Here is a 56,730-nt window from a genome sequence, read left to right on the forward strand (position 1 = left end):
GAAATTCATGCGCTCAGCAGGCTTCGCTGCGCCGGTTTTGAACACCATCCCTAGGAATTGATATTGACAGCAGGAAGATTGCCTCTGCACATCTAGCAGGTCTTGATGCAAAGCTATTTGACATTAAAGATATTCCAAAGGAAAAATTAGTTCGCTTTACGATAATGAATCACTTTTTGGAGCATGTTCCAAGCGTAGAGGATGTCAAGACGTTTATCAGAAGGGCGTGCCAAGTCTCAACTGACTTTGTATTCATCAAGCAGCCTTACTTTGACGCTGACGGATACTTGTTTCAGAAAGGTTTAAAGATGTTTTGGTCTGATTGGACCGGCCATCCAAATCCGATGAGCACTCTTTCTTTTTATCGGATTCTGTCGCAACTTCAGAATGAAGGGGTTTTCCAGCACTTCTCAATTCATGGCAAAAAAGCTATTCTATCTTCTGATGACGATCATGTTCAATCGGCATTCGCTCCAACCGATCAACACCACTTCGACAAAAGTATCCATCCACCAAAAGTTACTGGATTAAGGTTTCAAATGCCGGTGTTCTACGAAACAGTCGTCTTTATCACCATGCCTGGCATTGCTCACAGAGATCCTTTTAAAAGCATTAAGACGGATATCACATTTATTGACGAGTTCGGAAACTTTTCCAGCAAGTAAGTGGGCATAGGTCCTAATTCCGATTCAATGAGCGCGATTCTATTGGCACAGGTCGAAGAAGGCGCCTTGAATTCAAGGGTTCTCGATACACTTCAATCGGAGTATCGCGATGACTCACAAAATCTTCGAGCTTTACAGAATTTTCAGGTTTTTCTATCCGATCCACTGCTGTGTTCTTCTGATCGAATAGGGAAACTCTCTTGTTTCAACGGGTTTTTGGCTGCTCTCAAATTGCAGCGGTTAAGTTTTCGAGATGAGGCAGGCCCGTTCAATACATTAAATGTGCAGGCATTTTCACCTGTGCAGCCAGTGATCAATGGTCCGCTTGTATCGGTTCTGATAACTTCTTTCAACAGCGCTGAACGCATATGTGCAGCGGTTGAATCACTGCAAAAGCAGTCTTGGCAATCAATTGAAATTATCATCATTGATGATGGCAGTACCGACAACTCCTGTGCTCGGGTTAAAGAGCTAGCCAAGCATGACTCTAGAGTCCGCTCAGTTTTTCTTGAGCAAAACATCGGCACCTATGCTGCCAAGCATTTGGGCTTGCAGTTGGCAACCGGCGAATTCGTCACCTGCCACGACTCCGACGATTGGTCCCACCCGCAGAAGATCGAGCGGCAGGTTCGCCCATTGATCGACAACCCGGATCTGGTCTGCACCGTTTCCTGCTGGATCCGCATCACCGACGAAGGTGAGTTCTATTCGCGCCTGGGCCCGCCGTACATGCGGCTCAACCCGTCTTCCCCACTGTTCCGGCGTGAGCTGGTGTTGCAACGCGCGGGTGCCTGGGACCTTGTGCGCACCGGGGCCGACAGCGAGTTTCTTGCGCGGATCAAGGCGGTGTTCGGGCCAAAAGCGGTGCTGCGCATCAGCCAGCCGTTGGCCTTGGGCAGTCATCGCCCTGGGTCGTTGATGACGGCTGAAGACACAGGCTATTCGGCGGAAGGTCGGTCCAGCTCGCGCCAGGCCTATTGGGATGCGTGGAACCAGTGGCACGCGGCGGCGAAGGCGCGGGGCTCGCGTCCCTGGCTCCCGCCCAACCCTGTGTTGGCGGCAACACACCGCATGTTCGACGCACCCGAAGAGATAAAGGTGCATGCGCCGTTCATTGCCGAAAGCATGAAGGCGCATGGCGTGCCCGGGTTCATGGACGCTCCGGCGCACCGCCCCCACTGGCTGGCCCATTCCAGTGCGGTGGCGCGAATACCTACGCTCGCTGCCTTGGTGGGCGGGCCCGTGTCGTGCGATGGCCGCCTGGCCCAGCGCGACGCACGGCTGGCCGGTGTGCTGGCCTGGGGGCGCAAGCCCAGCGCCTTGCGCGCTGCATGGCGCGCCGCCGATCTGCGGCTGCCCCTGCTGCGCCTTGAAGACGGCTTCCTCCGCTCCTTCAGCACAGGCGACCGCTCTCCCCCGCTTTCCCTGGTGCTCGACGACACCGGCATCTACTACGACAGCACCCGTCCCAGCGCCATCGAACGCCTGCTCGAAAGCAACGAAGACCTGCTGGCCAACGGCGCGGCCGATGACGTGGCGCGGGCCCGTGCCTTGATGGCAGAACACGGCCTGAGCAAATACAACCACGCGCCGCCGCTGGCGCAGGTGCAGGCGGCGCTGGGGCGCCCGTTGCTGCGCGCCACCGATGCCGAGCGTGTGCTGGTGGTTGACCAGACGGCGGGCGACATGAGCATTGCGCTGGGGGGAGCGAGCGCGCAGACCTTTGCCGACATGCTGGCCGCTGCGCTGGCCAACCACCCGCGCGCCACGGTGTATGTGAAGACGCACCCCGAAACCGCTTCGGGCCGCAAGGATGGGCACTTTGCTGCGCTGGCCGGGAGCGAGCGTGTGGTGCTGCTGCGCCAGGCCATCGAGCCGCTGAGCCTGCTGCGCGAGATGGACCGTGTGTATGTGGTCAGCTCCACGCTGGGGTTTGAAGCTGTGCTCGCCGGCAAGCCGGTGCACTGCTTTGGCCTGCCGTGGTACGCGGGCTGGGGCGCCACGGTGGACGCGCAGCGCTGCGAGCGCCCCACACGCCGCCGCACAGTGGACGAGCTGTTTGCCGCCGCCTACCTGCGCTACGCCCGCTACCTCAACCCCGAAACGCATGAGCGCGGCAGCATTTTTGATGTGATCGCCTGGCTGGTGCGCCAGCGCCGCATGGCGGGTTTGCTGGATGCGCCGCATGGCTGACATGGCCGCCCCCGCCTGGCTGGGCCAGCGCCTCATTGGCGTGGGGTTTCGGCGCTGGAAGCAGGCGCATCTGCGGCCGCTGCTCTCGCTGCAGCCAGGGCGCGTGGTGTTTGTGGCCGACGAAGCGGCGGCGGCCGCCTTGTTGCCCACGGCCGCTGACGCGCTGGTGTTCTGGGGCGCCACGCCACCGCCCGGTGTGGCCGCGCTGGCCCAGCGCAGCGGTGCCCGGCTGGTGCGGGTGGAAGACGGGTTTGTGCGCTCGGTGGGACTGGGTTCAGACTTGATTCGCCCGCTTTCGCTGGTGCTCGACACGCAGGGCATCTACTTCGACCCGACCCAGCCCAGCGCACTGGAGAGCCTGCTCAACACCGCCACCTTCGGCGCCGACGAGCTGGCCGAGGCGGCGCGGGTGCGGGCGTTCATCGTGGCGCACGGCCTCACCAAATACAACCACGAGCCGCGTGGCGCAGCGCAGTGGCCCAGCGCCGGGCGGCGGGTGGTGCTGGTACCGGGGCAGGTGGAAGACGACGCCTCCATTCGCCTGGGCTGCACCGGGGTGAACACCAACGCCGGCCTGCTGCGGGCGGCGCGCGCGGCCTGCCCGGACGCATTCATTGTTTACAAGCCCCACCCCGACGTGGCCAGCGGCAACCGGCTGGGCCGCCTGAGCCTGGCCGAGGCCAAGCGCTGGGCCGACCATGTGGAGCCCACGCTGAGCGTGGTGAGCTGCATTGAAGCCTGCGACGAGGTGCACACGCTCACCTCGCTGGCGGGGTTTGATGCGCTGCTGCGTGGCAAACGCGTGGTCACGCACGGCCAGCCGTTTTACGCAGGCTGGGGCCTCACGGCTGACCGTGCCACCGATGGCGTGGCCTGGGCCAGGCGGCAGCGGCGCCTGTCGCTGGACGAACTGGTGGCGGGCACGCTGCTGCGCTATCCCGTCTACTGGGACTGGCAACTGCGCGGCTACACCACCTGCATGGCGGTGCTGCGCCAGCTGGCCAGCACGCGCGACGCCTTGGTGGCCAGCGGCGGGCTCGACCCGCTGCGCACCGGCTGGCTGCGCCGCCAGGGCCGTAAGGCGCGCACGCTGTTTGAGGCGTGGATTCGTCCTTGAAATAAACACTTAATATAACAAATTTGTCCTTCCCAAAAGGACACTTTTGGTAGCATACGACCCTATGGACCATTCATATACGGCAGTGATCTCGCAGAAAGTGGTGGATTCACAAGCCACTGCGCTGCCCAAGCTGACCCGGCGCGATGTCTGGCTGCCGGCGGTTCAGCCGAAAAAGGCCACCGCCGTCATCGGCATGCGGCGGGCGGGCAAAACCAGCTTTCTGTGGCAGCTGATGGCCGAACGGCATGCCGCCGGTACACCCCGAGAAGGTTTGCTCTATTTCAGCTTCGAAGACGAGCGGCTCGCGGGCCTGCGCCTGCAAGACCTTGAACAGCTCGTCGAGACCTACTACCGCCTGAACCCCGAGTGGCGCGACCAGCGCCGGGCCAGCTTTTTTCTGGACGAGGTTCAACTCATTCCAGGCTGGGAAGGTTTTGCCCGCCGCCTGCTGGACAGCGAGAACATCGAACTGTTTCTCTCGGGTTCGTCGGCCCGCATGCTCTCGCGCGAGGTGGCCACCAGCATGCGCGGCCGCGCGCTTGAGGCGGTGGTGAGCCCTTTCAGCTTTCGCGAAGCCTTGCGACACGCGGGGCACGAACCCGCCAAAAGCACACAACGGCTCACCAAAGCCGAGCGCTCGCAGCTCGACCACCATTTGCTCAGCTACTTGACGGTTGGTGGGTTTGCGGAGGCACAGGGCCTGGGCATCAGGGACCATCAGGCCCTCATGCGCAATTACGTGGATGTGGTTTTGTTGCGCGACGTCATTGAGCGGCACAACCTGACGCAGCCGCAGGTGTTGCGTTGGATGGTGCAGCAGTTGCTGGGCAATGCGGCCGGCGCGTTCAGCATCAACAAGTTTCATGCGGACCTCAAGTCCAGGGGCGTGCCGGTGGGCAAAGACACCTTGCACGACATGCTGGCCAACCTCGAAGACGCGTTTTTGCTCTGCAGCGTGGGCATTGCCACCAGCTCACCGCGCCAAAGGCAGGTGAATCCGCGCAAGGTGTACCCGGTGGACACGGGACTCATGGGAATGTTTGCCCTCTCGGGCAAGGCCAACACGGGCCATGCCCTTGAAACTGTGGTGCTGCACAGCCTTCAGGCGGCGGGCGCCGATGTGGCCTATGTGCGCTCACCCACCGGTTACGAGGTGGATTTTTACGCCCGGCACCCCGGCGGACAAGAACTGCTGGTGCAGGTGTGTGCCGACATCAGCCAACCCGACACCCTGGCCCGGGAGGTGCGCGCCTTGCAAGAGGCAGCGCCACTGTGGCCGCAGGCCCAATGCCAGCTGGTCGCGCTGCATGTGCCGAGTCAGATCGCAGTGCCCGATGGCATCACGCTGTGCCCAGCCACGGACTGGCTGCTGGGCATGGGCGGGGAGCGGTGATGAACCCACTGTCGACCGGCGTGCAGCGCAGACGCGTGCACTACTTCAGCGGCTTCGACGCGCGTGGCCCGGCGCATTACCACCGCCTGTGCCGCGACGAGGCAGCCAAGCCGCAGCCACAGGGCGGCGTGGTGCAGGTGGGCCGGCGAGAGAAGCAGTCGCGCCTGTTCAGCCGCTGGCAGGTGAGCTGGCAGGCCAGCGCCGAGGCGCCCGAGAGCGTGCAGACCGAGCACGTGTTCATGAGCTGGGACGATGTGATCCGCGCGCACTGGAGCCGCGGCCCCTGGGCGCTGCTGCGCGAGTTCGTGCAGACTTATGCGGCCATCGTGCGCGATGTGGGGCCGGCCCGCGTGAAGCAGATGTACGACAACGCCTACCTCACCGGCATCCTGCCGGCGGTGTACCTGCTGGGCACGCTGCTGTTGGGGGTGTTGGTCGGCCTGGCACTGAGCCTGGGCATGGGCGCCTGGGGCTGGCTGGCCACGCCGGCGGTGGTGGCAGGGCTGTGGGTGTATGGCGCGCACAAGGGTTTGTTCTGGCTGCTGCGCATCTTCACTTTCATCATTCGCATGGGGCGCGGGCCGCTGCCGGGCCTGCAGGCGCGCACCACCGAGTGGGTGAACGACATCGTGCAGCGCCAGCAGCAAGACCCGGTGGACGAGGTGCTGCTGGTGGGCCACAGCGTGGGCACGCTGGTGATGGTGGACGCGGTGGACCAGCTCATGCGCGACCCGCGCTGGCAAGCGCTGCAGCAGGGCCGCACCACCGGCATGGTGACGCTGGGCCAGTGTTATCCGTTCGTGGCCATGGTGCCGCGCGCTGGCGCGTTTCGCGAGGCGCTGCAGCGGCTCTGCCGTGCGCCCGGGCTGTTGTGGTGGGACGTGTCGGCCCGCATCGACCCGCTGTGCTTCTACAACACGCATCCGCTGGCGCGCAGCGGCACGCCACACGAGGGGCTGCCTCTGCCGGTGCTGCACAACGCGAAGTTCTTCCAGATGTACGAGCCTGCGCGCTGGGCGCGCATTCGCGCCGACAAACTGCAGACGCACTTTCTCTACCTCATGACACCCGACAAGCCGGGCAACTTTCACCTGTGCGACGTGCTTTACGGGCCGCGCGGGCTGCAGCAACACATGGCGGCCAAGGGCCTGCCAGAGCAGGGGGCGGCTTGATACCGCCGCGCCCCGAGCCGCTGGCGCAGCCGCGCCTGGGCCTGCTGTGGTTCGCCCGTGTGGCGCACTCGTGGCTGGACGCGCTGACCGTCAAGAGTTACCACATGCTGCTGGGCCAGTTCCGGCTGCCGGGCATGCGGGTGTTTGTGGTCAACGACCCGGCATGGGTCGAGCGCATGTTGATCGCAGAGCCGCACAACTACCCCAAGCACCGCCTGATGCACGAGGCACTGGAGCCACTGCTGGGCTCGAGCCCGTTCACCACCAACGGGCCGCTGTGGCAGCGCCAGCGCCGCATGCTCGACCAGGCCTTCGGCCATGCGCGGCTGGGCCGGGTGTTCGGGTTGATGCAGCAAGCGTGCAACGACATGCAGGCGCGCTTGCAGGCCGGCACGCTCGACGTGGACGGCGCCATGACCCATGTCACGGCCGACATTGTTCACCGCACGATCTTCTCGCTCCCCCTGCTGGCGCAAGAGGCCGACACGCTGTTTGGCGCCTTCACGCGTTACCAGCAACTGGCGCAGCGCGCGGTGTTTCTGAAGCTGTTGCGCCTGCCCCCTTTGTGGTTGAACCGCTCAAAGCAGCGGCAGGCGGCCATCATTCGTGGCTTTCTGGCGGCCCGGGTGCGCGAGCGTTTCGCCAGCCGAAGCACCGACGACGAAGCGCAGGGCGCCGACATCCTGGCCGGGCTGCGCTCGGCGGTGGACCCGCAAGACGGCTCCCGCCTGAGCGAGACCGAGGTGCTCGACCAGATCTGCATGCTGTTTCTGGCCGGGCACGAAACCTCGGCGAGCGCGCTGAGCTGGTGCCTCTATCTGCTGGCCGAGAGCTCCGGTCTGCAGCAGACGCTGCGCGACGAAGTGGCCGCCACCACCCAGGGCGAGCCCCTGCAGGCGGGCGATGTGCGCAAGCTGGTGCAACTGCATGCACTGTTTCGCGAGGTGCTGCGGCTGTACCCGCCGGTGGGCTACTTCCCGCGCGAGGCGGTGGCCGACCAGGTCATTCGCGGCAGCCAGGTGCGACGTGGAGATGCGCTGCTGGTGTTCCCCTGGCTGCTGCACCGCCATCGCCGCTTCTGGGTCGAACCCGACGCCTTCGAACCGGGGCGTTTTGACTCCCAGGGCTCGGCCGACCCACCCAAGGGAACCTACCTGCCGTTTGGCATGGGTGCACGCGCCTGCATCGGCGCCGGCTTTGCCATGCAGGAGGCGGCACTGATCTTGAGCACCTTGCTGCAACACCACTGCCTGCGGCCGGCGCCCGGGCCGGCGCCCCGGGTGGTGGGCCGGCTCACGGTGCGTTCGGCCGACGGCATTCGTGTGCAACTGGAAGCCCTGCACGCCGGGGCGGCGCATGACTGACTGGCGCATGGCGCTGGTGCGCCGCTGGCGCACGCGCAACGAGGCTCGAGCCCACACCCGGGTGCTGGTGCTGGGCGACTCGCATGTTCGCGTGTTCGAGCACTGGTGGTTTCTGTGGGCGCTGCCGCGCGTGCGCTGGCACATCGTGTACGTGGCCGGCGGCACCGCCACCGGGCTGCCCAACCCGCAGTCGGCCACGCGCGCGCGCACCCGCTTCGACGAAGCCCTGGCCGGCCCGCCGTCCGACCTGGTGGTGATCAACCTGGGCGAGGTGGACACCGGCTACACCATCTGGGCGCGGGCCGAACGCAACGGCAGCGACCCGCGCGCGGCCATGGCGCAGGCGGTGCAGCGCTACGCGGCCTTCATCACCGAGGTGGCCCGGCAGCACCGCGTGGTGGTGGTGGGCGCGCCGCTGCCCACGCTGCCCGACGACTTTGTGCCCGGCGATGACGTGGGCAGCACACGCAAGAGCGTGATCCACAGCCAGACCAAACGCACCGAACTCACACTGGCGTTCAACGCATCGGTAGCGGCAGCCTGCGCCGAACTCGGGGTGCCGCACCTCGACGACCGCGCTGACAGCCTGGGCGCCGACGGCAAGGTCAAGGCTTCCTGGCAACGCACCGACCGCGCCGACCACCACTACGATCGCAAGACCTACGCGCGCTGGCTGGCGCGTGCGCTCCACCCTCACCTTCCAGCACCCCGACGCTGAACGCATGCACTTCTGCCCCGCCTATCCCAAACCGCGCAAAAACAAGGCCTCGGCCCTGCTGATGTTCTTCAGCGCGCGCCGCTCATGGCTGGACGCGCTCTACGAACGCAGCTACCGCATGCAGATGGGCGAGGTGCATCTGCCGGGCATGGACATGTACATGGTCAACGAGCCCGCGCTGGTCAAACGGGTGCTGAGCGAAGAGGCCGATGCGTTCCCCAAGAGCCCGCTGATGGGCGAGGCGCTGCAGCCGCTGCTGGGCGACAGCATCTTCACCACCAACGGCGCGCAATGGAAACGCCAGCGCGACATGATGGACCCGGCCTTTGCGCAGGCGCGGCTGAATGTGGCCTTTCCGGTGATGCGCGCGGCCACGCAGGACATGATGGAACGCCTGGAAGGCCTGCCCGATGGCACGGAGCACGACCTGGAGGAAGAGATGACGCACGTGACGGCCGACATCATCTTTCGCACCATCTTCTCGGTGCCCATGGAGGGCAGCGACGCGCGGCGCATGTTCGAGGCGTTCGCGCGTTTCCAGGCCATTGCGCCGCGCTTGATGCTGCCTTCGCTCTTCGGCATGCGCTGGCTGGTGTGGCCCTGGGACGCCTGGCAGAGCCGGCGTGCGGCGCGCGAGATACGGGGCCTGCTGGCCAGCCTGATCCGTCCGCGCTTCGACGCGCACCGCGAGGGTCAGCCGGCGGCGGGCACCGACATCCTGCAGGCCTTCATGGAAGCGCGCGACCCGGCCAACGGCATGGCGTTCGGCTTCGAGGAACTGGTGGACCAGGTGGCCATGCTGTTTCTGGCCGGTCATGAAACATCGGCCAGTGCCCTCACCTGGGCCTGCCATTTGCTGGCCAACGACAGCGGGGTGCAGGAGCGCGCACACGCCGAGGTGATGACGCAGATCGGGTGGCGCGAGGCGCAGGCGGGCGACATGAAGGCACTCGACCTGGTGCGCAACGTGTTTCGTGAAACGCTGCGGCTGTTTCCGCCGGTGGGGTTTTTTGCACGCCAGTCCGCCAGCGCCTGCACCATGCGCAAGAAGCCGGTGCGCGAAGGCGCGACGGTGGTGGTGGCACCGTGGCTGATCCAGCGGCACCGCGACCTGTGGACAGAACCCGACGCCTTCAATCCGGACCGCTACGCCGAAGACGCTTCGCGCGAATCGCTGCGCCAGGCCTACCTGCCGTTCGGCATGGGGCCGCGCGTGTGCCTGGGCGCGGCCTTTGCCTTGCAGGAGGCCACGCTCATCCTGGCGTGTCTGCTGCGGCGCTACCGGCTCACGGCGGTGCCCGGCCACGAGCCCCGGCCGGTGGGCCGGTTGACCATTCGATCGGCCAATGGCGTTCGGCTGCAACTGCACCGCAGGGAGGCAACCGCATGAGAGAGCGGCTGGCCGGCTTTGCGCTGATGTGTCTGGTGGTGCCGCTGGCCGTGGTGGGCTACCTCATGCTGGTGTGGATCGGCATCTTCGGCCCCAACGCCCGCGGCCGCGCAGGTGTGCGCGCGCTGGACCACTTCGTCAACGCCACTGTGTTCAATGGCTACGCATGGGAATCGATTTCGTCCCACGCCTGGCGCGAGCGCGACCGCAAACGATGGGCACGCACCGTCATCCGCATCACCGACTGGTTTCAGAAGAACCACTGCCAGCGCGCCAACAAACGAGAGCAGCCCGTGGTGGACCAGATTGTGAAAAGCGGTCTGGACAAGCAGACCATCTTCTGACGGATCACCGCTTTCGGTGTGGACATGAAAAAACCCGCCGAAGCGGGTTTTTTCATGGGCCGCGGCGTGAGGCCGAGAGCGACATCAGAAGGCGTGGCGCACGCCGACGGCGTAGATGCGGTCTTCGTCGATCTTCGCGCCAGCGCCGTCTTTTTCCTGGGCGGTCATCACACCACCGTACAGGGCCGTGCGCTTGGACACTGCGTACAGGGCGGACAGGCTGAAGCCATCGCGCTTGGCCGCTCCATCGTCCTTGGAGTGAGCGTAGCCCCCGGACAGCGTCAGTGCCGCGCTCAGAGGAAAGTCGGCACCAACGCTGAAGTCGTTGGTCTTGGGCGTGCCGAACAACTTGGTTTGACCGTAGCTGGACAGCAGCTTGAATGCGCCGAAGTCGTATGAAGCGCCCAGGCGGGTGTACTTGGGATCCGGGCCGATGGCGCCGTCGTCCTGGTAGCCCAGGCCGACATACAAGGGGCCACTGGCGTACTGGACAGCGATGGCCGCCGTGTCGGCTTTCACGGCATTGCTCTCGTCCAGCGAGTAGGAAGCCGAACCGCTGAAGCCACCGAAAGAAGGCGACAAGTACTTGAACGTGTTGCTGCGGCGAGCGGTGTAGCCGACGCTGCGGAACACTTGGTATTCAGCGGACAGAACAGAGTCGAACGAGGCGAAGGCCAGGCCGCTCATGTCTTCCAGCGAGGTGGTGTTGTAGCCCCACTGGAATTCACCGAAGCCACCGGAGAGACCCACCCACGATGCGCGGGAGAAGCCAGCAGGCATGGTGCCGACGTCGGCATTGATCGCTGCTTCCAGGTTGAAGTTGGCCTTCAAGCCACCACCGAGGTCTTCCGAACCACGCACGCCCCAACGGCTGGTGCTCAAACCACCGGAGTCCAGCACGCTCACGGCCGATGAGCCCACTCCGCTTTTCACGCTGCCGACATAGGCGTCGACGATGCCGTAGAGCTGCACGCTGGACTGCGCCTGGGCGAAGCCCGAAACCGAACCGAGAACGGCCAGAGCCATAAGAGATTTTTTCAAAACGGAATCCTCCTGGGGGGTGGTCACGGTGCCTGGCATCCGGTGACGGGGTGATTGAAACAAAGCGATTCCATTTTAGAAAGTATGGGAAGCTTTGACCCGCCTCGTCCCTCAAAAACCATAGCAATCAAGCATCTGTGAGGCTCACACAACAGATAGGTGAAGACGCTTGTCGAGGTTTCTCATGGATTGGGTGCGCACGCGCACTCAATGGGCGGAGCGTGGGGGCCACAACACACTCGCAATCGCCACCATCACCAGCGCCACCGCTGCCCAGTCCTGCCAGTGCAGCACCTCGTTCAGCCACCAGGCACCGCTGAACACGCCGAGCACCGGAATGAACATCACCGACAGGGTGGAGGCCACCGGTGGCAGGTCGCGCGCCATCATGAGCCAGGCCACCTGCGCAAAGGCAAACACGCCCAGCGCGTTGTAGACGATGGCGCCCCAGACCACCGGGGTGGGCGCCACCCAGGCCGACCTCTCGAACAGCACGGCCGCGGTGGTCATCCACAGCGCGGTGAACACCGTCATCCAGAACGAAATGGCCAGGGTGGGCTGGGGCAGCTTCGTGCGACGGAGCATCTGCGTGCCCAGCGCCCAGGCGAGCGCGGCGGTGAGCATCATGACCACGCCCAGCGGCTTGCCGGTGAGTTGTGTGACTTCGTGCCACAGCAGCAGCATCACCCCCAGGGCCGCCGCAGCCACCCCACCCCAGGCGCGCGCGCTCAGTTTCTGCCCGAACCACCAGGCACCGACCATGGCCGAGAACACCGGCATGGTGTAGCCCAGAATGGCCGCCCGCCCGCTCGACAGGGTCTGGATGGCCAGCACCGCCAGCGTGTGCCAGACCAGCATGTTGAAGACGGTGAGCACGAACAGTTCGCGCCAGTGTTCGCGTCCGATGCGAAACGGCACGCGCCGCCACACCAGCACCAGCGCCAGCACCGGCAGACCGATCCACATGCTGATGCTGCGGAAGGTGAGTGCCGGGAAACCGGTCACGCCCAATTTCATGATCGGCCAGTTGATGCCCCACACCAGGGTGAGCAGAACCAGGAGGATGAGTTGTTGGCGCGACAGGGCTTGCATGGGTGGCGATCTTAGAGGGAACCCTGCTGCCGCGTGCCCGACGACGGGCGCCCTTGCCCGCCACCTAAAATCCCGGCATGACTTTTCTCGACATGCTGCGCGGCGCCGAGCGCCAGAACCGCTCCCTGCTCTGCGTGGGCCTCGATCCGGACCCGGCGCGTTTTCCGTCGAAGCTCAAGGGCGACGCCAGCCGCATTTTCGATTTCTGCGCGGCCATCGTCGATGCCACCGCCGACACCGCCATCGCCTTCAAGCCCCAGATCGCCTACTTCGCTGCGCACCGTGCCGAGGCCCAGCTGGAACGGCTGATGGAACACATGCGCCGCACGGCGCCGCAGGTGCCCACGATCCTGGACGCCAAGCGTGGTGACATCGGCAGCACCGCACAGCAATACGCCATCGAAGCGTTCGAGCGCTACGGCGCCGACGCCGTGACGCTCTCGCCGTTCATGGGCTTCGACTCCGTGCAGCCCTATCTTGAATACCACGGCAAGGGCGCGTTCCTGCTGTGCCGCACCTCCAACCCCGGCGGCGACGACCTGCAAAGCCAGCGCCTGGGTTCGGTTGAAGGGCAGCCGCTGCTGTACGAACATGTGGCGCGGCTCGCGCAAGGCCCCTGGAACCTGAACGGCCAACTCGGTCTGGTGGTGGGCGCCACCTACCCGGCAGAGATAGAGAGGGTGCGCGCCATCGCGCCCACCTTGCCGCTGCTCATTCCCGGCGTGGGCGCACAGGGCGGCGACGCGGTGGCCACGGTGCGCGCCGGCCTTCGCACGCAGGGCGACACCACCACCGGGCCCATCATCGTGAACTCGTCGCGCGCCATCCTGTATGCGTCCGACGGCGATGACTTCGCGGCGGCCGCCCGCCACGCCGCCCTCAAAACGCGTGACGAACTGCACGCAGCCCGCATCTGAATTTCGACCGGTGGCGCAGCGGATACCCCCGAACGGTATAGCCGTCCGGCGGGTGCCGCAGGCGCGCCACAGCCAGCTGTAACCGTTTGAAACCCGGACCGGGCAGCCGAATCCGGCTGCCTAGACTCGCGCTCGTCCACTGGAGGAGAAGTCCCGATGACGAACGTTGAAACGCCAGATCTGTCCGCGCCGCCGGCGCTGAACCCCGGAACTGCTGCCGCGGCGGCACCCGATGACAACCCCGCCAGGCCCGCTGCGCTGCTGGCTTCGGCGGCTGCAGCCACGGCCTTGCTTGCTGCCTGCGGCGGAGGCTCGGAGAGCAGCGAACCGGCGCCGCTGGTGGTGGTGCCGTTGCCTGCCGAGCAAATCAGCGGCTTCCGGTTTGCAAGTGCGACCAACGACGAGGAAGGCGCCCGCTTCCTGCAACAGGCGCAGTTCTCGTCGACCCGCGAGGAAATCGCGGCTGTGCGCAGCGACAACTTTCCGATGTGGCTGGCGCGCCAGTACCAGACGCCGCTGCGCTCCAATGGGTGGGACTGGCTGGAGTCCCAGGGCTACGGCGCAGTGGACACCAACGAGTACTACTTCAGCACGCGCCCGGCCGACCACATGCTGTGGAACCAGCTCCTCAGCGGTCCGGACGCCATGCGAAAACGCATGGCGCTGGCGCTCTCCGAGTTCTTCGTGAGCTCGATGACGTCAGCCGAATTCACCTGGCGCAGCCATGCCTATGCCTCCTGGTGGGACATGCTGGTTCGCAACGCCTTCGGCAACTACCGCCAGTTGCTGGAAGACGTGACGCTGCATCCCGCCATGGGGTACTTCCTCAACACCAAGGGCAACCGCAAGGAAGACACACGCACAGGACGTGTGCCGGACGAAAACTACTCGCGAGAGGTGATGCAGCTGTTCACCATCGGACTGGTGAACCTCAACCTGGACGGCAGCAGCCGCGGCACCGAGAGCTATACCCAGGATGACGTGACCAACCTGGCGCGGGTGTTCACCGGCTACGACTTTGACCGTTCGGACGGTGTGCGCCTGACCCGACCCAACAGCACCAGCACCATCGAGTCCCACGCGTTCGCACGCAAGCCCATGTCGCTCACGGCCAGCAACCATTCAACCCTGGAAGCGCGTTTTCTGGGGGCAAGGGTGCCGGAAAACGCCTCGGGTGCGGAGGCGCTTCGCATCGCGATGGACACCTTGTTCAACCATCCCAACGTGGGCCCTTTCTTCGCCCGTCAGATGATCCAGCGCCTGGTGACCAGCCATCCAAGCCCGGCCTATGTGGCTCGGGTGGCCTCGCGCTTCAACGACAACGGTGCTGGCGTGCGCGGTGACCTGCAGGCGGTGTGGACGGCCATCCTGCTGGACGACGAAGCCCGCCGCCCCGACGGACGCACCGATCCCACCTTTGGCAAGCTGCGCGAGCCCATGCTGCGGTTCATCCAGTGGGGACGAAGCTTCGGGGTGCGGTCAGCGGCCAACACCTGGAAGATCGGAGACCTCAGCGGTGCCTCGAACCAGCTCGGGCAAAGCCCGTTGCGCTCACCGTCCGTGTTCAACTTTTTCCGACCGGGCTATGTGCCGCCCTCGACCAGTCTGGCCACCGCAGGAGCCACGGCGCCGGAGTTCCAGATCGTCAACGAAACCTCGGTGGGCGGCTACCTCAACTTCATGCAGAACACCATCGATCGAGGTGTGGCGGACGTGACGGCCGACTACGCCCGGGAGCTGGCCTTGGTGCAGAACGCACAGGCACTGGTCGACCACGTGTGCCTGGTGCTGGGAGCCGGCTCCATCTCCACGGTCAGCCGCGCGGTCATGGTGAGCGCACTCGAGGCCACCCCGATCACGGCCAGCAGCACGGCCGACGTTCGACGCCGACGTGTGCTGGCAGCCATCTTCATGGTCATGGGTTGCCCCGAGTACCTGGTCCAAAAGTAAAGCGGAGCCCAACATGCACTTCATCGACCCGCAGAAACACACCCGCCGCGCCTTCCTGCGCCGCGCCGGACAGCTCGCATTCACCGGCGCTGCCCTGCCCACGGCCATCAACCTCGCGGCCATGGGCGAGGCTGCCGCCTTCGACGCCACCGACTACAAGGCGCTGGTCTGCGTCTTCCTCTTTGGCGGCAACGACTACGCCAATACCGTGGTCAACTACGACCTCGACAGCTACGGTCGCTACAACACCATCCGCGGTGGACGCTCCGACTTTTCCGGCGGCGGCATTGCCATACCCCGCGCCGAGCTTGCAGCCACCCTGCTCGACCCCACCACGCCGCTGGCAGACGGTCGGCAATACGCCTTGCACCCGATGATGACGGGGCTGGCAAACCTGTTCAACACAGGTCGGGCTGCGGTGCAACTCAACGTCGGCCCGCTGGTGGTTCCCCTCACGCGTCAGCAGTACAACAGCTCCAACCGCGTGCTGTACCCACGTCCGCCCAAGCTGTTCTCGCACAACGACCAGCAGTCCGTCTGGCAAACCTCGGGGGCAGAAGGCACCACCCAGGGCTGGGGCGGGCACATCGGCGATCTGGCCCGGCCTGGAAACGGCTCCAACAATGTGCTGACCTGCATCTCGGTGGCCGGCAACACCGTGTTTCTGTCGGGCGATCAGGCGCTGTCCTACCAGGTCAGTTCCGGCGGCGCCGTGAGGATCAATGGACTCAACGGCAATGTGTACAGCTCTGCGGCGGTGCGGGCAGCGATGCTGCAGCTGGCGCTTCAGGAGCGCAGTCACCGGCTGGAAAAGGAATACAACCTCGTCACCGCCAGGGCGTTCAGCACCGAAGGCGCGGTGAGCAACGCGCTGAGCCAGTTTCCAGCCACCGATGCGCCCTTCAACAGCTTCCCGGCGCAGAACGGTCTGGCGGACCAGCTCAAGCTGGTTGCACGCCTGATCGCCGCGCGCGACACGCTGGGCACCAAGCGCCAGGTGTTCTTTGTCTCCATGGGCGGATTCGATCTGCACGACGTCCTGATCAACAACCAGGCCACCCTGATGGGGCGACTGAGCAGCGCACTCACCGCGTTCCACGCCGCCACAGTCAGCCTGGGCGTGGCCGACAAGGTGACCGCCTTCACCGCTTCCGACTTCGGTCGCACCCTGCAGAGCAACGGCGACGGCTCCGACCATGGCTGGGGCTCCCACCATCTGATTGTGGGCGGTGCGGTGCGCGGCCGGGCCTTCTACGGCAAGGCGCCGCCGGTGAGCGTGACCAACAGCACCACCGATGCGTTCGACCAGTGGCATGTGGGCCAGGGACGGCTGCTGCCCAGCACCTCGGTGGACCAGTACGCCGGCACGCTGGCCACCTGGTTCGGTGTGCAGGGCGCCGAGATGAACGGCATCCTGCCCAACCTGGGCAACTTCAACTCTGTCGATTACCCGCGCGACATGGGCTTCATGTTGTAACCCCCCGCGCCGCGCCTGCGGCGCGTCACCCCCCAGGGGGCAACACCTGCGGCCTGGCAGAGCCGGTTCCGCGGTGTTCCCGACCTGACAGCGCGCCCCGGTGGAATCTCTAAGATGGCCCTGACTTCCTCACAGGGCCACTGCATGATCGATCTCTACACGGCGGCAACGCCCAACGGACACAAGGTGTCCATCGCGCTCGAAGAACTCGGGCTGCCCTACACGCTGAAGGTGCTCGACCTCTCGAAGGGCGAGCAGAAGACGCCGGCGTTTCTGGCGATCAACCCCAACGGCCGCATCCCGGCCATCGTCGATCACGAGGCCGATGGTTTTGCGGTGTTCGAGTCGGGCGCCTGCCTGGTGTACCTGGCCGAGAAGACCGGCCGCCTCATGCCCGCGGACACCAGGGGCCGCTCGCTGGTGATGCAGTGGCTGATGTTCCAGATGGGCGGCATTGGCCCGATGATGGGACAGGCCAACGTGTTCTTCCGCTACTTTCCGGAAAAGATCCCGGCGGTGATCGACCGCTACCAGGGCGAGAGCAAACGCCTGTTTCGTGTGCTCGACGCGCAACTCAAGGACCACGAATTCCTCGCGGGCGACTATTCGATCGCCGATATCGCGAACTGGGCCTGGGTGCGCACCCACCGGTGGTCGGGCGTGGAAGTGGACGACCTGCCGAACCTGGTGCGCTGGCGCGACGCGATCCGCTCGCGCGCGGCGGTGCAGCGCGGCATCGAGCGGCCGGCGTCGAGAGTCGACCTCACGCGCGACGGAGATGAAGGCGCCAGGAAGTTTGCCGAAGAGGCCCGCACCATGGTCGAGATGGGCCAGAGCCTGAAAGGCAACACGCCATGAAGCTGTATGTGTCGCAACGCGCACCCAACCCGCGGCGGGTGCAGATGTTCATGGCCGAAAAAGGCATCGAGGGCATCGAGCAGGTCATGGTGGACCTGAACGCGCAGGAACATCGCGCGCCCGGCTTTCTCACCAAGAGCCCGCTGGCGCGCATTCCGGTGCTGGAACTCGACGACGGTCGCACGCTGTGCGAGACCCGCGCGATCTGCACCTGGCTGGAGGGTTGGCAAAGCCAGCCCAACCTGATGGGCGAAACGGCAGAAGAGCGCGCGTTCATCGAAATGGCCGACCGGCGCATGGAGTGGTACCTGATGCTGCCGCTGGCCAATGCGATCCGGCACACACACCCGGGCCTGGCTCCGCTGGAGCAGCCGCAGTTCCCCGATTACGGTCAATCGCAATTGAGCAAGGCGCTGGAAACGGCTGCCTGGCTCGACGGTGAGCTGCAGCGCCAGCCCTGGGTGGCCGGTGAGCGCTTCACCATCGCCGACATCACCGCGTTCTGCACCGTGGAGTTCGCCCGACTGGCGCGCTTCAAGCCCGCCGACGCGGGTCTGCATGCGCTGCAGGCCTGGCGCGACAAGGTGGCCGCCCGACCCAGCGCACAGGCCTGAGCACCCGTCGGGCCAGCACCCGTCAGCCCCAGGGCGCCGGCGCCTTTTCCAGCGCGCGCTCCATGGCGGGCAGCTCCTGCAGGCCGGCCTGCAGCCGGGCCTGCAGCGATTGCTGCCAGTGCACCACCTGGGCCGAGGCGGGACCCGCCGCCATGGTGCCCAGCAGGGTGTGCGCGGTGCTCAGGTCGTTCAGGCGGCCCAGCAGTTCCTGTGCATCGGCCAGCACCGCGGTGCTGCGTGCCACGCGTTTGGGCGGCAGCACGCTGGCCAGAAACTCCTGCGCATAACGCAGCTTCTTGAGTGACAGTCGCAGCGCATGGCGGCCGTCCGGGCCCATGCGCCGGGCTTCGCGGGCTTGCCGGCGAAGCCCGGCATGGCGTTCGCGCAAGATCTCCCGGGCCCAGACCGCGAGAGCATCACCGCCCGTTGAGGCATCCGCCGGGTCTGCCGGCCGCAGGCACAGCACAGCACGGGTGAAAGCCAGCAGGCGCAAGGCGTGCTCGTGACCACCCAGGGCATCGGCCGCGCGTTGCCAGGCGGCTCGCCGCTGCTGCCCGACCCAGGTCTCGAGCGCATCGGCCGATGCATCGAAGGCGCCGGGCGACGGCGCGTCTGCGGCGGCCAGTTCGGGCATCCATTCGGTGGCGAACACGTCCCAGTTGCGCGCGTCGCCGAGCTGGTTGGTGAGCGACCGCCACTCGGCCGACCAGTGCGCGGCAAAACGCGCCGGCAGGTGGGCCCGAAAGATGCGCAGGCCGGTGCGCAGCCGCCGCAGCGCCACCCGTGCCTGGTGCACGAACTCGGGATCGGGCAAGCTGGCCTCGGCGCCGGGATGCAGCACGCCGGCCTCGTTGGCCTGCAAGTGGGTGAGGCAGCTCAGCGCCGCCGCGCGAAACGCCTGCACCGGGTGCATGCCGGCGTGAAGCTGCAGCGGCACCGCCTTCACCGGCTGCAGCTTTTCACCCATGAACAAGGCATAGCCCCGCTCGGCCTTGCTGCGGTTGGCGGGCAACAGCCGCAGCCCGGTGGCGGCCTGGCCGTGCGGACCCAGCGCGAGGGTGTGGGCCAGGTCCAGCAAGGCGTCCACCGGGCCCTCGAGCAGCTCCAGCTCCAGCTCGAGAATGGGCTGGCGGTGGTTGCCCTGGGCATTGCCGGTCCCGATGAAGCCCTGGTCCAGGGCCACCTCCACCCGGGCCGGCCCGTGTTGCAGCACCCAGCTGCGCCGTGTGAAATCGGTGCGGAACACCGGCACCAGTTGCCAGGCCACGCTGGCAAGCTGCGAGGCCAGGGCCGGGTCGGTCACCAGCGTGGCGAAGTCAAAGGCGCCCGGTCGACTCGGCGCTTCCCATTCGCCGCGCCGCGACAAGCCGCCCACCGACTGCCCGGCGGTCTTCACCGTGAGCAGGGTGCGGCGACCCACGCGGCGCTCGCGCACGGCCATGCGCTGGGCGCGCAGGGCCAGCGTGGACGTGTCGAAATAGGTGTTGAACAGACGCTCGCGCCGCGCGGGCTGCCTCAGCAGGGGATGCTTCAGCAGGGCAGCCAGGTCGTTCGGGTGGACTTCGAGCTTGAGTTCGGTTTCTTGCGACATGGCAGGCGGCAGACGGTATGGACTGGGCGACGGAATGCAGAGTCTGACAGCCCTTGAAGCCTGTGCGCAACACCGGGCCCCTTTGCACACAGGCTGTAACCTTTGCCGGAGAGGCGGGCGGCACAATTCCCTGCAGCCTCCTTCGCATTTCGCAAGAGCACCGAATACTCCGCACCCCACACCATGAAGATCCTGTTGAAACTGAGCGCCCACGCAGCGGCATGCGGCTTGTTCCTGGGCCTGGGCATGGCCCCGGCCATGGCCGAAAAACCCGCCCATGCGGGCGGCGGCAAGTCCGAAAAATGGGAGAAGCCGGACCACGGCGACAAGGGAAACAAGGGCGGCAGACAAGACCGCGACGACCCGCGCCAGCACAGCCCGTCGGGCTCCGGTGACCGCTCGAATGTTGCCGTGCAGATCAACATCGGCGGCTACTTCCAGGACAACCAGCGCCTGGCCGTGCGCGAGTACTACGAGCCGCGTTTTCGCGCCGGCAACTGCCCGCCGGGTCTGGCCAAAAAGAACAACGGCTGCATGCCGCCGGGGCAGGCCAAAAAGTGGCGCAAAGGCTACCGGCTGCCGTCCGACGTGGTGTTCTACCCGGTGCCCAACGAGATTTCGATCCGCCTCGGTGTGCCCCCGTCGGGTCACAAATACGTGCGCGTGGCCGCCGACATCCTGCTGATCGCCGTGGGCACCAGCATGGTGGTCGATGCCATCGAAGACCTGAGCCGCCTCTGAAGGCCGAGCCATGACACGGCTGAACGCGCCTGCCCTTGTGTTGCTCGCCGCCTCGTGGGCCCTTGCCGCGCAAGCGCAGCCGGCCGAACCGGTGGCGCTGGAGGCCAGTCGCGACTACCTGCTCGGGGCCACCCTGTCCAGCGGTCGGGACCCCCTGGGAACCAGTGAACAGCGGCTGCGACTGCGCCCGATCTGGGCGTTTCAGCTCGGGCGTTTGCGTTTTGCCACCTCGGGCGCCAGTGCCTTGCTCGCGCAGGGTCGCGAATCGGTCGACAGTGGCGTGAGCACGGTGCTCACCCGCAGCGACCGCGTCTCGCTGAGCACCTCCCTCTCCATCGACGAAGGGCGTTCATGGCGGGACGACCCGGTGTATGCCGGCCTGCCCCGCGTGCGCGACACGGTACGCGGGCGCGTCACCGCAGGCCTCACGCTCGGCCCGCGCTGGAGCGGCTCGCTGCGCGCCTCGCAGGACCTGCTCGGGCGCGAGGGTGGCCTGCGCATCGACTCGGGCCTGAACTACCGCCACCCGGTGTCTGCGCAAACGCACTGGGACCTGTCACTGGGCCTGGGCTGGGCCAACGGCACCTACCATCAAACCCACTACGGCATCGCCCCTGCCGCAGCCGCTGCCACCGGACTGCAGGCCTACGGACTGGGCTCGGGTTTTGACGGTCTCTCGCTGGGCTGGCGCATCACCTCGGCGCTGAACCGGCGCTGGGTGGCCTACGGTGGACTGAGCGCCTACCAGCTGCAGGGCGCCGTGGCACGCAGCCCGCTGGTCACGCGCAGCACCACCTTCGGGGCCACCCTGGGCCTGGCCTACCGCAACGACTGAGGCCTCAGGCCGGCTCAGGCAGCGTGAGCAGGCGCTTCAGGTAGTGCCCGGTGTGGCTGCCCGCCTGAGCCGCAATGGTCTCGGGCGTGCCCTGTGCGACCACCATGCCGCCGCCCGAGCCGCCCTCGGGGCCCATGTCGATCACCCAGTCGGCGGTCTTGATGACATCCAGGTTGTGCTCGATCACCACGATGGTGTTGCCCGCGTCGCGCAACTGGTGCAGCACCTGCAGCAGCAGTTCGATGTCGGCGAAGTGCAGGCCGGTGGTGGGCTCGTCCAGGATGTAGAGCGTGCGGCCGGTGTCGCGCTTGCTGAGCTCCAGCGCGAGCTTGACGCGTTGCGCCTCGCCACCCGAGAGCGTGGTCGCGCTCTGGCCGAGCTGGATGTAGGTCAGACCGACATCCATCAGGGTCTGCAGCTTGCGGTGCAGCGTGGGCACGGCGATGAAGAAGGCGTGCGCCTGCTCCACCGTCATGTCCAGGATCTGCGCGATGTTGCGGCCCTTGTACTGGACGTCCAGCGTCTCGCGGTTGTAGCGCTGGCCACTGCACACCTCGCAGGGCACGTACACATCGGGCAGAAAGTGCATCTCGACCTTCACCACGCCGTCGCCCTGGCAGGCCTCGCAGCGGCCACCGGCCACGTTGAAGCTGAAGCGACCCGGACCATAGCCGCGTTCGCGCGCCATGGGCACTTCGGCCATCAGCTCGCGGATGCCGGTGAACAGGCCGGTGTAGGTGGCCGGGTTGCTGCGCGGCGTGCGGCCGATCGGTGACTGGTCGACGTTGATGACCTTGTCGAAATGCTCGATGCCTTCGATGGCCTCGTGCTCCGCCGGCTCGTCGTGCGAACGGTAGAGCGTGCGCGCCACGGCGGCGTAGAGCGTGTCATTGACCAGCGTGGACTTGCCCGAGCCACTCACACCGGTGACGCAGGTGAGCAGACCCACCGGGAAGGCCACGCTCACGCCGCGAAGGTTGTGGCCGGTGGCATTGACGACCCGGATCTCCTGCAAGTCGCCGAGCGTGGCCTGGTGCGCGGCTTCGCGCGCAGCCCTGCGTTCGGCCGCGGGGCTGGGAGCGAAGCGGGGCTTGAACGCCGCGGCCCTGGCCGCCCCGGCGTGCCTGACCACCGGCAACCAGGGCGTGCGCCGCGCCGGCACCTCGATGCGGCGCGCGCCGCTGAGGTACTGGCCGGTGAGTGAGCCCGGTGTGGCCATCACGGCAGCGCAGCTGCCCTGCGCCATCACGCGCCCGCCGTGCACGCCGGCGCCCGGACCCATGTCGATCACATGGTCGGCGGTGCGGATCATGTCCTCGTCGTGCTCGACCACCAGCACGGTGTTGCCCAGGTCGCGCAGGTGCTGCAGCGTGGCGATCAGGCGGTCGTTGTCGCGCTGGTGCAGGCCGATGCTGGGCTCGTCGAGCACGTACATGACGCCGGTCAGTCCGCTGCCGATCTGGCTGGCCAGCCGGATGCGCTGGGCTTCACCGCCCGAGAGGGTGTCGGCGCTGCGGTCCAGGCTGAGGTAGTTCAGGCCCACGTCGTTCAAGAACTTCAGGCGCTGGCGAATTTCATTGATCACACGCGCAGCAATGTCGCCCTTGGTGCCGCGCAGCTCGAGCTGCTGGAAGTAGGCCAGGGCATCGCCGAGCGTGACATGGCTGATCTTGTAGATGGGCTGCCTGTGCTCGCCCTCGCCCACGAAGACGTGGCGCGCCTCGCGGCGCAGGCGCGCACCGCCACAGTCGGGGCAGGGCTGGACCGCACGGTAGCGGGCCAGCTCCTCGCGCACCGCCGCGCTGTCGGTCTCGCGGTAGCGGCGCTCGAAGTTGCGGACGATGCCTTCGAAGGGGTGCTTCTTGCTGATCTTCCTGCCCGCGCGTTCACCCGATTCGAGCGCGTAGCTGAATTTGATTTCTTCCTCGCCCGAGCCATAGAGCAAGGCCTGCTGCACCGCTTCGCCGAGCGAATCCCAGGGCGCTTCGGCGTCGAACCGGTAATGCGCGGCCAGGCTTTCGATCATGGCGAAGTAATAGCCGTTGCGACGGTCCCAGCCCTTGATGGCGCCGCTGGCCATGCTCAGCGTGGGAAAGGCCACCACGCGCGCCGGGTCGAAGAACTCGGTGTGACCCAGGCCGTCGCAGGTGGGGCAGGCGCCCATGGGAGAGTTGAACGAAAACAACCGCGGCTCGAGTTCGCCCACGGTGTAGCTGCACAGGGGGCAGGCGAACTTGGCGGAGAAGGTGGTTTCTTCGCCGGTGTCCATGTCGACCGCCAGCGCCCGGCCATCGGCCAGCCGCAAGGCGGCCTCGAAGCTCTCGGCCAACCTTTGGCGAAGCGGGTTCACACCCTCATCTTCACCATCGGTACGCACCTTGATGCGGTCGATCACCACGTCGATGTTGTGCTTCTCGGTTTTCTTCAAGGCCGGCAAAGCATCGAAGTCGAGCACGGTCTGGTTGATGCGAAAGCGCACATAGCCTTGTGCCTGCATGTCGGCAAACAGCTCGGTGAACTCGCCCTTCTTCTCGCGCGCCACCGGCGTCAGGATCATCAGTCGGGTGCCTTCGGGCAGGGAGAGCACCGCGTCCACCATCTGCGCCACGCTCTGCGCGGCCAGCGGCAGATCGTGCTCGGGGCAGTGCGGCGTGCCGGCGCGCGCGAACAGCAGGCGCAGGTAGTCGTGGATCTCGGTGACCGTGCCCACGGTGGAGCGCGGGTTGTGGCTGGTGGCCTTCTGTTCGATGGCGATGGCCGGCGAGAGGCCCTCGATCAGGTCCACGTCGGGCTTGTCCATGAGTTGCAGGAACTGCCGCGCGTAGGCCGAGAGGCTCTCCACGTAGCGGCGCTGGCCTTCGGCGTACAGCGTGTCGAACGCCAGGCTGGACTTGCCCGAGCCCGACAAGCCGGTGATCACCACCAGCGAATGCTTGGGGATGTCGAGGTCGATGTTCTTGAGGTTGTGCGTGCGCGCACCCCGCACCGACAGAAAGGGGCTGGCGTGGCGCAGGTGGGCCGCGCTGACGCGGTTCAACAACGTTTGTTCGTCGGGCTCCACCGGCGCGTCGGCGCCGGTCAGACTCGGCAGATTCAGGTCCGGGGGCAGGTTCTGGTTCAAGGCGCGGTGGGTGTGTTCAAGGCAACCCGGCATGATAAGCCGCCCCGGGTTTTCCCGCCCGTCCTCCCTTCGCGCGCAAACGCATCAAGCACAATAACGGCTTTGCCCAGCCTCGACTTGTCCACCCTCAGCTCAGCCCCGTCCGACACCCCCGCCCCACCGGCGGGCGGCGCCCGCATGACCCCGACCGAGCGGCGCACCAGCGGCGCGCTGGCGTCGATTTATGCCCTGCGCATGCTGGGTCTGTTCCTGGTGCTGCCGGTGTTCGTGCTGCAGGCCCACACCTACCCGGGTGGCGACGATCCGGCGCTGGTGGGTCTGGCCATGGGCATCTACGGGCTGACGCAGGCGCTGTTGCAGATGCCCTTCGGCATCGCGTCCGACCGGTTCGGCCGCAAACCCGTGATCCAGGCCGGACTGGCGCTGTTCGTGATCGGCAGCCTGATCGCCGCCTGGGCGCCCAACATGCTCTGGCTGGTGATCGGACGCGCGCTGCAGGGCTCCGGCGCCATCTCTGCCGCGGTCACCGCCCTGCTCGCCGACCTCACCCGCGACGAGGTGCGCACCAAATCGATGGCGCTGGTGGGCATCAGCATCGCGCTCATGTTCGCGCTGTCGCTGGTGCTGGCGCCCTTGCTGGTGCCCCTGATCGGCCTCTCCGGCCTGTTTGCCCTCACCGCGCTGCTGGCCGCCATCGGCATGGCGGTGGTGGCCTGGGTGGTGCCGCCCGAACCGCCGGTGCAGCACCTGCAGACCCGCGGCGGGCTGCGCGAAGTGCTGGCCGATGTGGAGTTGCTGCGCGTGGATCTGGGCGTGTTCGTGCTGCACGCGGTACAGATCGCCATGTGGATGTCGGTGCCCGCCCTGCTGCAGGAGGCCGGCCTGGCAACCGCCGCGCACTGGAAGGTGTATCTGCCGGCGGTGCTGGCGTCGTTGCTGGTCATGGGTGGCTTGCTGTTTCGCCTGGAGCGCAAGGGCTACTTCCGGCAGGTCTACCTGGGCTCCATCGCGTTGATCGTGCTGGCCCAGCTCGGTTTCTGGTTCAACCTGCAGGCGCCCTCGCTGTGGGCGGTGGGCCTGCTGTTGTGTGTGTATTTCATCGGCTTCAACACCCAGGAGGCCAGCCAGCCCAGCCTGGTGTCGCGCCTGGCCGAGCCGCGCCAGCGCGGGGCTGCCCTGGGCGTCTACAACACACTGATGTCGCTGGGCATCTTCGCCGGCGGCAGCCTGGGCGGTGTGGTCATCAAGGTCTGGGGCAGCAGCGGCATTTTCTTCGTCAGCGCCGGGCTGATGCTGCTCTGGATGGCCCTGGCCTGGCCCATGCGGGCAGCGAGCCGAAGCTGAAGCCCTGCGGGTGTGCCTGGCGGCCAGCCTAGCGCCCGACCGGCTCCGCAGGCGGTGCAGCGTCGGTCCGGTCGCGCAGCGAGCGCATCATCAACAGCGACATGGTGCTGTAGAGCGGGCGGCTGATCATGCGCGACACGAGACTGGCGAGCAGCGCGCAGGCCATGAGGCTGAGCACCATGCTGTGGCCATCGGTCATTTCCATCACGATGATCATGGCGGTGATGGGCGTTTGCGTGACCGCCGCCAGAAAACCGCACATGCCCAGCGCAATCAAGGCCGCGCCGTGGGGCGAATTCAGCAGCCAGGCCACATCGGCACCCACACCGGCACCCAGCGAGAGGCTGGGGCCGAAGATGCCGCCAGGCACGCCCGCCCAGGCCGACAGCCACGACGCCACGAACTTGAGCCCGGTGAACACCAGCGGCTGGTGCGCAGCCGACGCATCGGCAGCCTGATCGAGCAGGTCCCGGGTGTGTTCGTGGCCCACGCCGACGGCCGCGCCGTCGCTGACCACCGCGATCACCGCCACCACAAAACCGCACATCGCCGCAAACGTGACCGGCCGCTTGCGCCGGTAGGCACAAAACCGGTCGGGCAGGCCGGTGAACGATGCCAGCATCAAGCGCGAGAGCAGCCCCCCCAACAGTCCGCACGCCAGCGCCACCAAAGCGCCCGGCGCGAGCAGGTTCCACCAGGAAACGGCGTCGGCCCGAACCCGGCCGAAGTAGGACAGGTTGCCGAACGCCGACACCGCCACCAGGCCGGCCACCACGATCGCCGCCAGCATCAGCCCGCTGCTGCGGTCCTGCAGACGGCGCGAGAGTTCTTCAATGGCAAACACGATGCCGCCCAGGGGCGTGTTGAAGGCCGCGGCGATGCCGGCGGCCCCGCCGGCCACGAGCAACTCCCGGTCGCTGATCCCGGAGGCGGGCGACAACCAGCGCCGCGCGTGCAGCATCACACCGGCGGCGACCTGCACCGAAGGGCCCTGCCTGCCGACGGACAGGCCGGCGAGCAATCCGCCGGACACGCCCAGCACCTTGGCCACGCTCAGCTTCAACGACACGAACCGTGAGCGCTCACTCAGCGGCGTTTCGGGTGCCAGCGCGGTGAGCACCTGCGGCACGCCCGAACCGACCGCGCCGGGCGCCCAGCGCCGGATGGTCCACACGATCAGGGCGGTCAAGGCCGGCGTCCAGACCAGCGGGGTCCACCACCAGCCCGTGCGCATGCGGCTGTACAGGTCGATGGCGGCATCTGCCAGCAGGGTGAAGCCCACCACGGCAAGCCCGGCGAGCACGGCGTAGGCAATCACCACCGCCCGGTCCAGCCATTGCCTGCCGCCGCCCATTTCGGCGCGCAGGTTCTGCAGGAAGTCCGGTTCACCTTTCATGGGTGGCCAGTGTAGACCCTGGGGTATCGGCCCTTTTTCCAGCCGTGGCCAACGGCCCGCCCGCGGTCAGTTGCGGCACAATGACTGACCGTTTTTCAGGCCAGCCAGTGCTGGCGGCCCTCTCTCTACAGGACATCACCATGGCATCTGTCAACAAAGTCATCCTCGTCGGCAACTGCGGGCGCGACCCCGAGATCCGCTACTTGCCATCGGGTCAGGCCGTGGCCAACGTCAGCGTGGCCACTTCCAGCCGCCGCAAGGACAAAAACAGCGGCGAGATGATCGAAGACACCCAATGGCACCGGGTCACCTTCTACGACCGCCTGGCTGAGATCGCCGGGGAATACGTCAAGAAGGGTCGCCCGATCTACGTGGAAGGTCGCCTGAAATACGGCAAGTACACCGACCAGGCCGGCATCGAGAAGAACACGGTCGACATCGTTGCCACCGAACTGCAATTGCTCGGCGGCCGCGAAGGCATGGGCGGGGCGGAAGACGGTGGCGCCGGTGGTGGCTACTCGCGCCCGGCGGCGGCACCTCGCTCCGCAGCGCCCGCGCAACGCCCGGCCCCGGCCCCTGCGGCGGCGGCACCGGCGCGCCAGTCCAGCGGCTTCGACGACATGGACGACGACATTCCGTTCTGAAGCAAGGCGAACCCGCCGCGCGGGTCGCTCGCAAGTTGTTTCCCCCATCAACCGGGTGCCAACCATGTTCAAAGTTGTTGTTGCAGAAGACCACGCGCTGGTCCGCCAGGGCATCAGCATGCTGCTGTCGACCACGGGCGGCTTCGAACTGGTCGCCGAAACCGCGCTGGGCAGCGAGGTCGACATCCTTGTCGGGTTCCACAAACCCGATCTGCTGCTGCTCGACCTGGCCCTGAGCGACAGCTCGGGCATTGAAGTGGCCCGGAAGGTGAAGAAGATCGCCCCCGCCACCAAGGTGCTGATCGTCACCGGCAACGTGTATCCGGGCTCGGTGGCCAATGCCTTCGCTGCCGGCGCAGACGGCTTTGTGCTCAAGCACGAACAGGGCTCCGAACTGCTGGACGCCATCCAGGCGGTGCTGGCGGGCCGCCGCTATGTGAGTCCGCAGGTGGCCAAGGGCCTGGACAACTCGTCCAACGCTCGCGTTGCCAACCACGGCATGTCACAGACATTGACCCAGCGAGAGCAGCAAATCGTTCGCATGATTGCCAAGGGCGGCAGCAACCAGGAGATCGCAGACGCCTTGCACATCAGCGTGCTCACCGCGCGCAAGCACCGGCAGAACGTGATGCTCAAACTGGACCTCCACAACGGCGCGGAGATCGCCGCTTACGCCATCCAGTCGGGGCTGGCCGAAGCCCCCGACATCGACAGCAACCTGTAGAGCAACTCGCCGGCCGGCGAAGCCGCCTGCGCCCTGCTCAGGTACCGGTAGGGGTTGCGAAACCCGCGTTGTTTCTCAAAATAGTGCTCATGCATTATTGGGGGTAGGGGTATCCGGACGGGATACTTCGTCCCATGGTGAACGCATCTTCGGTCACCTGGCCAACACCAGAGAAACGGGGCAGACCATGGGAATGAACGCACTGGCGCTGGGTGTCTTCAAGCACCTGAGCCGCAAAAGCGAGGAGAAGATGCAACACGATGAAGACGTCGATTCCAGAATCTCGCCGGCGTCGATTTCGGACGACTACCAGGTGCTGGTCACGGAATGCTTTCAGGCCCTGGGCCTGGACGCAGGTCAGATCCGCATCGTGGTGCGGTCGGTCGGTTGGACGCCAGGCGGCCTGGAAATCTACGCCGCCTTCATCAAGGTGATTCACTGGGACGTTCGCGTCGTGGAGATGCTCAGCAACATGCCGGTGATCGAAAAGAAGATCGATCGGCGCGTGCGGCAGAGCTCCATGCTGCGCTACAGCGCCTTTGCGGGTCTGTGGTTTCGTTCACCGGCCGGTGTCAACCGAGCCGTCGCCACGGTGCACTGAGCTGTGGGCGGTCAGCCGCCCACCCGCAGCTCTGGCGCTCAAGCTTCCATTTCGGCGCCCGCCACCCAAGGCAAAAGAAACGACCAGGGCCTTGTCGCGCGGCGACAAGGCCCTGCTTCATGGGTTCACCAAGGGGCCGCGCGCCTCGCTCGTTGCACTCAGTGCCAGGCCGGGGGCTGGACCCATCCGAAACGCCGGGGCAAGCACCCCGCGAGGGCATAGAGCCAATGGGTGGCCGCCATTCTGCGCGCCTGCCGCTCCAGCACGACATGCAGGCACTGGCGTTCCTCAACAATCGCCTCGCTGAGGTCGATGGCACATCGGGAGCCAAAACGGAATGCCGCCTCTGCGGTGCGCCGCAAGGAGCGGGCCCGCACGTACCGGGCGTGCTGCCGATCCAGATCGAGCACCGTTTGCAGATACGCCTCCCGGGCCGCCGAAAAGTCCGCGACGGCCTGGATTCGGGCCTGCACCATGGCGTCAAGGGCCTGGCCACACACCTGCGAGGCACCGGTGCGCTGCTCGCTCCGGTCGCCCGCCCGCTGAAGACCGGGATGCGGGCCAGCGTGCACCCACAGGCAGGCCTTGGCCAGCCGGTCCATTTCGTCTTCGGCAATCGGGCCCGGTGCATCGACCAAGGGCTCGAGTTGTGCGGGCAACAAACGGGTCTGGCGGGTGAACCGCTGGCCGACTTGTCTCCATTCGGTCATGGCCTCAAACACCTTGTCGTCCCCGGCGGCCAACAGCGCCGAAACCCGAAGCACTTCCAGAGAGCCGGCCTGCCCTGCGTCTGCGCGCGCAACCAGCATCTCGAGCACAGTCTGCAACTCACGCTGTGTGCAGAAAGCGTTCTGCAGCTGGAGTCGCGCGGTATCGAGCTGGAGGCAGGTGTCCAGTGCGGCAGCGAGGTGGTCGTTGATGCGCCGCTGGGTCGGCGGGTCGTTCGCCATGAGTGCGCCGTGCAACCCTGCGCTGCCGATCTCGCCATCAAGGGTCAGAAGATGGCGCAGAACCGCGGCCAGTGGCATGGGCTGGTGGGCCGATGCAGCCTGCGGCTGCGTTTGCAACCGTGGGCCCCCGGGGCCAGGTTGCCTGGCCGGCGCATCGCGCTCCGTCATGTCCGGTTCCTCCCGTTTGAATGCTGTGGCCAGCAGTCTCCCGGGGGTGGATTGGCGTCTCAATAACGCTCGCGCAGTATTTTGGAGGCAGGGTGTCGCCGACGTCACGGAAGCCTCATGGATTTTTTCGAAGCACGGGGCTACGATGGCCGACGCCAGCTCCGCCATCCAAGGAAGACGCCTGAATCCCATGCGAAACCCGGACTCGATTCCCTGGGATCAACTCCCGGGTCTGTCGGCGGCGTTGGGAACGGGCGCTGCATTGCTGGGTGTCTCGAACGACCTGCTGGAAGTCCTTCGCAGAAGGGGCGAACCGGAACACTGGTGCGCCTGGTTGACCGAGTCGTCACGTCGCGAGTTGCTCGACCAACTCGGCCGCCACGAGAACTTTCAGATCACGCTGCAGCTGGGCGAGAACACAGGCCCGGATTCGGCGCTGCCTCCCCTGTGGTTGGCGTGCGATGGTCACTGGATGCCGGACACGGCTTGTCACTTCTGCCACTTCGCCGACGCCACGTCCATCGAACAGGCTCGCGTCGACGCGCAAACGCTGATCGAACGCATCCGTCTGATCTTCAAACACCTGCCGGTCATGGTCGCCCACTTCGGCCCGCCACCGCATGGCCTCTGTGAGTTCGCCAACCAGCCGTTTGCCGAGCTGTTCGGGCACAGCGAGCAATCGATCATCGGCGTGCCTTCCCTCGATCGCATCTTCGAGGGCGCGCGAGGCACCCTGGCGCCGTTCCTGCGCGAGGCGCTCATGCAACGCGCACCCGTGACATTCCCCTTCGGACTCCACTCCGCGAAAGGACACCGGGTCCAGCTTGAAGTGACGGTCATCCCCTGGCAGAGTTCGGCGGCGGCCGATGACGGCCAGGGGTTTTCCTTCCTGATCACCGACATCACCGAACGGCACAAGGCAGAGCTCGCGCGGCGGGAGTCGGAAGACCGCTTGTCACGCTTCATGAATGCCAGTGAAGAGGGCGTGCTGTTTCACCGCGATGGCCTGATCACCGATGCGAACCCGGCTGCGAGCCTGCTGCTTGAAACACCCCTGCACGAGTTGCTGGGGCGCCCGGTGCTGGAGCTGATTGCGCCGGAGTTCCGTGCCCGTGCCTCGCACGCCATGGCCTCGGGCGCGGACGCCTCCCACGAGAGCGAGATCTTCAACCGCCACGGCCAGCGCATTCCGGTGGAGATCATCGGGCGCTCCATGATGCGCAACGGCGAGCGCCTGCGCATGGCCGTCGTGCGCGACATCCGCGACCGCCGCGAAGCCCAGGCCCGCATCCACGAACTCATCGAGGGCCTGCGCTCCGAGAAAGACAGGGCCGAGGCCGCCGACCGCGCCAAGTCCGTCTTCCTGGCCGCCGCCAGCCACGACCTGCGCCAACCCATCCACGCCCTCAGCCTCTTCCTCACCGCCCTGCGCTCCATGTCCCAGGCCCCCCGCTTGCGCAGCGCCGACCTCGCCGAACTGTGCCAGCGCATGCAGGCCTCCCTGGACGGCCTGGGCCAGTTGCTCAACATGCTGCTGGACGTCTCCCGCCTGGACGCCAACGCCGTGCAGGTCGAGCCAGCGCCCACCAGCGCGCAGCGCCTGCTCGAAGAGCTCGATCAGGACTTCCACCAGATCGCCGGCGACAAGGGCCTGCAGCTGCACGTGGCCAGCTCCCGCCTGTGGGTCGACACCGACCCCACCGTGCTGCGCCGCATACTCACCAACCTGGTCTCCAACGCCGTGCGCTACACCTCCCGCGGGCGCGTGCTCATCGGCTGTCGCCCGCGCGGCCACGAGGTCGAGTTCCAGGTCTGGGACAGCGGCATCGGCATCCCCACCGCGCAGCGCGAGGCCATCTTCGAGGAGTTCTTCCAGATCGGCCAGACCACCGCTGCGCGCCACGAGTCCCACGGCCTGGGCCTGGGCCTGTCCATCGTCAAACGCTCCGCCCTGCTGCTGCACGCCACCCTCAACCTGCGCTCCACCCCGGGCCGCGGCTCCATGTTCAGCATCCGCGTCCCTCGCTGCCCTCCGCCACCACACAGCGCCGCAACCGCGAAGGAGCCCGCGTTCGCACGGTCTGCCGCCCGCCTCGGTGTGCTGGTGATCGACGACGACCAGCAGGTGCTCGCCGCCATGCGCAGCGTGCTCGGCGTCTGGGGGCACCGGGTCTTCTGCGCCACCTCCCCCGACGAGGCCGTCGTCATGGCCATCAGCCACGCCAACGACATCGACCTGCTCATCTCCGACTACCGACTGGGCGGCAACGTCACCGCCATCGACACCATCCACGCCGTGCACGCCTGCCTGCCCTGTCCCGTCCCCACCTACATCTTCACCGGTGACACCTCCCCCCAGCGCATCCACGAAGCCGCCGAACTCGGCTTCCCGCTGCTGCACAAACCCATCGACGCGCGCGCCCTGCGCTCCATCCTGGAGCAGTGAAAAACGGCATGGAACACGCTCCCGGCCCGAACCACCCCAAGCCCGAACCGGCACAGCCGTGGTGGCAGCACCTGCCGGGTCTGGTGCTTGTGATCACCGAGCAAGGGCGGCCGCTCTACGCCAGCCCGGCACTCACGTCGTTGCACGAAGCCCATGCCCTGGACGGCGACTGCATCACGGCCCTCACACCCGGATCGGGCCAGGCACTGCACGACCGGCTCAGCCGCCGCGCCGACTTCCAGCTGGAACTGCAATGGTCCACGCGCCGATCGGAAACGCCGGTCCGGTGGTTTTCGTGTTCGGCCAGATGGCAGGCCGATGCGAGGCAGTACCTCTGCCTGTGGGTCGACATCACCGCCTGCGCGCGGGCGCGGGAGGAGACCGGCGCCAGGGCCGCGTTTCTGCGCAACTTCTGCAATGCCATCCCGGTCATGGTGGCGCACTACAGCCATCCGTTTCGCTGCGAGTACGCCAACCGGCACTATGCGGCCCTGTATGGGCACAACGAGCAATCCATCCTGGGGCTGACCGTGGGCGAATTGCCCCGGATCGACCCCGACGACAGGATGCCGACGCGGGAGCTGGCGCTCCCGGAGCGCAGCCTGGTGACGTATGAACAGTCGTTGGTCGATCCGAAAAGCGGGCTCCAATGGCTCGAGGTCACCGTGGTGCCCTTTTTTGACGACAGCGGCAGCACGCCGGGCGGGGCCATCCTGAACCAGTTCATCACGCAACGGCGGCGCGCAGAGATCGCTTCGCGCGAATCGGAAAACCGCCTGGCGGCGTTCATGCAGGCGAGTGCGGAGGGCGTGATCTTCCATGTCGACGGGGTGATCACCGACGCCAACCCGGCGGCCTGCCACCTGTACGACGGTGCCATGGACAAGTTGCTGGGGCGCCCGGTGCTGGAGCTGATTGCGCCGGAGTTCCGTGCCCGTGCCTCGCACGCCATGGCCTCGGGCGCGGACGCCTCCCACGAGAGCGAGATCTTCAACCGCCACGGCCAGCGCATTCCGGTGGAGATCATCGGGCGCTCCATGATGCGCAACGGCGAGCGCCTGCGCATGGCCGTCGTGCGCGACATCCGCGACCGCCGCGAAGCCCAGGCCCGCATCCACGAACTCATCGAGGGCCTGCGCTCCGAGAAAGACAGGGCCGAGGCCGCCGACCGCGCCAAGTCCGTCTTCCTGGCCGCCGCCAGCCACGACCTGCGCCAACCCATCCACGCCCTCAGCCTCTTCCTCACCGCCCTGCGCTCCATGTCCCAGGCCCCCCGCTTGCGCAGCGCCGACCTCGCCGAACTGTGCCAGCGCATGCAGGCCTCCCTGGACGGCCTGGGCCAGTTGCTCAACATGCTGCTGGACGTCTCCCGCCTGGACGCCAACGCCGTGCAGGTCGAGCCAGCGCCCACCAGCGCGCAGCGCCTGCTCGAAGAGCTCGATCAGGACTTCCACCAGATCGCCGGCGACAAGGGCCTGCAGCTGCACGTGGCCAGCTCCCGCCTGTGGGTCGACACCGACCCCACCGTGCTGCGCCGCATACTCACCAACCTGGTCTCCAACGCCGTGCGCTACACCTCCCGCGGGCGCGTGCTCATCGGCTGTCGCCCGCGCGGCCACGAGGTCGAGTTCCAGGTCTGGGACAGCGGCATCGGCATCCCCACCGCGCAGCGCGAGGCCATCTTCGAGGAGTTCTTCCAGATCGGCCAGACCACCGCTGCGCGCCACGAGTCCCACGGCCTGGGCCTGGGCCTGTCCATCGTCAAACGCTCCGCCCTGCTGCTGCACGCCACCCTCAACCTGCGCTCCACCCCGGGCCGCGGCTCCATGTTCAGCATCCGCGTCCCTCGCTGCTCTCCGCCCACCGACACCGCCTCGGCCCGGCTGGCATGATGTCGGGCTTTGCTCGACCGCCCGAATGCAGGAAACCATGAACCCGAACGCCCCCGAACCCACCGACGCTGCAGCCACGGCACCCACCGAATCCGGCACCGGAAACCCGCCACCGGCACGCAGCGGGCGCAACCGTCGCGGCCCCGCGCCACAGCGCGCGCCGCACAACGGTGCCAACCCGGGCGCGGGGACACCGCCCCAGCGGCACCACCCCATGCTCGACCAGCTCGCGCAGTCCTATCCGGCCTTGTTCGGCGAGGTGTTCCGGCCTCTGAAGCGCGGCATCTTCCAGGACCTGCTCGAGGCGCAACCCGAAGTGTTCGACAAGGACGGCCTGAAAACCGCGCTGGCGCTGCACACGCGATCGACCCGCTACCTCACTGCGGTGGCCAGTGGCCAGCCCCGCTGCGACCTGAGCGGTCAACCGGTGGAAGATCTCGCGCCCGAGCACGTGCACCACGCGCTGGTGGAGGTGTTTCGCCGCCGCCAGGGCCGCGCGCCGCAAGACCTGCGACCCAAGCTGCGCCAACGCATCGAGCAGGCGTTCGAAGCCTCCGGCCTGGGCGCCGAGGCCTACGCCGCGCTGGTCCAGACGCGCGACGAGGCCTTGAACACCTTGACCCAGGAGGCACTGGACGCGGTGGTGAGCCGGGCCGCCAGGGACGCGGCGCTGCTGCGCGCGTTCGAAGCCAGCGGCAAGACGGTCGAGGCGTTCGCCGACATGTACGGCATGGGCGTGGCGGATGCGAACCGCACGCTGGAGCGGGCGCGTTCGCGCGCGGTCAAGCCCGCCTGAGTTCGGTCGGCAGCTTCAGGCCGCCGGCATCGTGAAGACGGTGAGCACGCCGGTGTAGCCGTAGAGCCGGTGGTGGGCAATCTCGCCGCCCGCGAAAAAACCCACCAGAGGCACATCGCCGAGCGCTCTGCGCACCAGCTGCAGTTCGGCACTCGGGCTGCCGAAGTGCGGGCCGCCGCGACCGGCGCAACTCACGTAAATGGCGCCTGCGATGCGCCGCGCCGGGTGGGGCGCGGCGTCTGCCTCGGCGGCGGTCAGGGCGCTGGCCATCGCGAAGTTGAGCTCTTCGGGCTCGAGCTCCTCCCGCACCTCGGAGCACACGCGGATCAGGTCGGCCCGCGCGGCCTGCACGTTGCGCTCGCAAAACGCCATGCGTGTGCCCTCGGGCGCGAGGTCGCCAATGGCCACACCGCGGCGGCCCGGGTCCAGGCCGATCAGGTGACGCACCATCACCTCGGCGCCGAACTGCCCGCGCAGGTGCGGCCCGCTGGCCGGCAGCTCGACATCGACGTCGGGATGCGGCAGCGTCAGGCCCACCAGCGTGGCGCGCAGACGCGGCATGGCCAGATCGGGCTGCTCCAGCGAAATGTCGAGCTCGCGCAGCAGCACGTCGAGTGCGGGTTCACCGTCGAGTTCGAGCACCAGGTTGCCATCGGACGCGGTGACGGTGCGCTCGCGGTCGACCGGCTGGGCTCCCTGCGTGACCCGCGAGACGATTCCCACATCGGGCCCGAAAGCCACGCCACTGAGGCCGCCATGGAACACGCCGCCGGCCGCGCCCTGCCCACGCAGGTTGCCCGCGCTGCCAAGCGAGAACTGGACGCTCTGGCCACGGCTGCCCGCCAGGCCGCCGAACACGTAGCCACTGACGGTGCGCTCGGCCACTTCGGCGATCAGCTCGTTGAGCTCCGGCGTGCCGCCATCGGCATGCACCAGCGCGGTATGGGCCACGAAGCCGCTGGTGCCGGCACGGCCGCTGGCCGACAGCGGCGCCACCCCGCTGAACACGCGGTACTGGTCGGGGCTGAGGTCGCACAGCATCACGCACAGAGCGGGTTCGTCGAAATACTCCACGTTGTTGGCCGACACCCCCACTCCCACGGTGCCGGCCCAGTCGGTCACCTCGGGCAGTTCAGCGCTGAGGTGTTCCAGGATGGCCTGGGCTTCGGCGGCGTAGTGGTCGGTGATGTAGAGCAGCGCCAGCGAGGGCGCCCTGGCGTGGTCGGGCAAGGCCATCTGGCCGCGCAATTGCGCCAGCACCAGCGCGGCGGCCATGCGCCATTGCGGATGGGTGGCGTGAGCGTAGGGAAAGAGTTTCATCGGAGGTCGACCCGCCAGCGGCGCGAGGGTTCAACGCCTGCGCGGCGAAGCGGCGGCAGACTTGCGGGCAGCGGGTTTGCGGGGTGTGGCTTTCTTCGCTGCGGTTTTTTTCACCGCGGCCTTCTTCGCGCCGGCCTTGCCAGCGCTGGTTTTCTTCGCCGCCGATGTGCCCGGCGCGGGTTGTGCCCCGGGCTGCAGCGCGGCAAAGCCCGGGAAGAAAGCCGTGGGCAGGGTCCAGTCACCGGCCGCCATGGGCTGGGCCGCCGGCGCACGGTCACTCGATCGGGTGCTGGCGGCGCGGGTCGGCGCCTTTTTTGCGGCGGGCCCAGGCGCGGCTTTCCGGCGGGGCGCCGTCACCGCCCGCGCCGCTGCGCGGCCCATGCCGGCGGCCGTGCCCACGTTGCGGGCCACCGAGCCGCCGATGCTGCGCGCCGCCTTGCCGGCCATGCCGGTGGCGGTCTTCATGGCCTGGTCGGTGAGGCCGGTCGCCACCTGGCGTGTGGTGTCGAGAGCGGTCTGTTTGGCCACGTCCTTCATGGCATTGCTGGCGATCTGCTGGAACTGCTGCGAGATCGCGCCCCACCATTGCATGGGGTCGACCACACCGCCCGCTGCCGCCGGCGATGCTGCACCCGCCTTGCGCGGCGTGCGTCTGCGCACCGGCTGTGCAGCCTCCTCGGGCATGTCGTCGGACGCTTCTTCCTCTTCGGGATCAGGCTCGGGCTCGGGCATGCTGCCGTAGGTGCGGGCGGGAATCTCGAGCCCGGCAAACTGCGGGGCCGGCGCAGGTGATGCGGTGCCGGTGAAACCGGCCAGCGTGTCGGCCGCCTTGATCTTGAGCGCATTGGCCACGTCGCCCATGCTGAAGTTCATGCTCTTGAGGGTGGACAGCGTCATTTTCTGCACCTCCAGCGCCTGGATGGTGGCACCCAGGGCCTTGGAGTTCTGGTCCAGCCAGAAATGCACCGCCTTGAGTTCCTCGATGCGCTTCTCGAGGTCTTCGACATTGAAGGTGGGCGCCACCCAGTGCCCGAGGTTGGGCATCTGCGGGATGTTCTGACCGATGCCCTGCACCACACCCCCGGCGGCCTGGCCAGCGAGGTTTTGCAGGAACTCGAAACCGGGCACGAACTTGCCGAAACCGCTGCTGGGCGCGTCGCTCATGGGTGTCTCCTGTGATGGGGTCGGGGCGACTGCCGCGCTGGCGGTGTTCAGCCGTCCACGCCGTAGCGGGGGGCGCGGCGTTCACGCAAGGATGCCACACCTTCGCGCACGTCGGGACCGGCAAAACCCATGAATTCGAGCGCCAGCGAGGTGTCGAACGCGGGGCCCGCCTGGCGCAACCAGTTGTTGAGCGAGTACTTGGTCCAGCGGATCGCGGTCTGGCTCCCGCTGGCCAGCCGATCGGCCACTTCGTATGCCTTGTCGAGCAACTGGTCTTCGTCCACCGCCAGCGACACCAGACCGATGCGCTCGGCCTCCTCGCCACTGATGGGGTCGCACAACATCAGGTAGTACTTGGCCTTGGCCAGGCCACACAACAGCGGCCAGACGATGGCCGCGTGGTCACCGGCGGCCACGCCCAGGCGCGTGTGGCCATCGACGATCTTCGCGCTCCTGGCCGCGATCGAGATGTCGGCCAGCAGGCCGGCCACCAGGCCCGCACCCACCGCGGGGCCGTGCATGGCGCTCACGATGGGTTTGTCGCAATTGATGACGTTGTAGACCAGGTCGCGCGCTTCTTTCCAGACCCGCGCGCGCACCTCGAAGTCGGTTGCCATGTCCTGCACCAGCGCCAGGTCCCCGCCTCCCGAAAACCCCAGGCCGCTGCCGCGCAGCACGGCGCAGCGCACGCTGTCGTCGCGCCCCACGTCGCGCCAGATCTCGCTCAGCTCCCAATGGCCTTCGTGGCCGGCGGTGGGCAGCTTGCCGTTGCCTCCGGGGCCATCGGCCCGCATGCGGATGTCGAGCACCGAGGGCACACCGCCAACCGCGGGGCCGCGGCGGGTGATGTCCAGGGTCTGGTAACGGCTGTAATCCACGGTGGTCATCAGGGTCTCCTCGGGAAATCGGTTTATGAATCAGCGACACGCAGCGTGCACTGGTCGGCGCTGTGATTGTGATTGACCTGCATCAAGACACATCGGCCTCGAAGGGCGCACCATGCAGGGGCACACCCGGGTTGCAGGATGACCCGCACTTTTTCCGAGGAGACCTCCATGACAGCCCCCATTTCCGATACCTTCGCCACCCAACTTCAGGAGATGCGCACCGATGTCCTGGCGCAGCTTCGCGCCCAGAGCGGCGGTGCCTTGAGCCGGGCCGAATCGGCGGCCGAGGCACTGGGCAACGCCAGCGACGACCAGGCACAGGCCAACACCGAACGCGAGCTGGCTTTCGCCCTGGAAGAGCGCGAGTCGGCCGAGCTGATCGAGATCGACGCGGCGCTCAAGCGCATCACCGACGGCAGCTTCGGCCTGTGCGTCGACTGCGGTGTGTCCATCCCGGCCGCGCGCCTGCACGCCAACCCCGTTGCCATGCGCTGCATCGATTGCCAGTCCCGGCTGGAGAAGGCCGACGCCGCCCGGCTCTGACCCCTCCCGTCCTGTTTGCCCTTCACTTCACCGCACCCCTGAATGACCACTTTTCACGCCATCGTCTGGATCGACCACAAGGAAGCCCACGTGCTGATGTTCGACCGCGAACACGTCGAGGCGCAGCGCATCAAGGCGCGCAGCCAGCACACACCCAAACACGGCAATCCCACGGCGGACAAGGACTTTTTCAACGAGATCGTGCTGGCGCTCGACGGCGTGAGCGAGGTGCTGCTGACCGGCCCGGCCAACGCCAAGCTGGAGTTTCGCGAGCACTGCAAGCACCACGCGCATGCGGTGGACAAGGCCGTGGTCGACATGGTCAACAGCGACCATCCCAGCGATGCCCAGCTGGTCGCCATGGCACGCACCTACTTCCTGAAGTTCGATCAGGCCGCAGCCGACCCATCGGTGCGCTGAGCCGGACGCGCGGCTGTCAGGCCGCCCGCGCCTCAGGTCCGGCTCAGGCCAGCGGCGAGATGGTCTGCTCGATGGCGCCGAAGAGACTTTGCCCGTCCTTGCCCTTCATCTCGATGCGGATGGTGTCACCGAACTTCATGAAGGCGGTCGACGGTTGCCCGTCAAGGATGGTCTCGATCGCGCGTTTTTCGGCGATGCAGCTGTAGCCCTTGGGCCATTCCTGGCGGCCGTCCACCTCCACGCTCTTGTTGCTCACGGTGCCGCTGCCCACGATGGAGCCGGCACGCACATTGCGCGTTCTGGCGATGTGGGCGATCAGCTGGCCGAAGTGGAAGGTCATCTCGGGGCCGGCCTCGCACATGCCGACCTTGCGACCGTTCCAGGTGCTCTGCAGCGTGAGGTGCACGCGCCCGCCCTGCCAGGCATCACCGAGTTCGTCGGGCGTGATCGCCACCGGGCTGAACGCGGTGGCCGGTTTGCTCTGGAAGAAACCGAAGCCCTTGGCCAGTTCGGCCGGAATCAGGTTGCGCAACGACACATCGTTGACCAGCATCAGCAGCCGGATGCCGTCCAGCGCCTGCTCGGGCGTGGCGCCCATCGGCACGTCGCCGGTCACCACGGCGATCTCGGCCTCGAAGTCGATGCCGAAGTCTTCGCTCGGCACCACCACGTCGTCGGTGGGACCGATGAAGTCGTCGCTGCCGCCCTGGTACATCAACGGATCGGCATAGAACGAGGCCGGCACCTCGCTGCTGCGCGCCGCGCGCACCAGCTCCACATGGTTGAGGTAGGCCGAGCCGTCGGCCCACTGGTAGGCGCGTGGCAGCGGCGCCATGCACATCGCCGGATCGAATGGAAACGCGTGGCGCGCCTTGCCCTGGTTGAGGGTGACGTACAGGTCGTGCAGCTGCGGGCTGATGAAGTTCCAGTCGTCCAGGGCCTGTTGCAACCGGTGGGCAATGCCGGTCGCATAATGCGCCGTGCCCAGATCGCGCGAGACCACGACGAGTTGCCCGTCGCGCGAACCGTCCTTGTATGTGGCGAGTTTCATGGTGCCTCCTGCTGGTTACGTTTAGTGAAATCGATTAACCTATTCGTAAAGACAGGATTCTAGGCGATGGCCTGTGCAAGCGGGCAGCTGCCCGCACTTTGTGTTGAACCTGTCAGCCTGCCGACCGTCCCACCGTTCAACGCCGCCCATGTCCACCGCCACCCGCCCCGTCTCCCCCCACACCGACGCCGTGCCTGCGCAGGACGACGGGCCGCAGCGCGCCGGCATCCAGTCGGTGGAGGTGGGTTTCGAGTTGCTCAACGCCTTGTCGCAAGCCCCGGGAGCGCTGATGCTGCGCGACCTCGCCTGCGCCGCCGGCATGAGCGCGGCCAAGGCGCACCGGTACCTGGTGAGCTTTCAGCGCATGGGCCTGGTGGTGCAGGATCCGGTGAGCACGCGCTACGACCTCGGCCCGGCCGCGCTGCGCCTGGGCCTGGCCAGCCTGGCACGCATCGACGCGGTGAAGCTGGCGCGGGAACGCCTGGATGCGCTGATCAACGAGACCGGCCACACCCTGGCCATCGCGGTGTGGGGCAACCAGGGCCCGACCATGGTGCACTGGATCGAAGCGCCGCAAACCGTGCCGGTGACGCTGCGACTGGGCGATGTGATGCCCCTGCTCACCTCGGCGACCGGCCGCTGCTTCGCCGCCTTCATGGGCCGCGAGGGGCGCGACGCCCAGCGTATCGGCCCGATGGTGCGCGACGAACTGGCCCGTTTGAAGAAGCTGCCGCGCAGCGGTTTGCCGCTGGTCGACGTCCCGCACAGCCTGCAGGACGTGCAGGCCCTGCTGGAAGAAACACGCCAGCGCGGCCTGGCCCGCGTGGTGCACAGCCTGCTGCCCGGTGTGGGGGGGTTCTGTGCGCCGGTGTTCGACGCCCAGGGCCGCCTGGCGCTGGGCCTGGTGGTGCTGGGCTCGGTCGCCACGCTGGACACCGAGTGGTCGGGCGCGCCCGCGCGGGCCGTGCTCGACAGCGCCCGCCAGCTCAGCGCCGACCTCGGCCACCGGCCGCCGGCCCCCACGCCATGACCGCTGCGCTCACGCCGCCAGCAGCACCGCGCCGGTCAACCCTGCTCCTGCTCATCGCTGCTGTGGCGGGCGCACACCTGGCCCTGTTGCTGGGCCCGCTGGCCGGGACGCCGGACGTGGCGGACCCGACCGCTGCCTCCACCCCGCCCGCACGTTCCCGGCCCGTCGAGCGCCGCGACGCAGCGGGTGCGCAGCCTGCGGCTGCCGTGGCCGTGGCCCGCGTGAGCACCGTGCGCTGGATCGTCCCGGCACCCGCAGTGGATACGCCCGCCACCCCGTTGGCCGCATCCCCGGTGCCGCGCGCGGCACAGGCACGGGTGCCGCGGCCCGCCACCCCGGTCCAGACCGCCTCCGTGCAAGCCACTCCCCGGAGCCCACCGCAGCCGCCCGCGATGGCAACCCTGGCAACGGACCCGGTGCCCGCCGAAGCGGCCGAACCCACCGAGCTCGCTGCGCCCGCTCAGCCGCCGCCGGAGGACCCGGTCGCCACGTCCCCGCCGTCCACCGACGACACCTTGCTGGCCGCCGCGGCCACGCCAAAGCGCGCTTCACCCGCCCCGGCGACCGCGACGCCGACCCAAGCCCTGCCACCGGCGCAACCCCCGGCCAGCACGCGGCTCGACTACGCCGTGACCGGCCGCATCAAGGGCCTGGCCTACACCGCCGACGGCCGGCTCGACTGGACACTCGCCGACGGCCGCTACAGCGCCCGCATGGAAATGCGCGTCTTCCTGCTGGGCAGCCGGGTGCAGACCAGCATCGGCCGGACAGGTCCCGGCGGGCTGATTCCCGAGCGTTTTGCCGACCGCAGCCGCAGCGAGAAAGCGGCCCATTTCGACCACGAAGAGAACCGCATCCGATTCAGCAACAACGCCCCCGATGCAGCGCTGCAACCCGGTGCACAGGACCGCCTGAGCCTGTTTCTGCAGATCGCCGGCCTGTTGCAGGCCAGGCCCGAGGCCTACACAAGCGGGCAGGTGATCGACATGCAGGTGGCCGGTGCGGGCGATGCAGCCGTGTGGCGCTTCGAGGTGGGCGACGAGGTGACGCTCGCATTGCCCGCTGGCGAGGTGCGGGCCCGTCAACTCAGGCGCCTGCCGCGCAAGGAGTTCGACAGCACGGTGGAGATGTGGCTGGCGCCAGCGCTGCAGCACCTGCCGGTGCGCCTGCGTGTGACCCAGGCCAACGGCGACGTGGCCGATCAGCAGATCAGCCGGATGCCGTAGCGGCCCGTTTGTGCCGAAAAACACACGCATCTTGCAATGGGCAGGAACGATGCCATGTAAAGAGCACTCCGAACCTCAAGACCGCTCTGCTTTGCCGATATAAGCAAGGTCGGAAGCCGGTTTTTCCAACACAAGGAATTTCAGTCATGAACATGCTCTACGACTCGGATGCCTTCGCTGTGGTCCACATCCTGGCCAACGCACCGACCGAAGGTGAGGACACTTCCGCACTCGGTCCCCAGATCCCGCGCCACGGCTTCGAGATCGTGGACAAGCGCTCCGGCAAGGAGGTCTATCTCGACGGCTCCTGGGCCGAGATGTTCCAGATCCAGATCACGGCCTGGCAGCAGAGCACCCCCTCCCAGGAAGAAGTGGAAGACACCCTGGAAGGCTATGCCGAGCTGGCACAAATGCCGGTCGTCATGCACTGAACAAGCGAAGCGTGCTGCAGCGCTTCCCCTGAACGATCCCGAGGCCGTCGCTCCCAGCGCCGGCCTTTTTTGTCGCCACCCGGTTGTCAGCCCGCGCCAAGCTGGGCGAGAGACACTGTGGGCGGGACGCACCACTGGATCACACATGCGCAACATGCACGGCACTGGAAAACTGAAGGCGGGCCTGACGATGGCCTTGATGTGGGTCTTTCTTCCGCTGTCGCTGGCGGTGCAGGCCGAAGACGGCGTGACGCCGAAGCAGATCCTGATCGGACAGACGCTCACCTTGCAAAGCGGCACCAATGACTACGGCGTGGCCGTCAGCGAGGGTGTTTCGGCGGCGCTGGACCAGGTCAACCGGGCCGGTGGCGTGCTGGGCCGCCAGGTCGTGCTGAATGTTCTGGACGACGACAACAAGGCCGCACTGGCCGAAACCAATGCCCGCCGGCTGGTGACGCAGGACAAGGTCTTCCTGCTGTTCGGTCCCATCGAAGGCGGCCCCTCCACCGCAGTGATGAAGGTCGCGGTGGAACAGAACGTGCCCCTGTTCGGGCCCATGGCAGGCTCGCCCACCCTGCGCACGCCCCACCAGCCGCTGGTGTTTCCCGTGCGCGCAGAACACAAGGAAGAATTCCGCGCCCTGATGGCGCAGGCGCGCAGCCTGGGCATGCAACGCCTGGCCTTTGTCCGGTCAGACTCATCGACCGGCGAACTTCACCTTGAGAACGCGCGGCGCATCGCCCTGGCCCTGGGCATGGAACTGGTGGCCGACCTGCCGTTCAAGTCGGACATCGACGCCGCCGGCATCGACGCGCTGGCGCGCCAGCTCGCCAGCACCCGCGCCCAGATGGTGTTCAACCATGGGGGTATCGGTGTCTACGAAAAGCTCATCCGCCAGGCCCATTCGATCGGTGTCAAGGCGCGCTTCTACGGCGTCAATTCAGGCTCGACCCAGCTCGCCGATCACCTCGGCCCACTGGGTCAGGGCATGGTGTTCGCGCAGGTCCTGCCCAGTCCCTGGGAGCGCAAGACCGGCATCACGCGTGCCTACCAGGAAGCCTTTTCCCGCTTCAAGCCCGGGCGGGCCTTTTCCTACGGAAGTCTCGAGGGATACCTCACCGGCCGGGCCCTGACGGAGGCCCTGCGGCGCGCAGGCCCGACGCCCACGAGAGCGAGCTTTCTGGCCGGCCTGCGCAATGCCGACCTGGACATCGAGGGCATCCGCATCAGCTACCGCGACGGTGAGCACGCGGGCATGACACTGGTCGACCTGTCCATCGTCACCCGCGAAGGCAAGTTCCGCCACTGAAGGCCGGGCGGCGCGGGTCAGGTCTCGCGCCGTGCCACCCACAGGCGGTACACCGGCTCGACCAGCACCAGCACCGCCACCAGACGGCACACCTGGAAGGCGGTGACAACAGGCACGCCAAGTTGCAGCACCTTCGCGGTGATGGCCATTTCGGCAATGCCGCCGGGCGCGGTGCCCAGCAGCAGCGTGGCGGGATGCAGGCCGGTGGCTTTTGACAAGACCCAGCCGAACAGCGCGCAGATGCCCATCATGAAAAAGCTCGCGAAGGCCACCGAGGCGAGCCAGCGAGGTGCCGTGTGGACAAAGGCAGGCGTGAAACGCACGCCCAGGCTCACGCCGATGAGCAGTTGCGCAACATCCGAGAGTGGTTGCGGGATGGCGGACAGGTTGACGCCCGCGAGCGTGACCGCCATGGTCACCACCAGGGCGCCCATGAACCACGGGTTGGCCCGACCCAGCCATTGCATGAACAGCGCCCCGACCAGCGTGATGCCGGCCAGCGACAGCAGGCCTGCAGGCTGCACCTCGCGCAGGGCGGGAGGGAGCGTGTCCAGGCCCGTCACGCCCCAGAACTGCAGCGCGAACGGAATGGTGAGCGTGACCAGCAGCACCCGCAGGCTGTGCGCAGCGGCCACCAGGTCGGTGCGCGCGCCCTGGCGCTCGGCGATCAGCGTCATCTCGGACGCGCCGCCGATGGCACCGGCGAAATAAGTCGTGCTGCGCAGCTGCGCCGCCGTGAGGTGCGCCAGGTGCCCCGCGTGCAGGCGGCGCAACCAGGCGCCGAAGCCCAGGCCCAGCAGCAGCGCCCAGGCGATGCCCAGCGCGATCGCCCACCACAGGCTGGCCACCAGAGACCCCACCGCCGGCGTGAAATACAAGCCCAGCGCGGTGCCGATCACCCACTGTCCCGTGTTGCGCAGCGGCGCCCAGCTCTCCGTGCGTGCGCCCAGCACCGAGACCATCGAGGTCGCCAGCAGCGGGCCGATCATCCAGGGAATGGGCGTGCGCAGCCATTCGCAGAGCAAGGCTGCGGCCAGGGCAAGCAACAGGGTGAGAAAGACGCGCGGCCAGGAAGTCGGGCCGAAGGCGGGCAAGGAGGGCACTCGGGTACTGGTGTGAAGCGCCCGGCAGTCGTGGCGGGCCCCGTAGTATCCGCCCATGACCTGTCGATCCGCTGTCGCCCTGGCTCTGGGCCTTGCCTTGCTGGGCGCCTGCGCGCACCGGCCACCCACCACCGTGCCTGCCTTGCTGGAACGCGTGCTGCCCACGCCCTTGCTCATGCTCGGCGAGCAACACGATGCACCCGAGCACCAGGCGCTGCAGCGCGACGTGGTGCAGGCGCTCGGCGCCCGCGGCCAGCTGGGTGCGCTGGTGATGGAAATGGCCGAACAGGGCCGCCAGACCACCGGCCTGGGCGCCAACGCAAGCGAGGCGCAGGTGCGCGAGGCACTCAACTGGAGCGACAACGCCAATCCGGGCTGGCCCTGGGCCACCTACGGCCCGGTGGTCATGGCCGCGGTTCGGGCCGGCGCGCCGGTGCTGGGCGGCAACCTGCCGCGCGGCCAGATGCGCGCGGCCATGAACGACCCGGCACTGGAGGGTCGCATCGACAAGGCGGCGCTGCAAGAGCAGCGCGAGGGCATCCGCAGCGGGCATTGCGACCTGCTGCCCGAAGGCCAGATCGGACCCATGACACGCATCCAGCTGGCACGCGACGACGCCATGGCGCGGACCGCAGCAGCGGCCGTGCAGCAGGCCGGTGCGGGCAAGACGGTGGTGCTGGTGGCCGGCAACGGCCACGTGCGGCGCGACCTGGGTGTGCCGCTGTATCTGCCGCAGGCGCTGGCGCACCGGGTGGTGATGGCTCAGGCGGGCGGACCTGAAACGGCCCCGCCGGCAGACGCCGTGTGGCGCACGCCGGCACTGCCGGTGCGCGACCACTGCGCCGAACTGCGTCAGCAGCTCAAGCGCTGAGCGCGGTGCAGCGGGTCAGGCCCGCTTGATGGCGTCGGCCAGGGTGCCGACCATGGTCTCGATCTGTGACTTTTCAACGATGTAGGGCGGCGCAAAAACCAGGTTCTCGCCCGCGTTGCGCACCAGCACGCCATGGTGGTAGCAGTCCATGAACACATCGAAGGCGCGCTTGCCCGGCAGGCCGGCGATGGGCGCGAGTTCAACCGCCGCGGCCAGCCCCAGGCTGCGGATGCCGACCACATTGGGCAGGCCCATGAGCGCGGCATGCATCGCATCGCCCAGCACCGGACCCATGTCGCCAGCGCGTTGGAACAGGTCTTCTTCGCGGAACAGGTCGAGCGTGGCGATGGCAGCCGCACAGGCCACCGGGTGACCCGAGTAGGTGTAGCCGTGGAAGAATTCGATGGCGTGCTCCGGCGCGTTGCCGTGCGCGCCCATCATGGCCTCGTAGATGCGGTCGGTGCAGACCACGCCGCCCAGCGGGAACACGCCGTTGGTCACGGCCTTGGCGAAGTTCAGCATGTCGGGTTGCACGCCGTAGTAGTCCGACGCGAAGGCGGTGCCCAGGCGACCGAAACCGGTGATGACCTCGTCGAAGATCAACAGGATGCCGTGCTTGTCGCAGATCTCGCGCAGCCGCTTCAGATAGCCCTGGGGCGGCACGTACCAGCCCGCGCTGCCGGCCACCGGCTCGACGATCACGGCGGCAATGTTGCCCGCATCGTGCAGCGGCAGGATGCGGTTCTCCAGTTCGAGCAGCAGGTCTTCGTTCCAGACCGGTTCGGCGTTGTGGATGTAGGCGTGGTTCACCGGATCGTGGATGAAACGCAGGTGGTCCACGCGCGGCAGCAGGCTGGTGCCATAGACCTTGCGGTTGGCCGGAATGCCGCCCACGCTCATGCCGCCGAAACCGACACCGTGGTAGCCGCGCTCACGCCCGATGAAGATGTTGCGGTGGCCTTCGCCGCGCGCGCGGTGGTAGGCCAGCGCGACTTTCATCGACGTGTCGGCCGCCTCTGACCCGGAGTTGCAGAACAGCACCTTGTTGAGGTCGCCGGGCGCCATCGCGGCGATCATTTCGGCCGCGCGAAACGCCTTGTCGTTGCTCACGCTGAAGGCCGTGGCGTAGTCCAGCGTGTCGAGCTGCTTCTTGATCGCTTCGTTGATGGGCTTGCGGTTGTGGCCCGCGCCCACACACCACAGGCTGGAGATGCCGTCGATGACCTGGCGGCCGTCGTGCGTGGTGAAGTGCATGCCGTCGGCCGCCACGAAGATGCGCGGGTCCTTGGCAAAGCTGCGGTTGGGCGTGAAGGGCAACCACTGGTTGTCCATGCGAAGGTCGTTGTAGGCCATGGCGGCGTCTCCGGCACAAGAAGGAAGCCGGCATTGTGGCACCGGTGGCTGCGGCCGGGGGCTCCACTGCCGCGGTCCGGTTCAGACCCACCGGGCGCCCGGTCACGGGCCTTGCTGCGACAATCGCCCGGCCATGAACCACACCCACGTCCTCACCCTGTCCTGCCAGGACCGCCCCGGCATCGTGCACGCCGTCTCGGGTTTTCTCTACGAGCACGGCGGCAACATCGAAGAAGCCGCCCAGTACAACGACCCGGCCACCGGCCTGTTCTTCATGCGGGTGCAGTTCGCCTGTGCCCAGCTCACGCCGGAAGACCTTCGCCTGCGCCTGAAGCTGTTTGCCGAGCCCTTCGGCATGCGCTGGAGCCTGCATGCCCTGGCCGAGCCGGTGCGCGCCGTGATCTTCGTGAGCAAGGAAGGCCACTGCCTCAACGACCTGTTGTTCCGCTGGAAAAGCGGCCTGCTCGCGCTGGACATCCGTGCCATCGTCAGCAACCACCGCGACTTCTACCAGCTCGCCGCGAGCTACAACGTCCCCTTCCACCACATCGCGGTGAGCGCAGCCACCAAAGCGCAGGCCGAAGCGAAACAGCTCGACATCATCCGCAGCGAAGGCGCCGAACTCGTGGTGCTGGCGCGCTACATGCAGGTGCTGAGCAACGACCTGTGCCGGGAACTGGCGGGCAAGGCGATCAACATCCACCACAGCTTCCTGCCCAGCTTCAAGGGCGCCAAGCCGTACTACCAGGCGCACGACCGCGGCGTGAAGCTGATCGGAGCCACCGCCCACTACGTCACGGCCGACCTCGACGAGGGACCCATCATCGAACAGGACGTGGCCCGCGTGGACCACACCGACACGGTGGAAGACCTCACCGCCCGGGGACGCGACACCGAAAGCCAGGTGCTGGCGCGGGCCGTCAAGTGGCACAGCGAGCACCGCGTGCTGCTCAACGGGCACAAGACGGTGGTGTTCAAGTGACTGTGGCCAAACTGCGCCGCTGCGCGGCCCGGTCATCCCTGCAATCGGGGCGCTGACGCAGATGACGATCCGGATCCCGCCCATCCAGTGCCTGCTCACTTTCGAGGCGCTCGCGCGCCTGCGCAGCGTCACGCAGACGGCGGACGAGCTCAACGTGACGCCCAGCGCGGTGAGCCACCGGATCAAGCAGCTGGAGCAGATCCTGGGCACGAAACTGTTCGGGCGGTCCGACTTTTCCCTCACCACCGAGGGCAGCGAATACCTGGCCCATGTTCGCGACGGCCTGGCCACGCTGCAGAAATTTCCGAGCCATGCCGCAGCGCCCGGACGGCGCAAACTGCGGGTGGCTGTCACGCCCACGTTTGCGCGCTCGGTGCTGCTGCCGCGCCTCAAACAGTTCAGCGACGCCTACCCCGAGATCGACCTCACCTTGCAGGTGAGCATCCCGCTGCTGGACGTGGTGGCCGAGGACGCCGACCTCACCGTGCGATTCGGCACCGGGCGTTATGCCGACGTGGAACACGTCTGCCTCATGAAGGACGAGGTGACGCCGCTGGCCTCACCCGCGTTCGTGCGCGAACACGGTCCATTCGAAACGGCCCAGGATCTGGACAGCGTGCCACTGCTGCGCAGCCCGCTGGAGCCCTGGCGCACCTGGTTCGCCGCACACGACCTGGACTGGCCGGAGCCCGCCGAGGGCTCGCAGTTCAACGACATCGGCCTGATGTGCGACGGCGCCGCCGCCGGCATGGGCGTGGCACTGGTCCGCCTCAAGCTCGCGGCCCCCTGGCTCGAACATGGCACGCTGGTGCCGCTGTACAGCCGCCACGTGCCCAGCCCGCACGCGCACTACCTGTGCTGGCGCACCGGGACCATGGACCGGTGGGAATGCGCGGCGTTTGCCGAGTGGCTCAAGAAGGCCACCAGCCAGTAACCAACTCAGCCCCGGCGCAGCGGGGGAGCGTGGGGGCAAAAGGCCCCGGGCCAGCCGCAGGGCCGCCCCAAGGCGGGCCCAGCCCCCTCGGGGGGCAGCGACCCTCGCGCAGCGGGGGAGCGTGGGGGCTCCCCCCTCACTCGATCGTGAGGCGTTGCCCGGTCACCGGCAGCTTTTTGGGCAAAGTGAGTTGAAGCACACCGTTTTCGTACCTGGCCTTCGCCGTCGCGTTGTCGATGTCCTGCGGCAGCTGGAAGCTGCGCGACACGGCGCCGTGGTAGCGCTCGCTGCGCAACAGTTTCTCGCCCTCCGACTGGCTGTCCTGCTGCCGGATCTCGGCGCGCAGCGTGACCACCGGTCCGTCGATCGTGACGTGGATGTCCTCGCGCGACACGCCGGGCACCTCGGCTTCCACGGCGTAGGCGTCGGGCGTTTCCCTGACGTCGATCCGGATCTGGGCGGGCAATCCCTCCCCGTGCAGGGGTTTGACGTAAAAGCCGGGGGCGACGTCCTTGAAGAAGTCGTCGAACAGGTTGCTGCGGGCAATCAGACGGTTCATGGCAAATGCTCCTGAAAAGGGGTTGAACGGCGCCGCCCGGAGGCGGTTTTCGGTGGCTCACAATTGATGCTGCTGGCCGGAAATTTCAAGAGGGCTGCAGTTTTCCTCAAACCGCACGCGGGGCTTTGTCCTAAACTGGGTCGGCCAACTTGCAGACCCCACAGGCTCGCCCATGAACGCTCCCGCCTCCCCCGCCCAGACCACCCAGATCCAGCGCGCCGCCCGCCAGGCCGATGTGGTGCGCGCCCTGCAGGCGGTGTTGCCGGGTCATGCCCTGCTCTGGCAGGCCGAAGACACCGTGCCCTACGAATGCGACGGCCTCACGGCCTACCGCGAACGCCCGCTGGTGGTGGTGCTGCCCGAAACCGAAAGCCAGGTCGCTGCGGTGCTCAAGGCCTGCCATGCGCTGGACGTGCCGGTGGTGGCGCGCGGCGCGGGCACCGGCTTGTCGGGTGGAGCGATGCCGCACGCCATGGGGGTCACGATGTCGCTGGCCAAGTTCAACCGCATCCTCCAGATCGACCCGCGCTCGCGCACGGCAGTGGTGCAGGCAGGCGTTCGCAACCTCGCCATTTCGGAGGCCGCAGCGCCCCACGGCCTCTATTACGCCCCCGACCCGAGCAGCCAGATCGCCTGCACCATCGGCGGCAACGTGGCGGAGAACTCCGGTGGCGTGCACTGCCTGAAGTACGGCTTGACGGTGCACAACGTGCTGCAGGTGCGCGGCTACACGGTTGAAGGTGAGCCGGTCACCTTCGGCGGCGAGTCCCTGGACGTGCCCGGCTTCGACCTGCTCTCCCTGATCATCGGCAGCGAAGGCATGCTGGCCGTGACCACCGAAGTGACCGTGAAGCTGGTTCCCAAGCCGCTGCTGGCGCGCTGCATCATGGCCAGCTTCGACGACATCCGCAAGGCCGGTGATGCGGTGGCGTCGGTCATCGCCGCCGGCATCATCCCGGCCGGGCTGGAGATGATGGACAAACCCATGACGGCCGCGGTCGAGGACTTCGTGCACGCCGGCTACGACCTGAACGCCGAGGCGATCCTCTTGTGCGAGAGCGACGGCACGCCCGAAGAGGTGGAAGAAGAAATCGGGCGCATGAGCGAGGTGTTGCGCCGCTGCGGCGCCACCGCCATCGCCGTCAGCCAGAACGAGGCCGAACGCCTGCGTTTCTGGAGCGGTCGCAAGAACGCCTTTCCAGCGAGCGGGCGCATCAGCCCCGACTACATGTGCATGGACTCGACCATTCCGCGCAAGCGCCTGGCCGACATCCTGCTGGCGATCGCGGAAATGGAGAAAAAGTACCAGCTGCGCTGCGCCAACGTGTTCCACGCGGGCGACGGCAACCTGCATCCGCTGATCCTGTTCGATGCCAACGATGCCGACCAGCTGCACCGCTGCGAGCTCTTCGGCGCCGAGATCCTCGAGACCAGCGTGGCCATGGGCGGCACCGTGACCGGCGAGCATGGCGTGGGCGTGGAGAAACTCAACAGCATGTGCGTGCAGTTCTCACCCGAGGAAAACGAACAGATGTTCAGCGTGAAGCGGGCGTTTGATACCAAATCGCTACTGAATCCCGGCAAGGTCATTCCCACGCTGCAACGTTGTGCTGAGTACGGAAAAATGCTGGTGCGTGGCGGGCGCCTCGCGCACCCGGAACTGCCCCGCTTCTGAGGGTCAAATATCACGTTCAACACACCGCCCCCTGCGGTACAGTTGATCGATGAGTGCTCTCTTCCCTCCGAAAGACAGCCGTCTGGACCTGAACCGACCCGAGGCAATGACCTCGGCGCGCGAGCGGGCGCTGCTGCTGGAGATCGAGACCCTCAAAGCCGAGAACCTGCACCTGCGTCGCAGCTATGCACAAAAGCTGGGCGGCAGCCTGAACGAGGGTTCCGCCACCCGTCCTGGCGCCGCTGCGGATCTGCCGCTGTCGCTTGAACTGGCGCTCGACGCCGACCAGGACTCGCCGCTGGCCGCAGCGCAACTCGAATACGAGGCGCTCTTCGCCGCGCTGGGCAGCGCCTTTCCGATCGGCATTTTCCGCACCGACCAGGCGGGCCTGCTGACGCATGTCGACGCCCGGCTGCAGCAGATTTTCGCGCTGGGCAAACAGGACTTCCCCAATTTCGGCTGGCTCGACCGGGTGCACCCCGACGATCTGCAACGCGTGCAGGAGCACTGGGTGCGCGCGATCTCCACCGGCGAGAGCCTGAGCATCGAGTTCCGCGTGATCCGGCCGGGCAACGAGGTGGTGCATGTGCTGACGCGCAACTCCCCGTTGCGGGACGCGCAAGGCAACGTGACCAGCCAGCTCGGCTTCATGCAGGACATCACGCCCATGCGTGAACTCGAGGCCGACGCCCGCATCAAGGACGAGCTCAACCGCCAGATCATCGCCAGCAGCCCGGACTGCACCAAGGTGCTCGACCTCGAGGGACGGGTGGTCCAGATGACGGCGCAAGGCTGTCGCCTGGTGGAGGTGGACGATTTCGAACAGGTGCGCATGGGCCCCTGGGTCGACTGGTGGCCCGACGATGGCTTGCAGCTGGCGCAGGAATCGATCGATTCCGCCCGCCTTGGCGAGAGCGCGCGCTTCGTGGCCTATGGGCCCACGTTCAAGGGCACACCCAAGTGGTGGGACACCATGGTCACGCCGATCTGCGACGCCCAGGGTCAGCCGGTCTTGTTGCTTGCGGTTTCGCGCGACATCACCGAGCAGCATCTGCAGCAGGAAAGCATCCAGCGCTTCAACGCCGAGCTCGAGAACGCTGTTCAGCAGCGCACCGAGGAACTGGCCGAGGCCAAGAACCGCATCCAGAGCGCACTGCGTGAAGCCCAGATTGCCTACAACCAGGCGCCCTGCGGTTACCACTCGGTCGACGCCACCGGCCTGTATGTGCTGATCAACCAGACCGAGCTCGACTGGTTGGGCTACGACAACCGCAGCGAGGTGGTGGGCAAGAAACACTTCCGCGACCATGTCCAGCCCGCCTACCTCGAAGCGGTGATCGAGCGTCTCCAGCGATTGCTGCGCGGCGAGACGCTGGAGGCCGCCGAGATCGGCATGCTGCGGCGCGACGGAACCGGATTCGTGGCGCTGCTCAGCACCACCGCGGTCCTCGACAGCCAGGGTCGTTTTCTGCGCACGAACAACACGCTGGTCGACATCACCGACCGCAAGGCGGCCGAGCTGGCCCTGGCCGCGCAGCGCAATTTCCTGCATACCATCACCAGCAGCGTGCCGGTGCAACTGGCGTTCTTCGACCGTGACCTGATCTGCCGTTTCGCCAATGCGAGCTATGCACGGTGGCTCAATGGCACGCCCGACCAGCTGGTCGGCCTCCACCTGAGCCAGATCGCCCGCCCCCAGGATTTTGAAACGGCGCGCCCGCGTCTGGAAGGTGCGTTGGCCGGTGTGGCCCAGCGTTTCGAGGGTGAGCGGGCCTTCCCCGACGGCAAAGCCTTCTACGCCAGCATCGACTACACCCCCTACGTGCACGACGACGAGGTCGCCGGGCTGTTCATCCAGATGCTCGACATCACCGAGCGCAAGGCATCGGAAGACCTGGTCAGCCACGCGAACTGCCAGCTCAACCAGGCGCTGAGCCAGGCCCAGGCGCTCTACAACCAGGCTCCTTGCGGCTACCACTCGCTCGACATCAACGGGACCTTCGTATCGATCAACGACACCGAGCTGGAGTGGCTGGGCCTCAGCCGTGAAGAAGTGGTGGGCAAGATGCGGTTTCACGACGTGATCCCGCTCGCCGACGTGCCGCTGCTCGAAGCCCGCATGCGCAAGATCCTCAAGGGCGATGCGCTCGAGGGTGTGGAATACCGCATGCAGCGGCGCGATGGCAGCACCTTCCACGCCTTGCTGTCCTCGTCCGCGGTGCGCGACAAGGACGGGTTCTTCCTGCGCAGCAACACCACCGTGGTGGACATCACGCGCCGCAAGGCGGCCGAGACCTCGTTGCGTGACAACCAGCGTTTCCTGCAGACCATCACCGACCATGTCCCCGGCCTGATCGCCTACCTGGACGCCGGCTTGCGTTTCCGCTTCGCCAATGCCGAGCACCTGCGCGTCTACGGCATGGACCCGGTGCGCATCATGGGCCAGCACATCAGCCAGTGCGTCAAGCCCGAGGTCTGGGCCGACATCCAGCCCCGCATGCTGGCCGCGCTGGGCGGCGAGGCACAGCACTTCACGACCTGGCGGCCAACCATCGACGGCAAGCACATCTATGTCAGTGCCCGCTACCTGCCCGATGTGCAGAACGGCAAGGTGATGGGCCTGTTCGTACAGATCATCGACATCACTGCGAGCAAGCTGATCGAAGAGCGGGTGAGCAACCTCAACGAGGAGCTCGAACAGCGCATCCGTGAACGCTCGGCGGAGTTGCTGGAGGCCGAGCAGCGGTTCCGCCTGATGGTGGACAACCTGCGCGACTACTGCATCTTCTTCATGGATGCAGACGGCCTGATCACCGACTGGACCGACAGCGCCCAGCGCATGGACGGCTACTCGCCCACCCAGATGCTGGGTCGGCACTATGGCGTGCTGTTCGACCCGGCCAACCCGGAGCACGGCCGGGTCCGGGCCGACCAGATGCTGCGCCTGGCAGCATCGCGCGGTCAACACGAGCTGCACAACTGGCACACGCGCAAGGACGGCACCCAGTACTGGTCGCACTCGGTGCTGATTGCCCTGCGCGACGACACGGGCGAGCTGCGCGGCTTCGCCAAGATCAACCGGGACATGACCGACGCCAAGCGGCTCGACGACCTGATGCGCAACATCAACGACGAGCTGGAGAACCGGGTGGTCGAGCGCACCGAACAGCTGCTGGCGGCCAACAAGGACCTGGAGTCCTTCTCGTACTCGGTGTCGCACGACCTGCGCTCGCCGCTGCGCCACATCTCCAGCTTCGTCAGCCTGCTCGAAGAGCACATGGGCAGCCAGTGCGACGAGGTGAGTGCGCGTTACCTCGGCACCATCGGCAACTCGGCCCGCCACATGAGCCAGCTCATCGATGGCCTGCTGGCGTTTTCCCGCCTGGGCCGCGCGGCGGTCAGTGTGACGCCGGTGGACTTCCAGTTGCTGGTCGAGGCGGTGGTGGGCCAGATCGGCCACGACACCGAGGGCCGGGTGGTGGACTGGGTGGTGGCCACCGATCTGCCGGTGGTGCAGGGCGACGCCCTGCTGCTGCGCGAAGTGTGGGCCAATCTGTTGGGCAACGCCTACAAATACAGCCGGCCGCGTGAACGAACGCGCATCGAGGTGGGCTGGAGCGTCGACCCGGTGGTGGGTTACACCTTCTTTGTCCGTGACAATGGTGTGGGTTTCGACACAAAATACGCACAGAAGCTGTTCGGCGTGTTCCAACGATTGCACCGGGCGTCCGAATTCGAGGGCACGGGCATCGGTCTGGCGCTCACAAGGCGCATCATCGAGCGGCACAGCGGCAGCATATGGGCCGAAAGCGAACTCGGTGTTGGCAGCGTTTTTTACTTCTCCCTACCTTTTGAGGGCCCCGGATTTTCGGACTCCACCCTGGACTCGATGCCTGCCCCCCTGGAATCATGAGCAAAAACGCCGACGCGATCCTTCTGGTCGAAGACAACCCCGACGATGCAGAGCTGACCAAACTGGCGCTCTCCCGGCATGGCCTTGACGGCCGGGTCACCCATGTTTCGGACGGCATGCAGGCACTGGACTACCTGCACCGGCGCAACGGCTTCAGCAACCGCTCCGGCAGCAACCCTGTTCTGGTGCTGCTCGACCTCAAGATGCCACTGCTCGACGGGATCGGTGTGCTCAAGGAAATCAAGGGCAGCGACCTGTTGCACAACATCCCGGTGGTGGTGCTGACCTCATCCACCGAACCCAGCGACCTGCTGCGCGCCTACGACGCAGGCACCAACGCCTACATCGCCAAGCCGACCGAGTTCTCGCAGTTTCTCAGCGCGATGAAACACGTGTGCGAGT

General features: G+C 66.9%; 48 protein-coding genes (1 of these 48 only partly in view). 35 read left to right on the forward strand and 13 right to left on the reverse strand.

The genetic code is table 11. From position 1 onward, the window contains the following. The first annotated feature begins 344 nt into the window (after window positions 1-344). From QUV35_RS05725 to QUV35_RS05765, 9 genes are all read left to right on the forward strand, one after another. Window positions 345-665 (forward strand): hypothetical protein, encoded by a 321-nt coding sequence (locus QUV35_RS05725; RefSeq protein WP_300871531.1) that lies wholly within the window; start codon window positions 345-347, stop codon window positions 663-665. Between the two features lie 27 nt (window positions 666-692). Next, window positions 693-2,858, forward strand: coding sequence for a glycosyltransferase (locus QUV35_RS05730; RefSeq protein ID WP_300871532.1), 2,166 nt, complete (start codon window positions 693-695; stop codon window positions 2,856-2,858). After that, window positions 2,851-3,975, forward strand: a complete 1,125-nt coding sequence (locus QUV35_RS05735) for a hypothetical protein (protein ID WP_300871533.1) — start codon at window positions 2,851-2,853, stop codon at window positions 3,973-3,975. The genes QUV35_RS05730 and QUV35_RS05735 overlap by 8 nt, the downstream gene beginning before the upstream one ends. Window positions 3,976-4,039: 64 nt before the next feature. Next, window positions 4,040-5,371 (forward strand): ATP-binding protein, encoded by a 1,332-nt coding sequence (locus tag QUV35_RS05740; RefSeq protein ID WP_300871534.1) that lies wholly within the window; start codon window positions 4,040-4,042, stop codon window positions 5,369-5,371. After that, window positions 5,371-6,543, forward strand: a complete 1,173-nt coding sequence (locus QUV35_RS05745; RefSeq protein WP_300871536.1) for a hypothetical protein — start codon at window positions 5,371-5,373, stop codon at window positions 6,541-6,543. Before QUV35_RS05740 ends, QUV35_RS05745 begins: the two co-directional genes overlap by 1 nt. After that, a complete protein-coding gene (locus QUV35_RS05750; protein ID WP_300871538.1) occupies window positions 6,540-7,907 on the forward strand; it encodes a cytochrome P450 in 1,368 nt (455 codons plus the stop codon). The genes QUV35_RS05745 and QUV35_RS05750 overlap by 4 nt, the downstream gene beginning before the upstream one ends. Beyond that, window positions 7,900-8,625, forward strand: coding sequence for an SGNH/GDSL hydrolase family protein (locus QUV35_RS05755; RefSeq protein ID WP_300871539.1), 726 nt, complete (start codon window positions 7,900-7,902; stop codon window positions 8,623-8,625). The genes QUV35_RS05750 and QUV35_RS05755 overlap by 8 nt, the downstream gene beginning before the upstream one ends. A gap of 4 nt (window positions 8,626-8,629) precedes the next feature. Beyond that, entirely contained in the window at window positions 8,630-10,015 is a 1,386-nt protein-coding gene (locus QUV35_RS05760) for a cytochrome P450 (protein WP_300871541.1), read from the forward strand. Further along, on the forward strand, window positions 10,012-10,359 hold the full coding sequence (locus QUV35_RS05765; protein WP_300871543.1) for a hypothetical protein: 348 nt from the start codon (window positions 10,012-10,014) through the stop codon (window positions 10,357-10,359). The genes QUV35_RS05760 and QUV35_RS05765 overlap by 4 nt, the downstream gene beginning before the upstream one ends. Window positions 10,360-10,443: 84 nt before the next feature. Here QUV35_RS05765 and QUV35_RS05770 read toward each other — a convergent pair whose 3' ends face one another. After that, complete coding sequence (locus tag QUV35_RS05770) at window positions 10,444-11,385, reverse strand: porin (protein WP_300871545.1); 942 nt, start codon at window positions 11,383-11,385, stop codon at window positions 10,444-10,446. A 222-nt stretch (window positions 11,386-11,607) separates the two neighbouring features. Then, window positions 11,608-12,492 carry an EamA family transporter gene (locus tag QUV35_RS05775; RefSeq protein WP_300871546.1) on the reverse strand — a complete coding sequence of 295 codons (885 nt, stop codon included), beginning with the start codon at window positions 12,490-12,492 and terminating at the stop codon, window positions 11,608-11,610. Window positions 12,493-12,569: 77 nt separating this feature from the next. On the opposite strand from QUV35_RS05775, the gene pyrF reads away from it, so the two are divergent. From pyrF to QUV35_RS05800, 5 genes are all read left to right on the forward strand, one after another. Continuing rightward, entirely contained in the window at window positions 12,570-13,409 is an 840-nt protein-coding gene (gene pyrF, locus QUV35_RS05780; protein ID WP_300871548.1) for an orotidine-5'-phosphate decarboxylase, read from the forward strand. Between the two features lie 156 nt (window positions 13,410-13,565). Then, complete coding sequence (locus tag QUV35_RS05785; RefSeq protein WP_300871550.1) at window positions 13,566-15,359, forward strand: DUF1800 domain-containing protein; 1,794 nt, start codon at window positions 13,566-13,568, stop codon at window positions 15,357-15,359. 13 nt (window positions 15,360-15,372) lie between these two features. After that, complete coding sequence (locus QUV35_RS05790; protein WP_300871552.1) at window positions 15,373-16,836, forward strand: DUF1501 domain-containing protein; 1,464 nt, start codon at window positions 15,373-15,375, stop codon at window positions 16,834-16,836. Window positions 16,837-16,980: 144 nt separating this feature from the next. Continuing rightward, on the forward strand, window positions 16,981-17,694 hold the full coding sequence (locus tag QUV35_RS05795) for a glutathione S-transferase N-terminal domain-containing protein (RefSeq protein WP_300871693.1): 714 nt from the start codon (window positions 16,981-16,983) through the stop codon (window positions 17,692-17,694). Beyond that, window positions 17,691-18,308, forward strand: a complete 618-nt coding sequence (locus QUV35_RS05800; protein WP_300871553.1) for a glutathione S-transferase — start codon at window positions 17,691-17,693, stop codon at window positions 18,306-18,308. Before QUV35_RS05795 ends, QUV35_RS05800 begins: the two co-directional genes overlap by 4 nt. A 22-nt stretch (window positions 18,309-18,330) precedes the next feature. Here the strand turns inward: QUV35_RS05800 and QUV35_RS05805 are convergent, their stop codons facing one another. Then, window positions 18,331-19,899, reverse strand: a complete 1,569-nt coding sequence (locus QUV35_RS05805) for a CYTH and CHAD domain-containing protein (RefSeq protein WP_300871554.1) — start codon at window positions 19,897-19,899, stop codon at window positions 18,331-18,333. Between the two features lie 183 nt (window positions 19,900-20,082). Between QUV35_RS05805 and QUV35_RS05810 the strand changes: the two genes are divergently transcribed. Together QUV35_RS05810 and QUV35_RS05815 are read left to right on the forward strand one after the other, a co-directional pair. Further along, window positions 20,083-20,640 (forward strand): hypothetical protein, encoded by a 558-nt coding sequence (locus tag QUV35_RS05810; protein ID WP_300871555.1) that lies wholly within the window; start codon window positions 20,083-20,085, stop codon window positions 20,638-20,640. Between the two features lie 10 nt (window positions 20,641-20,650). Continuing rightward, window positions 20,651-21,475: a MipA/OmpV family protein gene (locus QUV35_RS05815; protein WP_300871557.1), complete on the forward strand. Its 825-nt coding sequence runs from the start codon at window positions 20,651-20,653 to the stop codon at window positions 21,473-21,475. A gap of 4 nt (window positions 21,476-21,479) precedes the next feature. Here QUV35_RS05815 and uvrA read toward each other — a convergent pair whose 3' ends face one another. Further along, window positions 21,480-24,515 carry an excinuclease ABC subunit UvrA gene (uvrA, locus tag QUV35_RS05820; protein ID WP_300871695.1) on the reverse strand — a complete coding sequence of 1,012 codons (3,036 nt, stop codon included), beginning with the start codon at window positions 24,513-24,515 and terminating at the stop codon, window positions 21,480-21,482. A gap of 258 nt (window positions 24,516-24,773) precedes the next feature. On the opposite strand from uvrA, the gene QUV35_RS05825 reads away from it, so the two are divergent. Beyond that, window positions 24,774-25,940 (forward strand): MFS transporter, encoded by a 1,167-nt coding sequence (locus QUV35_RS05825; RefSeq protein WP_300871558.1) that lies wholly within the window; start codon window positions 24,774-24,776, stop codon window positions 25,938-25,940. 28 nt (window positions 25,941-25,968) lie between these two features. Here the strand turns inward: QUV35_RS05825 and QUV35_RS05830 are convergent, their stop codons facing one another. Further along, the gene (locus QUV35_RS05830; protein WP_300871560.1) at window positions 25,969-27,336 is read right to left on the reverse strand and encodes a chloride channel protein; all 1,368 of its coding nucleotides are present in this window, start codon (window positions 27,334-27,336) and stop codon (window positions 25,969-25,971) included. A gap of 140 nt (window positions 27,337-27,476) precedes the next feature. On the opposite strand from QUV35_RS05830, the gene ssb reads away from it, so the two are divergent. The 3 genes from ssb to QUV35_RS05845 all read left to right on the forward strand — a co-directional run bounded on the left by ssb (window position 27,477) and on the right by QUV35_RS05845 (window position 29,305). After that, on the forward strand, window positions 27,477-27,980 hold the full coding sequence (gene ssb / locus QUV35_RS05835) for a single-stranded DNA-binding protein (RefSeq protein ID WP_300871562.1): 504 nt from the start codon (window positions 27,477-27,479) through the stop codon (window positions 27,978-27,980). Window positions 27,981-28,044: 64 nt separating this feature from the next. Beyond that, window positions 28,045-28,704, forward strand: coding sequence for a response regulator transcription factor (locus tag QUV35_RS05840; protein ID WP_300871563.1), 660 nt, complete (start codon window positions 28,045-28,047; stop codon window positions 28,702-28,704). 187 nt (window positions 28,705-28,891) lie between these two features. Next, the gene (locus QUV35_RS05845) at window positions 28,892-29,305 is read left to right on the forward strand and encodes a hypothetical protein (protein ID WP_300871564.1); all 414 of its coding nucleotides are present in this window, start codon (window positions 28,892-28,894) and stop codon (window positions 29,303-29,305) included. A gap of 158 nt (window positions 29,306-29,463) precedes the next feature. On the opposite strand, the gene QUV35_RS05850 is transcribed toward QUV35_RS05845, so the two are convergent. Then, window positions 29,464-30,423 carry a hypothetical protein gene (locus QUV35_RS05850; protein ID WP_300871565.1) on the reverse strand — a complete coding sequence of 320 codons (960 nt, stop codon included), beginning with the start codon at window positions 30,421-30,423 and terminating at the stop codon, window positions 29,464-29,466. A 190-nt stretch (window positions 30,424-30,613) separates the two neighbouring features. Between QUV35_RS05850 and QUV35_RS05855 the strand changes: the two genes are divergently transcribed. Genes QUV35_RS05855 through QUV35_RS05865 form a run of 3 tightly spaced genes read left to right on the forward strand, consistent with a single transcriptional unit; the run spans window position 30,614 to window position 35,557 of the window. Next, entirely contained in the window at window positions 30,614-32,869 is a 2,256-nt protein-coding gene (locus QUV35_RS05855; RefSeq protein ID WP_300871566.1) for an ATP-binding protein, read from the forward strand. Between the two features lie 8 nt (window positions 32,870-32,877). After that, complete coding sequence (locus QUV35_RS05860; protein ID WP_300871567.1) at window positions 32,878-34,761, forward strand: PAS domain-containing sensor histidine kinase; 1,884 nt, start codon at window positions 32,878-32,880, stop codon at window positions 34,759-34,761. Window positions 34,762-34,798: 37 nt separating this feature from the next. Further along, a complete protein-coding gene (locus QUV35_RS05865) occupies window positions 34,799-35,557 on the forward strand; it encodes a ProQ/FINO family protein (protein ID WP_300871568.1) in 759 nt (252 codons plus the stop codon). 15 nt (window positions 35,558-35,572) lie between these two features. Here QUV35_RS05865 and QUV35_RS05870 read toward each other — a convergent pair whose 3' ends face one another. The 3 genes from QUV35_RS05870 to QUV35_RS05880 are packed head-to-tail and all read right to left on the reverse strand — an operon-like array spanning window position 35,573 to window position 38,919. Further along, the gene (locus QUV35_RS05870) at window positions 35,573-36,877 is read right to left on the reverse strand and encodes an FIST N-terminal domain-containing protein (RefSeq protein WP_300871569.1); all 1,305 of its coding nucleotides are present in this window, start codon (window positions 36,875-36,877) and stop codon (window positions 35,573-35,575) included. A 30-nt stretch (window positions 36,878-36,907) separates the two neighbouring features. Next, window positions 36,908-38,041, reverse strand: a complete 1,134-nt coding sequence (locus QUV35_RS05875; RefSeq protein WP_366945399.1) for a PhaM family polyhydroxyalkanoate granule multifunctional regulatory protein — start codon at window positions 38,039-38,041, stop codon at window positions 36,908-36,910. A 47-nt stretch (window positions 38,042-38,088) separates the two neighbouring features. Further along, window positions 38,089-38,919 carry an enoyl-CoA hydratase/isomerase family protein gene (locus tag QUV35_RS05880; RefSeq protein WP_300871696.1) on the reverse strand — a complete coding sequence of 277 codons (831 nt, stop codon included), beginning with the start codon at window positions 38,917-38,919 and terminating at the stop codon, window positions 38,089-38,091. 177 nt (window positions 38,920-39,096) lie between these two features. Here QUV35_RS05880 and QUV35_RS05885 point away from each other — a divergent pair, with 177 nt between their 5' ends. After that, on the forward strand, window positions 39,097-39,471 hold the full coding sequence (locus tag QUV35_RS05885; RefSeq protein ID WP_300871570.1) for a TraR/DksA family transcriptional regulator: 375 nt from the start codon (window positions 39,097-39,099) through the stop codon (window positions 39,469-39,471). A gap of 42 nt (window positions 39,472-39,513) precedes the next feature. After that, complete coding sequence (locus QUV35_RS05890; RefSeq protein WP_300871572.1) at window positions 39,514-39,891, forward strand: hypothetical protein; 378 nt, start codon at window positions 39,514-39,516, stop codon at window positions 39,889-39,891. A 43-nt stretch (window positions 39,892-39,934) separates the two neighbouring features. Here the strand turns inward: QUV35_RS05890 and QUV35_RS05895 are convergent, their stop codons facing one another. Beyond that, a complete protein-coding gene (locus QUV35_RS05895) occupies window positions 39,935-40,942 on the reverse strand; it encodes a fumarylacetoacetate hydrolase family protein (RefSeq protein WP_300871573.1) in 1,008 nt (335 codons plus the stop codon). Between the two features lie 148 nt (window positions 40,943-41,090). Here QUV35_RS05895 and QUV35_RS05900 point away from each other — a divergent pair, with 148 nt between their 5' ends. The 4 genes from QUV35_RS05900 to QUV35_RS05915 all read left to right on the forward strand — a co-directional run bounded on the left by QUV35_RS05900 (window position 41,091) and on the right by QUV35_RS05915 (window position 44,938). Then, window positions 41,091-41,972: an IclR family transcriptional regulator gene (locus QUV35_RS05900; RefSeq protein WP_300871574.1), complete on the forward strand. Its 882-nt coding sequence runs from the start codon at window positions 41,091-41,093 to the stop codon at window positions 41,970-41,972. Continuing rightward, window positions 41,969-43,198: a DUF3108 domain-containing protein gene (locus QUV35_RS05905; RefSeq protein WP_300871575.1), complete on the forward strand. Its 1,230-nt coding sequence runs from the start codon at window positions 41,969-41,971 to the stop codon at window positions 43,196-43,198. Before QUV35_RS05900 ends, QUV35_RS05905 begins: the two co-directional genes overlap by 4 nt. 146 nt (window positions 43,199-43,344) lie before the next feature. Continuing rightward, a complete protein-coding gene (locus QUV35_RS05910) occupies window positions 43,345-43,629 on the forward strand; it encodes a DUF3567 domain-containing protein (protein ID WP_300871576.1) in 285 nt (94 codons plus the stop codon). A gap of 145 nt (window positions 43,630-43,774) precedes the next feature. Continuing rightward, window positions 43,775-44,938, forward strand: coding sequence for an ABC transporter substrate-binding protein (locus QUV35_RS05915; protein ID WP_300871577.1), 1,164 nt, complete (start codon window positions 43,775-43,777; stop codon window positions 44,936-44,938). Between the two features lie 17 nt (window positions 44,939-44,955). On the opposite strand, the gene QUV35_RS05920 is transcribed toward QUV35_RS05915, so the two are convergent. Continuing rightward, window positions 44,956-46,041, reverse strand: coding sequence for an AbrB family transcriptional regulator (locus QUV35_RS05920; protein ID WP_300871579.1), 1,086 nt, complete (start codon window positions 46,039-46,041; stop codon window positions 44,956-44,958). 55 nt (window positions 46,042-46,096) lie between these two features. On the opposite strand from QUV35_RS05920, the gene QUV35_RS05925 reads away from it, so the two are divergent. Continuing rightward, window positions 46,097-46,912, forward strand: coding sequence for a ChaN family lipoprotein (locus tag QUV35_RS05925; protein WP_300871580.1), 816 nt, complete (start codon window positions 46,097-46,099; stop codon window positions 46,910-46,912). 15 nt (window positions 46,913-46,927) lie between these two features. On the opposite strand, the gene QUV35_RS05930 is transcribed toward QUV35_RS05925, so the two are convergent. Beyond that, window positions 46,928-48,265 (reverse strand): aminotransferase class III-fold pyridoxal phosphate-dependent enzyme, encoded by a 1,338-nt coding sequence (locus QUV35_RS05930; protein ID WP_300871581.1) that lies wholly within the window; start codon window positions 48,263-48,265, stop codon window positions 46,928-46,930. A gap of 133 nt (window positions 48,266-48,398) precedes the next feature. Here QUV35_RS05930 and purU point away from each other — a divergent pair, with 133 nt between their 5' ends. Both purU and QUV35_RS05940 read left to right on the forward strand, forming a co-directional pair. Further along, entirely contained in the window at window positions 48,399-49,247 is an 849-nt protein-coding gene (gene purU / locus QUV35_RS05935) for a formyltetrahydrofolate deformylase (protein WP_300871582.1), read from the forward strand. A 61-nt stretch (window positions 49,248-49,308) separates the two neighbouring features. Beyond that, entirely contained in the window at window positions 49,309-50,181 is an 873-nt protein-coding gene (locus QUV35_RS05940) for a LysR substrate-binding domain-containing protein (protein WP_300871583.1), read from the forward strand. A gap of 136 nt (window positions 50,182-50,317) precedes the next feature. Here the strand turns inward: QUV35_RS05940 and QUV35_RS05945 are convergent, their stop codons facing one another. After that, on the reverse strand, window positions 50,318-50,740 hold the full coding sequence (locus QUV35_RS05945; RefSeq protein WP_300871584.1) for an Hsp20/alpha crystallin family protein: 423 nt from the start codon (window positions 50,738-50,740) through the stop codon (window positions 50,318-50,320). A 172-nt stretch (window positions 50,741-50,912) separates the two neighbouring features. Between QUV35_RS05945 and QUV35_RS05950 the strand changes: the two genes are divergently transcribed. The 3 genes in view from QUV35_RS05950 to QUV35_RS05960 are tightly spaced (at most 49 nt apart) and all read left to right on the forward strand, a layout consistent with a single transcriptional unit that may run on beyond the window. Next, on the forward strand, window positions 50,913-52,415 hold the full coding sequence (locus QUV35_RS05950) for an FAD-linked oxidase C-terminal domain-containing protein (RefSeq protein WP_300871585.1): 1,503 nt from the start codon (window positions 50,913-50,915) through the stop codon (window positions 52,413-52,415). Window positions 52,416-52,464: 49 nt separating this feature from the next. Next, window positions 52,465-56,328 carry a PAS domain S-box protein gene (locus QUV35_RS05955; RefSeq protein WP_300871586.1) on the forward strand — a complete coding sequence of 1,288 codons (3,864 nt, stop codon included), beginning with the start codon at window positions 52,465-52,467 and terminating at the stop codon, window positions 56,326-56,328. Then, on the forward strand, window positions 56,325-56,730 hold the 5' portion of the coding sequence (locus QUV35_RS05960) for a response regulator (RefSeq protein WP_300871587.1). 80 nt of this gene lie beyond the right edge of the window; the window shows 406 of its 486 coding nt (coding positions 1-406); its start codon is at window positions 56,325-56,327; its stop codon lies beyond the right edge, outside the window. The genes QUV35_RS05955 and QUV35_RS05960 overlap by 4 nt, the downstream gene beginning before the upstream one ends.

The sequence above is a fragment of the Hydrogenophaga sp. genome, from assembly GCF_030373225.1.
Lineage (GTDB): Bacteria > Pseudomonadota > Gammaproteobacteria > Burkholderiales > Burkholderiaceae_C > Hydrogenophaga.

Excerpts from the sequence above, each read along its gene's own strand:
- QUV35_RS05725 (WP_300871531.1), top strand. The coding sequence starts at position 345 with ATGAGCACTCTTTCTTTTTATCGGATTCTGTCGCAACTTCAGAATGAA.
- QUV35_RS05730 (WP_300871532.1), top strand. The coding sequence starts at position 693 with ATGAGCGCGATTCTATTGGCACAGGTCGAAGAAGGCGCCTTGAATTCA.
- QUV35_RS05735 (WP_300871533.1), top strand. The coding sequence starts at position 2,851 with ATGGCTGACATGGCCGCCCCCGCCTGGCTGGGCCAGCGCCTCATTGGC.
- QUV35_RS05740 (WP_300871534.1), top strand. The coding sequence starts at position 4,040 with ATGGACCATTCATATACGGCAGTGATCTCGCAGAAAGTGGTGGATTCA.
- QUV35_RS05745 (WP_300871536.1), top strand. The coding sequence starts at position 5,371 with ATGAACCCACTGTCGACCGGCGTGCAGCGCAGACGCGTGCACTACTTC.
- QUV35_RS05755 (WP_300871539.1), top strand. The coding sequence starts at position 7,900 with ATGACTGACTGGCGCATGGCGCTGGTGCGCCGCTGGCGCACGCGCAAC.
- QUV35_RS05760 (WP_300871541.1), top strand. The coding sequence starts at position 8,630 with ATGCACTTCTGCCCCGCCTATCCCAAACCGCGCAAAAACAAGGCCTCG.
- QUV35_RS05765 (WP_300871543.1), top strand. The coding sequence starts at position 10,012 with ATGAGAGAGCGGCTGGCCGGCTTTGCGCTGATGTGTCTGGTGGTGCCG.
- QUV35_RS05770 (WP_300871545.1), bottom strand. The coding sequence starts at position 11,385 with ATGGCTCTGGCCGTTCTCGGTTCGGTTTCGGGCTTCGCCCAGGCGCAG.
- QUV35_RS05775 (WP_300871546.1), bottom strand. The coding sequence starts at position 12,492 with ATGCAAGCCCTGTCGCGCCAACAACTCATCCTCCTGGTTCTGCTCACC.
- pyrF (WP_300871548.1), top strand. The coding sequence starts at position 12,570 with ATGACTTTTCTCGACATGCTGCGCGGCGCCGAGCGCCAGAACCGCTCC.
- QUV35_RS05785 (WP_300871550.1), top strand. The coding sequence starts at position 13,566 with ATGACGAACGTTGAAACGCCAGATCTGTCCGCGCCGCCGGCGCTGAAC.
- QUV35_RS05790 (WP_300871552.1), top strand. The coding sequence starts at position 15,373 with ATGCACTTCATCGACCCGCAGAAACACACCCGCCGCGCCTTCCTGCGC.
- QUV35_RS05795 (WP_300871693.1), top strand. The coding sequence starts at position 16,981 with ATGATCGATCTCTACACGGCGGCAACGCCCAACGGACACAAGGTGTCC.
- QUV35_RS05800 (WP_300871553.1), top strand. The coding sequence starts at position 17,691 with ATGAAGCTGTATGTGTCGCAACGCGCACCCAACCCGCGGCGGGTGCAG.
- QUV35_RS05805 (WP_300871554.1), bottom strand. The coding sequence starts at position 19,899 with ATGTCGCAAGAAACCGAACTCAAGCTCGAAGTCCACCCGAACGACCTG.
- QUV35_RS05810 (WP_300871555.1), top strand. The coding sequence starts at position 20,083 with ATGAAGATCCTGTTGAAACTGAGCGCCCACGCAGCGGCATGCGGCTTG.
- QUV35_RS05815 (WP_300871557.1), top strand. The coding sequence starts at position 20,651 with ATGACACGGCTGAACGCGCCTGCCCTTGTGTTGCTCGCCGCCTCGTGG.
- QUV35_RS05825 (WP_300871558.1), top strand. The coding sequence starts at position 24,774 with ATGACCCCGACCGAGCGGCGCACCAGCGGCGCGCTGGCGTCGATTTAT.
- QUV35_RS05830 (WP_300871560.1), bottom strand. The coding sequence starts at position 27,336 with ATGAAAGGTGAACCGGACTTCCTGCAGAACCTGCGCGCCGAAATGGGC.
- ssb (WP_300871562.1), top strand. The coding sequence starts at position 27,477 with ATGGCATCTGTCAACAAAGTCATCCTCGTCGGCAACTGCGGGCGCGAC.
- QUV35_RS05840 (WP_300871563.1), top strand. The coding sequence starts at position 28,045 with ATGTTCAAAGTTGTTGTTGCAGAAGACCACGCGCTGGTCCGCCAGGGC.
- QUV35_RS05845 (WP_300871564.1), top strand. The coding sequence starts at position 28,892 with ATGGGAATGAACGCACTGGCGCTGGGTGTCTTCAAGCACCTGAGCCGC.
- QUV35_RS05850 (WP_300871565.1), bottom strand. The coding sequence starts at position 30,423 with ATGACGGAGCGCGATGCGCCGGCCAGGCAACCTGGCCCCGGGGGCCCA.
- QUV35_RS05855 (WP_300871566.1), top strand. The coding sequence starts at position 30,614 with ATGCGAAACCCGGACTCGATTCCCTGGGATCAACTCCCGGGTCTGTCG.
- QUV35_RS05860 (WP_300871567.1), top strand. The coding sequence starts at position 32,878 with ATGGAACACGCTCCCGGCCCGAACCACCCCAAGCCCGAACCGGCACAG.
- QUV35_RS05865 (WP_300871568.1), top strand. The coding sequence starts at position 34,799 with ATGAACCCGAACGCCCCCGAACCCACCGACGCTGCAGCCACGGCACCC.
- QUV35_RS05870 (WP_300871569.1), bottom strand. The coding sequence starts at position 36,877 with ATGAAACTCTTTCCCTACGCTCACGCCACCCATCCGCAATGGCGCATG.
- QUV35_RS05875 (WP_366945399.1), bottom strand. The coding sequence starts at position 38,041 with ATGAGCGACGCGCCCAGCAGCGGTTTCGGCAAGTTCGTGCCCGGTTTC.
- QUV35_RS05885 (WP_300871570.1), top strand. The coding sequence starts at position 39,097 with ATGACAGCCCCCATTTCCGATACCTTCGCCACCCAACTTCAGGAGATG.
- QUV35_RS05890 (WP_300871572.1), top strand. The coding sequence starts at position 39,514 with ATGACCACTTTTCACGCCATCGTCTGGATCGACCACAAGGAAGCCCAC.
- QUV35_RS05895 (WP_300871573.1), bottom strand. The coding sequence starts at position 40,942 with ATGAAACTCGCCACATACAAGGACGGTTCGCGCGACGGGCAACTCGTC.
- QUV35_RS05900 (WP_300871574.1), top strand. The coding sequence starts at position 41,091 with ATGTCCACCGCCACCCGCCCCGTCTCCCCCCACACCGACGCCGTGCCT.
- QUV35_RS05905 (WP_300871575.1), top strand. The coding sequence starts at position 41,969 with ATGACCGCTGCGCTCACGCCGCCAGCAGCACCGCGCCGGTCAACCCTG.
- QUV35_RS05910 (WP_300871576.1), top strand. The coding sequence starts at position 43,345 with ATGAACATGCTCTACGACTCGGATGCCTTCGCTGTGGTCCACATCCTG.
- QUV35_RS05915 (WP_300871577.1), top strand. The coding sequence starts at position 43,775 with ATGCGCAACATGCACGGCACTGGAAAACTGAAGGCGGGCCTGACGATG.
- QUV35_RS05925 (WP_300871580.1), top strand. The coding sequence starts at position 46,097 with ATGACCTGTCGATCCGCTGTCGCCCTGGCTCTGGGCCTTGCCTTGCTG.
- QUV35_RS05930 (WP_300871581.1), bottom strand. The coding sequence starts at position 48,265 with ATGGCCTACAACGACCTTCGCATGGACAACCAGTGGTTGCCCTTCACG.
- purU (WP_300871582.1), top strand. The coding sequence starts at position 48,399 with ATGAACCACACCCACGTCCTCACCCTGTCCTGCCAGGACCGCCCCGGC.
- QUV35_RS05940 (WP_300871583.1), top strand. The coding sequence starts at position 49,309 with ATGACGATCCGGATCCCGCCCATCCAGTGCCTGCTCACTTTCGAGGCG.
- QUV35_RS05945 (WP_300871584.1), bottom strand. The coding sequence starts at position 50,740 with ATGAACCGTCTGATTGCCCGCAGCAACCTGTTCGACGACTTCTTCAAG.
- QUV35_RS05950 (WP_300871585.1), top strand. The coding sequence starts at position 50,913 with ATGAACGCTCCCGCCTCCCCCGCCCAGACCACCCAGATCCAGCGCGCC.
- QUV35_RS05955 (WP_300871586.1), top strand. The coding sequence starts at position 52,465 with ATGAGTGCTCTCTTCCCTCCGAAAGACAGCCGTCTGGACCTGAACCGA.